54 protein-coding genes (1 of these 54 running past the window's edge) are annotated in these 56,927 nt (G+C 70.2%); 41 read left to right on the top strand and 13 right to left on the bottom strand.

The window, feature by feature from the left end; all coding sequences use genetic code 11:
• The 14 genes from IQ251_RS13535 to IQ251_RS13470 all read left to right on the top strand — a co-directional run.
• Window positions 1-677, top strand: the end of a protein-coding gene (locus tag IQ251_RS13535) for an aldehyde dehydrogenase family protein (protein WP_193928914.1). Its footprint begins 832 nt before the window's first position; only the last 677 of its 1,509 coding nucleotides appear in the window; its start codon lies beyond the left edge, outside the window; the stop codon is at window positions 675-677.
• Window position 678: 1 nt separating this feature from the next.
• On the top strand, window positions 679-1,425 hold the full coding sequence (locus IQ251_RS13530; RefSeq protein WP_193928913.1) for a glucose 1-dehydrogenase: 747 nt from the start codon (window positions 679-681) through the stop codon (window positions 1,423-1,425).
• 75 nt (window positions 1,426-1,500) lie between these two features.
• Window positions 1,501-2,430 carry an ABC transporter ATP-binding protein gene (locus tag IQ251_RS13525; RefSeq protein ID WP_193928912.1) on the top strand — a complete coding sequence of 310 codons (930 nt, stop codon included), beginning with the start codon at window positions 1,501-1,503 and terminating at the stop codon, window positions 2,428-2,430.
• Window positions 2,431-2,489: 59 nt separating this feature from the next.
• Window positions 2,490-3,221 carry an MlaE family ABC transporter permease gene (locus tag IQ251_RS13520; protein WP_193929019.1) on the top strand — a complete coding sequence of 244 codons (732 nt, stop codon included), beginning with the start codon at window positions 2,490-2,492 and terminating at the stop codon, window positions 3,219-3,221.
• Window positions 3,222-3,226: 5 nt separating this feature from the next.
• Window positions 3,227-4,087: an MlaE family ABC transporter permease gene (locus IQ251_RS13515; protein WP_193928911.1), complete on the top strand. Its 861-nt coding sequence runs from the start codon at window positions 3,227-3,229 to the stop codon at window positions 4,085-4,087.
• Window positions 4,084-5,406, top strand: coding sequence for an MCE family protein (locus tag IQ251_RS13510; protein WP_193928910.1), 1,323 nt, complete (start codon window positions 4,084-4,086; stop codon window positions 5,404-5,406). Before IQ251_RS13515 ends, IQ251_RS13510 begins: the two co-directional genes overlap by 4 nt.
• On the top strand, window positions 5,403-6,440 hold the full coding sequence (locus IQ251_RS13505; RefSeq protein WP_193928909.1) for an MCE family protein: 1,038 nt from the start codon (window positions 5,403-5,405) through the stop codon (window positions 6,438-6,440). Before IQ251_RS13510 ends, IQ251_RS13505 begins: the two co-directional genes overlap by 4 nt.
• Entirely contained in the window at window positions 6,437-7,462 is a 1,026-nt protein-coding gene (locus IQ251_RS13500) for an MCE family protein (protein ID WP_193928908.1), read from the top strand. Before IQ251_RS13505 ends, IQ251_RS13500 begins: the two co-directional genes overlap by 4 nt.
• Window positions 7,462-8,649 (top strand): MCE family protein, encoded by a 1,188-nt coding sequence (locus IQ251_RS13495; protein WP_193928907.1) that lies wholly within the window; start codon window positions 7,462-7,464, stop codon window positions 8,647-8,649. The genes IQ251_RS13500 and IQ251_RS13495 overlap by 1 nt, the downstream gene beginning before the upstream one ends.
• Window positions 8,646-9,896 (top strand): MCE family protein, encoded by a 1,251-nt coding sequence (locus IQ251_RS13490; protein WP_228046798.1) that lies wholly within the window; start codon window positions 8,646-8,648, stop codon window positions 9,894-9,896. The genes IQ251_RS13495 and IQ251_RS13490 overlap by 4 nt, the downstream gene beginning before the upstream one ends.
• Window positions 9,893-11,041 carry an MCE family protein gene (locus tag IQ251_RS13485; protein WP_193928906.1) on the top strand — a complete coding sequence of 383 codons (1,149 nt, stop codon included), beginning with the start codon at window positions 9,893-9,895 and terminating at the stop codon, window positions 11,039-11,041. The genes IQ251_RS13490 and IQ251_RS13485 overlap by 4 nt, the downstream gene beginning before the upstream one ends.
• Before the next feature lie 29 nt (window positions 11,042-11,070).
• Window positions 11,071-12,186: a nucleotide disphospho-sugar-binding domain-containing protein gene (locus IQ251_RS13480; RefSeq protein ID WP_193928905.1), complete on the top strand. Its 1,116-nt coding sequence runs from the start codon at window positions 11,071-11,073 to the stop codon at window positions 12,184-12,186.
• Window positions 12,187-12,378: 192 nt separating this feature from the next.
• Complete coding sequence (locus IQ251_RS13475) at window positions 12,379-13,146, top strand: IclR family transcriptional regulator (RefSeq protein ID WP_193928904.1); 768 nt, start codon at window positions 12,379-12,381, stop codon at window positions 13,144-13,146.
• Window positions 13,147-13,341: 195 nt separating this feature from the next.
• Window positions 13,342-14,676 (top strand): MFS transporter, encoded by a 1,335-nt coding sequence (locus tag IQ251_RS13470; RefSeq protein WP_193928903.1) that lies wholly within the window; start codon window positions 13,342-13,344, stop codon window positions 14,674-14,676.
• A gap of 118 nt (window positions 14,677-14,794) precedes the next feature.
• Here the strand turns inward: IQ251_RS13470 and IQ251_RS13465 are convergent, their stop codons facing one another.
• The 5 genes from IQ251_RS13465 to IQ251_RS20115 form a co-directional block, all read right to left on the bottom strand.
• Complete coding sequence (locus tag IQ251_RS13465) at window positions 14,795-17,062, bottom strand: terpene synthase family protein (RefSeq protein ID WP_193928902.1); 2,268 nt, start codon at window positions 17,060-17,062, stop codon at window positions 14,795-14,797.
• A 300-nt stretch (window positions 17,063-17,362) separates the two neighbouring features.
• The gene (locus tag IQ251_RS13460) at window positions 17,363-18,484 is read right to left on the bottom strand and encodes a DUF1015 family protein (protein ID WP_193928901.1); all 1,122 of its coding nucleotides are present in this window, start codon (window positions 18,482-18,484) and stop codon (window positions 17,363-17,365) included.
• Window positions 18,481-19,473 carry an NAD(P)-dependent oxidoreductase gene (locus IQ251_RS13455; RefSeq protein WP_193928900.1) on the bottom strand — a complete coding sequence of 331 codons (993 nt, stop codon included), beginning with the start codon at window positions 19,471-19,473 and terminating at the stop codon, window positions 18,481-18,483. The genes IQ251_RS13460 and IQ251_RS13455 overlap by 4 nt, the downstream gene beginning before the upstream one ends.
• A 136-nt stretch (window positions 19,474-19,609) precedes the next feature.
• Window positions 19,610-20,074, bottom strand: coding sequence for a hypothetical protein (locus IQ251_RS13450; RefSeq protein WP_193928899.1), 465 nt, complete (start codon window positions 20,072-20,074; stop codon window positions 19,610-19,612).
• Between the two features lie 87 nt (window positions 20,075-20,161).
• The gene (locus tag IQ251_RS20115; protein WP_193928898.1) at window positions 20,162-20,542 is read right to left on the bottom strand and encodes a helix-turn-helix domain-containing protein; all 381 of its coding nucleotides are present in this window, start codon (window positions 20,540-20,542) and stop codon (window positions 20,162-20,164) included.
• Window positions 20,543-20,843: 301 nt separating this feature from the next.
• Between IQ251_RS20115 and gad the strand changes: the two genes are divergently transcribed.
• Window positions 20,844-22,127 (top strand): glutamate decarboxylase, encoded by a 1,284-nt coding sequence (gene gad / locus IQ251_RS13440; RefSeq protein WP_193928897.1) that lies wholly within the window; start codon window positions 20,844-20,846, stop codon window positions 22,125-22,127.
• A 17-nt stretch (window positions 22,128-22,144) separates the two neighbouring features.
• Window positions 22,145-23,077, top strand: a complete 933-nt coding sequence (locus tag IQ251_RS13435) for a nitrilase-related carbon-nitrogen hydrolase (RefSeq protein ID WP_193928896.1) — start codon at window positions 22,145-22,147, stop codon at window positions 23,075-23,077.
• A 106-nt stretch (window positions 23,078-23,183) separates the two neighbouring features.
• Here IQ251_RS13435 and IQ251_RS13430 read toward each other — a convergent pair whose 3' ends face one another.
• Entirely contained in the window at window positions 23,184-23,954 is a 771-nt protein-coding gene (locus IQ251_RS13430; RefSeq protein ID WP_193928895.1) for a LamB/YcsF family protein, read from the bottom strand.
• A gap of 191 nt (window positions 23,955-24,145) precedes the next feature.
• Here IQ251_RS13430 and IQ251_RS13425 point away from each other — a divergent pair, with 191 nt between their 5' ends.
• The 5 genes from IQ251_RS13425 to IQ251_RS13405 all read left to right on the top strand — a co-directional run bounded on the left by IQ251_RS13425 (window position 24,146) and on the right by IQ251_RS13405 (window position 28,215).
• Entirely contained in the window at window positions 24,146-25,048 is a 903-nt protein-coding gene (locus tag IQ251_RS13425) for a 5-oxoprolinase subunit B family protein (RefSeq protein ID WP_193928894.1), read from the top strand.
• Window positions 25,045-26,031 carry a 5-oxoprolinase subunit C family protein gene (locus IQ251_RS13420; protein WP_193928893.1) on the top strand — a complete coding sequence of 329 codons (987 nt, stop codon included), beginning with the start codon at window positions 25,045-25,047 and terminating at the stop codon, window positions 26,029-26,031. The genes IQ251_RS13425 and IQ251_RS13420 overlap by 4 nt, the downstream gene beginning before the upstream one ends.
• Window positions 26,032-26,043: 12 nt before the next feature.
• Window positions 26,044-26,283, top strand: a complete 240-nt coding sequence (locus IQ251_RS13415; RefSeq protein ID WP_193928892.1) for an acetyl-CoA carboxylase — start codon at window positions 26,044-26,046, stop codon at window positions 26,281-26,283.
• A complete protein-coding gene (locus tag IQ251_RS13410; RefSeq protein ID WP_193928891.1) occupies window positions 26,280-27,626 on the top strand; it encodes an acetyl-CoA carboxylase biotin carboxylase subunit in 1,347 nt (448 codons plus the stop codon). Before IQ251_RS13415 ends, IQ251_RS13410 begins: the two co-directional genes overlap by 4 nt.
• A 139-nt stretch (window positions 27,627-27,765) precedes the next feature.
• Complete coding sequence (locus IQ251_RS13405) at window positions 27,766-28,215, top strand: DIP1984 family protein (protein ID WP_228046794.1); 450 nt, start codon at window positions 27,766-27,768, stop codon at window positions 28,213-28,215.
• A 281-nt stretch (window positions 28,216-28,496) separates the two neighbouring features.
• Here IQ251_RS13405 and IQ251_RS13400 read toward each other — a convergent pair whose 3' ends face one another.
• The 4 genes from IQ251_RS13400 to IQ251_RS13385 form a co-directional block, all read right to left on the bottom strand.
• Complete coding sequence (locus IQ251_RS13400) at window positions 28,497-29,312, bottom strand: alpha/beta fold hydrolase (protein WP_193928889.1); 816 nt, start codon at window positions 29,310-29,312, stop codon at window positions 28,497-28,499.
• Window positions 29,313-29,803: 491 nt separating this feature from the next.
• On the bottom strand, window positions 29,804-30,481 hold the full coding sequence (locus tag IQ251_RS13395; RefSeq protein WP_193928888.1) for an MBL fold metallo-hydrolase: 678 nt from the start codon (window positions 30,479-30,481) through the stop codon (window positions 29,804-29,806).
• Window positions 30,482-30,538: 57 nt separating this feature from the next.
• Window positions 30,539-31,228 carry a DUF7144 family membrane protein gene (locus IQ251_RS13390; RefSeq protein ID WP_193928887.1) on the bottom strand — a complete coding sequence of 230 codons (690 nt, stop codon included), beginning with the start codon at window positions 31,226-31,228 and terminating at the stop codon, window positions 30,539-30,541.
• A gap of 250 nt (window positions 31,229-31,478) precedes the next feature.
• On the bottom strand, window positions 31,479-32,258 hold the full coding sequence (locus tag IQ251_RS13385; RefSeq protein ID WP_193928886.1) for a maleylpyruvate isomerase family mycothiol-dependent enzyme: 780 nt from the start codon (window positions 32,256-32,258) through the stop codon (window positions 31,479-31,481).
• A gap of 352 nt (window positions 32,259-32,610) precedes the next feature.
• On the opposite strand from IQ251_RS13385, the gene uvrA reads away from it, so the two are divergent.
• On the top strand, window positions 32,611-35,472 hold the full coding sequence (uvrA, locus tag IQ251_RS13380) for an excinuclease ABC subunit UvrA (RefSeq protein ID WP_193928885.1): 2,862 nt from the start codon (window positions 32,611-32,613) through the stop codon (window positions 35,470-35,472).
• 91 nt (window positions 35,473-35,563) lie between these two features.
• Here the strand turns inward: uvrA and IQ251_RS13375 are convergent, their stop codons facing one another.
• A complete protein-coding gene (locus IQ251_RS13375; RefSeq protein WP_370591382.1) occupies window positions 35,564-35,782 on the bottom strand; it encodes an HC3 family zinc finger protein in 219 nt (72 codons plus the stop codon).
• 289 nt (window positions 35,783-36,071) lie between these two features.
• Between IQ251_RS13375 and IQ251_RS13370 the strand changes: the two genes are divergently transcribed.
• The gene (locus IQ251_RS13370; RefSeq protein WP_193928883.1) at window positions 36,072-36,935 is read left to right on the top strand and encodes a helix-turn-helix domain-containing protein; all 864 of its coding nucleotides are present in this window, start codon (window positions 36,072-36,074) and stop codon (window positions 36,933-36,935) included.
• Between the two features lie 101 nt (window positions 36,936-37,036).
• Here IQ251_RS13370 and IQ251_RS13365 read toward each other — a convergent pair whose 3' ends face one another.
• A complete protein-coding gene (locus tag IQ251_RS13365; RefSeq protein ID WP_193929018.1) occupies window positions 37,037-37,327 on the bottom strand; it encodes a DUF1844 domain-containing protein in 291 nt (96 codons plus the stop codon).
• Window positions 37,328-37,787: 460 nt separating this feature from the next.
• Here IQ251_RS13365 and infC point away from each other — a divergent pair, with 460 nt between their 5' ends.
• The 7 genes from infC to IQ251_RS13330 all read left to right on the top strand — a co-directional run bounded on the left by infC (window position 37,788) and on the right by IQ251_RS13330 (window position 45,165).
• The gene (infC, locus tag IQ251_RS13360) at window positions 37,788-38,330 is read left to right on the top strand and encodes a translation initiation factor IF-3 (RefSeq protein WP_193929017.1); all 543 of its coding nucleotides are present in this window, start codon (window positions 37,788-37,790) and stop codon (window positions 38,328-38,330) included.
• A 95-nt stretch (window positions 38,331-38,425) separates the two neighbouring features.
• Complete coding sequence (gene rpmI, locus IQ251_RS13355; protein WP_193928882.1) at window positions 38,426-38,620, top strand: 50S ribosomal protein L35; 195 nt, start codon at window positions 38,426-38,428, stop codon at window positions 38,618-38,620.
• Between the two features lie 98 nt (window positions 38,621-38,718).
• Window positions 38,719-39,087, top strand: a complete 369-nt coding sequence (gene rplT / locus IQ251_RS13350) for a 50S ribosomal protein L20 (RefSeq protein ID WP_193928881.1) — start codon at window positions 38,719-38,721, stop codon at window positions 39,085-39,087.
• A gap of 83 nt (window positions 39,088-39,170) precedes the next feature.
• Complete coding sequence (locus IQ251_RS13345) at window positions 39,171-39,932, top strand: TrmH family RNA methyltransferase (protein ID WP_228046820.1); 762 nt, start codon at window positions 39,171-39,173, stop codon at window positions 39,930-39,932.
• A gap of 283 nt (window positions 39,933-40,215) precedes the next feature.
• Window positions 40,216-41,277 (top strand): phenylalanine--tRNA ligase subunit alpha, encoded by a 1,062-nt coding sequence (gene pheS / locus IQ251_RS13340; protein ID WP_193928880.1) that lies wholly within the window; start codon window positions 40,216-40,218, stop codon window positions 41,275-41,277.
• Window positions 41,278-41,324: 47 nt separating this feature from the next.
• Window positions 41,325-43,817, top strand: a complete 2,493-nt coding sequence (pheT, locus tag IQ251_RS13335) for a phenylalanine--tRNA ligase subunit beta (protein WP_193928879.1) — start codon at window positions 41,325-41,327, stop codon at window positions 43,815-43,817.
• 301 nt (window positions 43,818-44,118) lie between these two features.
• Window positions 44,119-45,165 carry a Gfo/Idh/MocA family protein gene (locus IQ251_RS13330; protein WP_193928878.1) on the top strand — a complete coding sequence of 349 codons (1,047 nt, stop codon included), beginning with the start codon at window positions 44,119-44,121 and terminating at the stop codon, window positions 45,163-45,165.
• Window positions 45,166-45,168: 3 nt separating this feature from the next.
• Here IQ251_RS13330 and IQ251_RS13325 read toward each other — a convergent pair whose 3' ends face one another.
• The gene (locus tag IQ251_RS13325) at window positions 45,169-45,771 is read right to left on the bottom strand and encodes a GNAT family N-acetyltransferase (protein ID WP_193928877.1); all 603 of its coding nucleotides are present in this window, start codon (window positions 45,769-45,771) and stop codon (window positions 45,169-45,171) included.
• Window positions 45,772-45,911: 140 nt separating this feature from the next.
• Here IQ251_RS13325 and argC point away from each other — a divergent pair, with 140 nt between their 5' ends.
• The 11 genes from argC (at window position 45,912) to tyrS (ending at window position 56,800) form a co-directional block, all read left to right on the top strand.
• Window positions 45,912-46,937 (top strand): N-acetyl-gamma-glutamyl-phosphate reductase, encoded by a 1,026-nt coding sequence (gene argC / locus IQ251_RS13320; RefSeq protein ID WP_193928876.1) that lies wholly within the window; start codon window positions 45,912-45,914, stop codon window positions 46,935-46,937.
• Entirely contained in the window at window positions 46,937-47,347 is a 411-nt protein-coding gene (locus tag IQ251_RS13315; protein ID WP_228046791.1) for an ACT domain-containing protein, read from the top strand. The genes argC and IQ251_RS13315 overlap by 1 nt, the downstream gene beginning before the upstream one ends.
• Entirely contained in the window at window positions 47,344-48,504 is a 1,161-nt protein-coding gene (gene argJ, locus IQ251_RS13310; RefSeq protein WP_193928875.1) for a bifunctional glutamate N-acetyltransferase/amino-acid acetyltransferase ArgJ, read from the top strand. The genes IQ251_RS13315 and argJ overlap by 4 nt, the downstream gene beginning before the upstream one ends.
• Window positions 48,501-49,412 carry an acetylglutamate kinase gene (argB, locus tag IQ251_RS13305; protein ID WP_193928874.1) on the top strand — a complete coding sequence of 304 codons (912 nt, stop codon included), beginning with the start codon at window positions 48,501-48,503 and terminating at the stop codon, window positions 49,410-49,412. Before argJ ends, argB begins: the two co-directional genes overlap by 4 nt.
• A complete protein-coding gene (locus IQ251_RS13300) occupies window positions 49,409-50,611 on the top strand; it encodes an acetylornithine transaminase (protein ID WP_193928873.1) in 1,203 nt (400 codons plus the stop codon). Before argB ends, IQ251_RS13300 begins: the two co-directional genes overlap by 4 nt.
• A complete protein-coding gene (gene argF, locus IQ251_RS13295) occupies window positions 50,608-51,534 on the top strand; it encodes an ornithine carbamoyltransferase (RefSeq protein WP_193929014.1) in 927 nt (308 codons plus the stop codon). The genes IQ251_RS13300 and argF overlap by 4 nt, the downstream gene beginning before the upstream one ends.
• Window positions 51,531-52,121 (top strand): arginine repressor, encoded by a 591-nt coding sequence (locus IQ251_RS13290; protein ID WP_370591380.1) that lies wholly within the window; start codon window positions 51,531-51,533, stop codon window positions 52,119-52,121. Before argF ends, IQ251_RS13290 begins: the two co-directional genes overlap by 4 nt.
• Window positions 52,114-53,310 (top strand): argininosuccinate synthase, encoded by a 1,197-nt coding sequence (locus IQ251_RS13285; protein WP_193928871.1) that lies wholly within the window; start codon window positions 52,114-52,116, stop codon window positions 53,308-53,310. Before IQ251_RS13290 ends, IQ251_RS13285 begins: the two co-directional genes overlap by 8 nt.
• Window positions 53,311-53,415: 105 nt before the next feature.
• Window positions 53,416-54,837, top strand: a complete 1,422-nt coding sequence (argH, locus tag IQ251_RS13280) for an argininosuccinate lyase (RefSeq protein WP_370591379.1) — start codon at window positions 53,416-53,418, stop codon at window positions 54,835-54,837.
• Between the two features lie 34 nt (window positions 54,838-54,871).
• Window positions 54,872-55,495, top strand: a complete 624-nt coding sequence (locus IQ251_RS13275; protein WP_193928870.1) for a DNA-3-methyladenine glycosylase — start codon at window positions 54,872-54,874, stop codon at window positions 55,493-55,495.
• A 30-nt stretch (window positions 55,496-55,525) separates the two neighbouring features.
• On the top strand, window positions 55,526-56,800 hold the full coding sequence (gene tyrS / locus IQ251_RS13270; RefSeq protein WP_193928869.1) for a tyrosine--tRNA ligase: 1,275 nt from the start codon (window positions 55,526-55,528) through the stop codon (window positions 56,798-56,800).
• Window positions 56,801-56,927 lie beyond the last annotated feature (127 nt).

The following is a 56,927-nucleotide window of genomic DNA, read 5'->3' as shown; positions in this document are numbered from 1 at the left end:
CGGATTCTGACGTCGCGCTGGCCGGGATGACCACGATGGGCATGGTGACTCTCGGGCTGTCCGGGCAGGCGTGCGTGGCGCACTCGCGCGCGCTGGTGCACCGCGACGTCTACGACGAGTTCCTCGGTGCGGCGCAGATGATCGCCGACTCGGTGACCTACGGTGACCCGTTCGACGCGTCGGTGCAGTCCAGCCCGCTGATCAACGCCCGGCAGCTGGAGCGCGTGCTCGGCTACATCTCTGCGGGCACCGATCAGGGCGCCCGCCTGGTGACCGGCGGGAACCGACCGGACGGCGAGCTGGCCGCGGGCAACTTCGTGCGCCCGGCGCTGTTCGCCGACGTGGACAACTCGATGGCCATCGCCCAGGAGGAGATCTTCGGCCCGGTGCTGTCCGTCGTGCCGTTCTCCGACGAGGACGAGGCGGTGCGCCTGGCCAACGACACCGAGTACGGCCTCGGTGCGGGGCTGTACACCAACGACGCCCGGCGGGCCTTCCGGATGGCCAAGCGGCTGCGCGCCGGAACGGTCGGCATCAACGGTTTCCAGGTGGAACCGCACCTGCCGTTCGGCGGCTACAAGCAGTCCGGGCTCGGCCGGGAGGGCGGGCGCAGCTCGTTCGAGGCCTACACCGAGCTCAAGACCGTGCTCCTCCCGTTGTCCGACGAGGTGATCTGACATGCGATTGGCGGACAAGGTAGCGATCGTCACCGGGGCCGCGAACGGGCAGGGCGCGGCCACCGCGCGCAGATTCGTGCAGGAGGGCGCGCGGGTGGTCGTCGCCGACGTCGACGACGAGGCGGGCGCGCAGCTGGCCGAGGAGCTCGGTCCGGCCGCGGTGTACCAGCACCTGGACGTGGGCTCCGAGGACGACTGGAGCGATGCGGTGCGCGCGGTCAGCGCACTGGGCAGGGTCGACGTGCTGGTGAACAACGCCGGGGTGCTGAGCTTCTCCACGATCGACGAGATCGAGCTGGCCGACTACGAGCGCGTGATCCGGGTGAACCAGACCGGGCCGCTGCTGGGGATGCGCGCGGTGATCCCGCGGATGTCCGAGGGTGGCGGATCGATCATCAACGTGTCCAGTGTGGAGGGACTTGCCGGGATGGCCGGTGTGGTCGCCTACACGGCGAGCAAGTTCGCGGTACGCGGGATGAGCAAGGTGGCCGCCGTCGAGCTCGGCGGTCGCGGGATCCGGGTCAACTCGGTGCATCCCGGAATGGTGGACACCGGAATGGTTTCCACGGCGGTCGGTGGTCCGGTGCCGATGGACGAGATCGGCAAGCGCGTCGCGCTGGGCCGGGTCGCGCGCCCGGACGAGATCGCCGAGCTCGCGGTGTTCCTCGCCGCGGACGAGAGCTCGTACTGCACCGGTGCCGAGTTCGTCGCCGACGGCGGTGCCACGGCTACGCATTCGCTGGGCTGATCCGGCCAGCAGGTACTTTCCCGGAACCCGTTGCGCGGGCCCGGGTTCTGACGACACCCGAGGGAGGTGTGCGCAATGGGCGTGGAAGTCGCCGTCGACGGCCTGTCGAAGTCGTTCAGCGGCCAGAAGATCTGGTCCGATGTCACGCTGACGTTGCCCCCAGGAGAGGTCAGTGCGCTGCTCGGCCCCTCCGGAACCGGAAAATCCGTGTTCCTGAAGTCGCTCATCGGGCTGCTGCGCCCGGAACGGGGTTCGGTCGTGGTGTCCGGTACGGACGTCTGCGCCTGCCGGGAGAACGAACTGCAGGAGGTGCGGAAGCGGTTCGGGGTGCTGTTCCAGGACGGGGCGCTGTTCGGGTCGATGGACCTGTACGACAACGTCGCATTTCCGCTGCGCGAGCACACCAGGTGCACTGAACAGCAGGTCCGGGACATCGTCATGAGCAAGCTGGACATGGTGGGGCTCACCGGGGCCGAGGACAAGCTGCCCGGGGAGATCTCCGGCGGGATGCGCAAGCGGGCGGGCCTGGCCCGCGCGCTGGTGCTGGACCCGGAGGTCATCCTGTGCGACGAGCCGGATTCCGGATTGGATCCCGTGCGCACCGCCTACCTCTCCCAGTTGCTCATCGACCTGAACACGCAGATCGACGCGACGATCCTCATCGTCACGCACAACATCCAGGTCGCCCGCACGGTCCCGGACAACCTCGGTCTGCTGTTCCGCGGGGAACTCGTCGCTTTCGGCCCGCGGGAGGATCTGCTCAGCAGCAGCGAACCGGTGGTGCGCCAATTCCTCAACGGACGCCGCGCCGGTCCGATCGGGATGAGCGAGGAGAAGGACGCCACCACGGCGGCCGCGGAGATGGCCGCGGACCCGCGCATGTCCGATGTGGACGAACTTCTGCCGCAACTTGAACCGAGTCCGGGACTGGGTCCGCGGGCCGCGGTTCAGCGCCGGATGCAGCGAACCGGTCGGCAGAGTGCGTGGTCCGGAGCGCCGCAGTGAACTCACCCGGCAAGTCCCACCACGTACCCGTCAGCGCCGGGCTCGGCCACGTCGGGAAGATGTCCACCCTGGCCTGGCAGGTGCTGCGCGCGATGCCGCGCCGCCCCTTCCAGGTCCGGGAATGCGTGCAGCAGGCGTGGTTCTTCGCCAGCGTCACGATCTTGCCGACCGCGATGGTGGCGATCCCGTTCGGCGCGGTCATCGCGATGCAGCTTGGTTCGCTCACCCAGCAGATCGGCGCGCAGTCGTTCACCGGTGCGGCCAGCGCGCTGGCCCTGCTGCAGCAGGCCTCCCCGCTGATCACCGCGCTGCTGGTCGCCGGTGCGGGCGGATCGGCCATGTGCGCCGATATCGGCGCCCGCGCCATCCGCGAGGAGATCGCGGCCATGGAGGTGCTCGGCGTCTCGCCGGTGCACCGGCTCATCGTGCCGCGCGTCGTGGGCGCGGTCCTGGTGTCGCTGCTGCTCAACGGCCTGGTCAGCGTGGTCGGCGTGCTCGGCGGCTACTTCTTCAACGTCGTCCTACAGGGCGGTACTCCCGGTGCGTACCTGGCCAGCTTCAACGCGTTGGCGCAGCTGCCGGACCTGTGGGTCAGCGAGTTCAAAGCACTGCTGTACGGATTCGTCGCCGGTGTGGTGGCCGCCTACCGGGGGTTGAACCCGGCCGGCGGGCCGAAGGGCGTCGGGGACGCGGTGAACCAGGCGGTGGTGATCACCTTCCTGCTGCTGTTCCTGATCAACCTCGTCATCACCGGCATCTACCTGCAGCTCGTCCCGCCGAAGGGCTTGTGATCGCCATGACCGCGGTGGAAACCGCTCCGCAGCGAGCGCCCGGCCGGGTGCGCCGCGGAGTCACGCGCTCCGGGGACGTCATGGCCGGCCTGGGCTGGCAGCTGTCCTTCTACGCCCGGGCGCTCGCGCTCGCCCCGACCACGCTGCGCCGCTACCCGCGGGAGACCGCGCGCCTGCTCACCGAGGTCGTGTTCGGCAGCGGGGCGCTGGCGGTCATCGGCGGCACGCTCGGCGTGATGGTCGGCATGACCCTGTGCACCGGCGCGGTGGTGGGCCTGCAGGGCTACTCCTCGCTGGACCAGCTCGGCAGTTCCGCGCTGACCGGGTTCATCGCCGCCTACTTCGACACCCGCGAGGTCGCGCCGCTGTCGGCCGGGCTGGCGTTGTCGGCCACCGTCGGCTGCGGGTTCACCGCCCAGCTGGGCGCCATGCGCATCTCCGACGAGATCGACGCGCTCGAAGTGATGGGCGTGCGCACCGTGCCCTACCTGGTGACCAGCCGCGTGCTGGCCGGCATCGCGGCCGTGATCCCGCTGTACGTGGTCGGGCTGCTGGGCTCCTACTTCGCGTCGCGGCAGATCACCGTGTGGTTCTACGGGCAGTCCGCCGGGACCTACGACCACTACTTCCACCTGTTCCTGCCGCCGCAAGACGTGCTGTGGTCCTTCGGCAAGGTGCTGGTGTTCAGCGTCGTGGTGATCCTGACCCACTGCTACTACGGCTACACCGCGCGCGGCGGTCCCGCCGGTGTCGGGATCGCGGTGGGCCGGGCGGTGCGCACCTCGATCGTGCTGGTCGCGGTGCTGGACTTCTTCCTCAGCCTCGCGATCTGGGGCTCCACCACGACCGTTCGGATATCCGGATGAACCGGCGTAGCAGGCGCCGCTACCAGGCGCTCGGGATGGCGTTCCTCCTGGCCGCGGGGTTGTTCTTCGCGGGCAGCATCGGCAGCTACCAGAAGGTGTTCACGTCGATCGTTCCGGTGCAGCTGGAGACCGATCGGATCGGCAACCAGATGCGCACCGGTGCCGACGTGAAAGCCCGCGGGGTGGTGGTCGGCGAGGTCCGCGAGGTGCAGGCGAAAAGCGCTGACGGTGCCGTGCTCGACCTGGCGCTGCAACCGGATCAGGTCGAGCGCATCCCCAGCGATTCGTCGGCCCGACTGGTGCCCAAGACGCTGTTCGGTGAGCGCTACGTCGACCTGGAGATCCCGGAGGATTCGTCCGGGCCCGCGCTCGGCGCCGGGGACGTGATCCCGCAGGACCGCTCCGAGTCGGCGATCGAGGTGGAGAAGGTGCTCGACGACCTGATGCCGGTGCTGCAGGCGGTGCAGCCGCAGAAGCTGTCCAGCACGCTGCGCGCGGTGTCCGAAGCGGTCGAGGGCCGCGGTGAGCAGCTCGGCGACACGCTCGTGGAGATGGACCGCTACCTGGCGGAGCTGAACCCGTCGCTGCCGAAGCTGCAGTCCGTCGTGTCCCGGCTGGACGACGTGGCCCGCACCTACGACGACGCGGCCCCGAACATCACCCAGGCGCTGGAGGACCTCAGCACCACGAGCCGGACGGTCTCCGAGCAGCGCGGGCAGCTGTCGACCATGATCGACAGCGTCACGGGGGCTGCGCAGACCAGCGAGCGGTTCCTGGACAACAACGGGGACAACCTCATCCAGCTGGCCGGCTCCTCCCGGCCGTCCCTGGAGCTGCTCGCCAAGTACGCACCCGAATACCCGTGCATGCTGCAGCAGTTCGCGGCGGCCATCCCCAACGGCGAGAAGTCCTTCGGCAAGGGGACCGAGCACCCGGAGATCGCGAAGTTCACGCTGGAGATCACCAGCAGTCGCGGTAAGTACGAGCCCGGGCGGGACACCCCGCAGTACCTGGATCAGCGCGGACCCCGTTGCTACCCGTGGGTGGAGCCGCCGCAGACGTTCCCGCAGTACCCGCCGGGCGGGCCGATCGAGGACGGTTCGGTGTTCCCGGATCCGCCGAAGGAGCAGGACAACCTGCCGTGGCTCACCGACGCCACCGGTACGCAGAACAACAGCCCGGCCAACACCCCGGCCGAGCAGGACGTGATCAGCTCGATGATGGCCCCCGAGATGGGCGTGGAGCGCGACGACGTTCCGGGCTGGAGCGGTCTGCTCGTCGGGCCCATGTTCCGCGGAGCGGAGGTGGACCTGAAATGAGATCCCTGGCCGCACCGCTGACGAAACTGATCGTGTTCGCGGTGGTCACGGTATTGCTCACCGGTGTGCTGGCGGCGACGATCGCCGCGTCGGACTCCGGTTCCCAGAACGGGTACTCGGCGCGGTTCGCCGATGCCTCCGGCTTGGACGAGGGCGACGAGGTTCGGATGGCGGGCGTGCGCGTCGGTCAGGTGAGCGGACTGGAGGTGGCGCCCGACTCCACCGCGGTGGTCCGGTTCGATCTGGCCGCCGACCGCCGGCTGCCCGCCGATGCGCAAGCGGTCGTGAAGTACCGCAACCTGGCCGGGCAGCGCTACCTCGCGCTGGACGCCCAACTGGAACCGAATGAGCGGAAACTGCCGCACGGGGCGGAAATCCCGGTGCACAACACCCACCCGGCGCTGAACCTGACCGAGCTGTTCAACGGGTTCAAACCGCTGTTCCAAGCGCTGGAACCGCAGCAGATCAACCAGCTGTCCGGCGAGATCATCCAGGTGCTGCAGGGCGAAGGCAGCACCGTGGAGAGCCTGCTGCAGCACACCGCATCGCTGACGTCCACGATCGCGCGCAAGGACGAGGTCATCGGCCAGGTGATCGACAACCTGGAGCAGGTCGTGGGCACGGTCAACGAGCAGGGGCCGCAGCTCGGCCAGCTGATCGACTCGATGCAGCAGCTCACCAGCGGGTTCGCCGAACAGCGCGAACCGATCGGCCAGGCGGTCGACTCGATGGGCGAGCTCTCGCACGTCACCGGTGGGCTGCTCGAAGAGGCGCGGCCGCCGCTGAAGCGCGACATCGCTGAACTGGACCGGCTCAGCGGGTTGCTCAACTCCGAGCAGCCCGAGTTGGAGCGCCAGTTGCGCACGGTTCCGCACCGGCTCAACGAACTGACCCGCACCGTCAGCTACGGCAGCTGGTTCAACTTCTACCTGTGCCGGATGTCCGGGACCGTCGGCATCTCCGACTTCAACCTGAAGGTGCCGATCATCCCCGTTGCGGACACGGAAATGCCCGAGAGGTGCAGCCCCGAATGAAGCGGATCGAGGAACGCAGCAAACCTGCGGTCGGCGTGGTGACGCTCGCACTGATCATCACCGTGTGCGTCCTGGCCTTCTTCGGCAGGGATCTGCCGGTGGTCGGCACCGGTACCGGCCACGAGGCGTACTTCGCCGAGTCCGCGGGCTTGAAGCCGGGCAATGACGTGCAGGTGGCGGGTGTGAAGGCCGGCGAGGTCACCGGTGTGGAGCTGGACGGCAAGCGGGTGCTGGTCGACTTCCGCGTCGAGGACGCGCGCCTCGGGCAGCAGACCCGGGCCGGCATCGAGATCAAGACGCTGCTCGGCGAGAAGATGCTGGTGCTCGAACCGAAGGGCACCGGCGATCTCGACGAGCCGATCCCGGTGGAGCGCACCACCGCCCCGTTCGACATCCCGGACGCGCTGGACGAGCTGACCCGCACCACCGAGCAGCTCGACACCGAGCAGCTCGCGGAGAGCTTCCGCACGGTCTCGGACACCTTCCGCGGAGCCGACCAGCACCTGGGGCCGGCCGTCGAGGGGCTCGCGGACCTGTCCGAGACGGTGGCCTCCCGCGATGAGCAGCTCGGCAACCTGCTGCAGGACACCGAGGGGGTCACCCGCATCGTGGCCGAGCGCGACGAGCAGGTCAGCAGGTTGATCTCGGACGGCAACGTGCTGCTGGAGGAATTGCAGCAGCGCCGCCAGGCCATCCACGAGCTGCTGACCGGAACCGAGCGGTTGTCCCGCGAGTTGCGCGGCCTGGTCGCCGACCACGAGGAGACCCTGAAACCGGCATTGCAGAAGATGGACCAGCTCACCGGCATGCTGAGCCGGAACCGGGACAACATCGACAAGGTCATCTCCTCGATGGCGCCGTACGTGCGCGGGTTCAACAACACGGTGGGCAACGGCCGGTGGTTCGACGGCTACATCTGCGGGCTGCTCCCGCCGCCGGTCAAGATCGGGCCGGTGGAGACCAACACCGACACCTGCGAACTGCCCGTGCCCCAGCGCGAAGTCCCGGCAGGAGGCCAGTGATGCGTAAGCGCACGACGATGCTGCTGGCCGCCGGGTGCGCCGTGGTGCTGCTGGCCACCGCGGGCCTGTGGTGGCTGTTCACCGACCAGGGGACCCGGATCACCGCCTACTTCGACCGCGCGGTCGGCGTGTACGCCGGATCGAGCGTGCGGGTGCTGGGCGTGGAGTCCGGTCGGATCGAGCGGGTGGTCCCAGACGGGGACGCGGTGCGGGTGGATCTGCGCGTGGACGAGGGCGTGGACGTGCCCGCGGACGCGAAGGCGGTCGTGGTCGCGCCGAGCCTGGTCTCGGATCGCTACGTCCAACTCACCCCGGCCTACGACACGGGCCCGCGGATGGAATCCGGCACGGTGCTCGGCGGGGATCGGACGGCGACCCCGGCCGAGCTCGACGAGCTCTACCGCAGCGCCAACGCCCTGTCCAAGGCCCTCGGCCCGGAGGGTGCGAACCGGGAAGGAGCGCTCAACGAGGTGCTCAAGACGTCCTCGGCGGCGCTGGAGGGCAACGGCAAGAACATGAACGAGACCGTGGGCAGGCTCGCCGATCTCGCCGACACGCTGCACGGCAACCAGGACGACCTGTTCGCCACCGTGGACAACCTCAACGAGTTCACCGCCACGCTCGCCGCCAGCGACCAGCAGATCCGCGAGTTCAACGGTCGGGTCAGCGATGTCACCGGATTCCTCGGCGACGAGCAGGAGCAGATCGGCACCTCGCTGGAGCAGCTGTCCGTCGCGCTGGACGAGGTGTCCGGGTTCGTCAAGGACAACCGCGAGCTCCTGTCGAGCAACGTGCGCAACCTGACCGGGGTCAGCCAGGCGCTCGTGGACCAGCGCGAGTCGCTCGGGGAATTGCTCGACGTGGCACCGCTGGGCGCCACCAACTTCATCAACTCCTACGACGCGGCGTCCGGCAGCGTGGCCGTGCGCGGGCACTTCAACGAGCTCACCCATCCGCCGGCTCTGATGCTGTGCAAGCTGCTGCAGCACTCGGTGCCGGAACCGATCCCGGAGGGGTTGCGCCCGATCTGCGACAAGGTGGCGCCGTTCATCGACGGGACGCTGGACCTGCCGTCGCTCGGGGAGAGCCTGCACCACCTGCAGCAAGGCGAGTTGCCCCCGCTGCCGATGGTGCGACCGCAGCACCTGCTGGAGCAGGAACAGCAGGAACAGGAGGGCGGCCGATGAACCGGATGCGTGTGGCGGCCGTCGCGGCACTGGTGGCGCTGACGAGCGGATGCGGCAACGCGGGGTTCGGCGGTCTCTACGACGCCCCGCTGCCCGGCGGTGCGGACCTCGGTGCCGAACCGCTCCGGGTCACCGCGGAATTCGCCGATGTGCTCGACCTGGTCCCGCAGGCGGGCGTGAAGGTCAACGACGTCTCGGTGGGCCGGGTGGAACGCATCGAGCTCGGCCCCGACAACTCGACGGTGCGGGTGCGCCTGGTCGTCAACGGCGACGTCGACCTGCCGGCGAACGCGCACGCCCGGCTGCGCCAGTCGAGCCTGCTCGGCGAGAAGTTCGTGGAGTTGACCCGGCCCCAGCAGCCGCAGGGCGAGCTCGCGGAAGGGGCGGTCGTCCCGCTGGAGCGCACCAACCGCAACCCCCAGGTCGAAGAGGTGCTCGGCGCGCTGTCGATGCTGCTCAACGGCGGTGGTGTGTCCCAGCTGCAGGACATCGTGGGTGAGCTGAACAAGGCGTTCGACGGCAACGAGGCCGAAATCCGCAGCCTGCTGGGCAACCTGGACGAGACGGTGTCCCGGCTGGACGCGCAGAAGGGCGACATCACGCGCGCCATCGACAGCCTCGCCGGCCTGTCCGGCACGTTGCGCGAGCAGACCGGGCAGATCGAGACCGGACTGCGCGATCTGGAACCGGGAATCCGGGTCCTGGAGGAGCAGCGGGGCGGCCTCGTGCGGATGCTGCAGTCGCTGGACGAGCTCTCCGGGGTGGCCACGGGCACCGTCAACGCCAGCCAGGACGATCTGATCGCCAACCTGAACGCCATCGAGCCGTCGCTGCGCCAACTGGCCAACACCGGTTCCGAACTGCCGGATGCGATCGGCTTCCTGGCCACCTACCCGTTCCCGGAGTACGCGATGAAGCCGCTCAAGGGCGACTTCGTGAACGCCGATGTGCGGGTGGACCTGGAACTGTCCGGGTTGGTGGAGAACCTCACGCGCTCGTCCGGTCCGCTCCTGCCCATCGCGGGGATCAACGACGCACCGCCCAAGGACGCGCCGAAGAGCCGCCCGGACGGCGAATCACCGCCCCCGGACGACGCGCAGGGCGGTCCGGGCGAGGCTCCGGCGACCCCGGAGGCCGGTGACCCGCCGAACGACGACGACCAGCAGGACGACGACCAGACCCCGGGTCCGGGAGCCGACGACGACCTGTGGGTGCCGCTGCCGAGCCGAACCGAGGAGCCCCGATGACCGGACGGGGAACGAAACTGCGCCTCGTGGCGTTCATGGTGATCGCGGTGGTGGGCATCGGGTACACCGGTGCGCAGTACGCGGGGGTCGACCGCTTGCTGGGATACGGTGGCTACACGGTCACGGTGAACATGCCCGACTCCGGCGGGGTGTTCAACAACTCCGAGGTCACCTACCGCGGCGTCGCGGTCGGCCGGGTGACGCAGATGGATCTCACCGAGGACGGCATCGCGGTGCGGATGCACATCGACGACGGGGCGCCGCCGATCCCGGCAGCGGGCACCCGCGCGGCGGTCGCGAACCGCTCCGCGGTCGGCGAGCAGTACGTCGACCTGCGCCCGTCCGGGAAATCGGCACCGTATCTGGACGAGGGATCGGTCATCCCGCCCGAGCGCACCAGCACCCCGCTGCCGCCCGAGGCGTTGCTGGTGGACCTGGACCGCCTGGTGGATGGGCTGCCCGCCGACGATTTGCGCACGGTGGTCGACGAGGTGGGCACCGCGTTCGAGGGGCGGGGCCAGGACCTGCAGCGCATCCTGGACGCGGCCGGCCCGCTGACCCGGGAGGCCCGCCAGCACTTGCCGCAGACGCGCGGGCTGCTGGACAACGGCGACACGGTGCTGCGCACCCAGCAGGAGCAGGGACAGCAGATCCGCGACTTCAGCGAAGGCCTCCAGGAGATCTCCGGCCGGCTGCGCGAGTCCGACCCCGACGCGCGCAGGCTGCTCAAGACCGCGCCGGACGCGGCCGACGAGCTGGACGGCTTCCTCCGGGAGACCGGCGACGACTTCGGGCTCGTGATGGCCAACATGCTGACCACCAGCAGGCTCACCGAGTCCCGGCAGGCCGGGATCGAGCAGCTGCTGGTGGCCGGGCCGGTCATCTCCTCGTTCACGCACACCCTGTCGCCGGACGCCACCGGGCACCTCGGCGTGGTGCTGAACTTCTTCAACCCGATCAACTGCACGTCGGGCTACGAGGGGACACCGCGCAAATCCGGCAGTGAAACGCAGAGCACGCCGGCCAACACCGATCTCGGCTGCGACGAGCCACCGGACAGCCCGACGGGGGTGCGCGGGTCGCAGAACGCGCCGCGCGAGCCGATTCCGGAGCCGGTTCCCCCGCCAGTGCCACTCGTTCCCTGAATGTCAACAATGGCCAGTATCGTTCGGGTATGCGCATCTTCGTCGCTTCGGCGCCGTTGCTCGGGCACGTCTTCCCGATGATCCCGCTCGCGCGGGCGCTGCGTGACGCCGGTCACGAGGTGCTCGTTGCGACGGCGGGGCACGGGCTGGCCGCGCGCCGGCACGACCTTCCCGTGGAGGACATCGCCCCGAACCTGCGGTTCGGCCGGATCGCCGGCCGGGTGCTGCTCGGGCATCCGCTCATCGCCCGGGCCGAACTCGCCGGGGAGGGCGGGTTGCGCGGGCTCTCCCGGATCTTCGCCGCGGTCAACGACGAGATGGCCGACGGGGCGGTCGCACTGGCCGACCGCTACGAGCCGGATCTCGTCGTGCACGAGCCGCTGGCGGTGTTCGGTGCGCTGGCCGCCGCGCGCCGCGGCGCACCGGCCGTGGTGCACGAGAATTCCCTGTTCGACCCGGCCGAGCTGACCAGGAGCACGGCCGCGCGCCTCGGCAAGACCTTCCAGCGGCACGGCGTGCCGAGCCTGCCCGCCTCGGCCGGTTCGATGACGATCTCGCCGACGAGCGTGGTCGGTCCGCGCAGCGGGATGCCGATGCGCTACGAGCCGGTGAGCGTGCCGGGCGAGATCCCGGACTGGCTGCGCGAACCGCCTCGGTCGTGTCCGCGCATCCTGGTGTCCCGCAGCACCGTCGACGGGCCGTGGGAGAGCCCGATGGTGGCGGCGGTGACCGCGGCCCCGGAGGTGGACGCCGAGTTCGTCCTGGTGCGCCCGGACGACTCGATCATCGGCCGGGAACTGGCGGACAACGTCCGCACCGTCGACTGGATCCCGATCAACGACGTGCTGCCCACCTGCGCCGGGATCGTGCACCACGGTGGCGCAGGCTCGATCTTCGGTGCGCTGGCCGGTGGTACGCCGCAGCTGATGACGCCGGGCGCAGGCGACCGCAAGCACAACGCGCAGCTGGTCGCGCGACGCGGTGCGGGACTGGCCGTGTCGGCCAGGGACATCGTGGCCGCGCACCTGAAGAAGCTGGTCGAGGACCCCGCGCTGACCGCCCAGGCGCACGAGGTGCGCACCGAGATGGCGGCGATGCCCGCGCCGGAGGAGCTGGTGCCCCGATTGGAGAAGCTCGCCGCCTGATCTCCCGGGCCGATCCGCACCGCGTCGAGCTCCTCGGCCGGAAAATCCCTGCAGCACCGTCCGTTTCGCGAGATGCGGGGCGACCGGCGCCGGTGCCCGCATCCTCGGCGCCGGGTCCCGCTGGCGCGGACCGCGGCCCGCCGCCGCATGCGCGCTACGGTGGGGTTCGACAGACGAGAATGGGATTCCGGAATGAAGAACAGGCCTCCGTACGCCCTGACGTCGGTGGACAACGCGCTCCTGCTGCTGCAGATGCTGCGTGACCAGGGCGGACTCCGGGTCAGCGAGGCGGCCGAGGAGCTCGGGATCGCTCGGTCCACCGCGCACCGGCTGCTGTCGATGCTCGTCTACCGGGACTTCGCCATCCAGGATGACAGCAGGACTTACGTGCCCGGCCCGGCGCTGGGCGCCAACCAGGTCGCCGGGCATCCGAACCAGCGGTTGCGCAAGATCCTCCTCCCGCACATGGACGCACTGTGCGAGCGGGTGACCGAGACGGTGAACCTCATGGTTCGCGTGGGATCGCAGACCCGGTTCCTCGGCAGCGTGGAGTCGACCCAGGTGCTGCACGTCGGCGACCGCCGGGGCACGATCCTGCCCGCGCACCGCTCCTCGGGCGGCAAGGCGCTGCTGGCCGAGCTGTCCCGGGGCCAGCTGGAACAGCTCTACCGGTCCGGCGGGGAATCGCGCCAGCTCGGCGACGGGGAGTGGCGGTCCCTGCTGCGCGACATCAGGTCGATCGCCGAACTCGGCTACGCGGTGAACCGGGAGGGCACCGAGGCCGGGGTGGTCGCGGTCGGGATGTGCGTGCGCGACGGATCCGGTGCCGCGGTCGCGGCGTTGACGATCTCCACGCCGTCGGTCCGCTTCGACACCGCGCTGCTGCCCGTGCAGGCCCGCGAGCTGCGCGCCGCGGTGGCTCGCGCCGAGGGGGACCTGCGCGCGGCCGCCGACCTCTGAGCCCGGCTGCGCGCGGTGCGGGCGCGATGACGGCTGGTGAAAGCACCTGGTGTGCGCACCGCGGGATCGCGATCACAGCGTTTTCGCAGCGCAGGTAGGTTACCTCTGATCCACATCCCGGCTGCGGCGCCCGCGGGTTTCTGCACAGAAGAATAGTGTCCGTCTTGACGGAAATCGGCGCCTACGGTGTGCCTCATGTCGCACGCCGGAGTGCGCCCACCCAGGTCGGGCTGGGCAGCCGTACCCATCGTCGCCCTCTGCTGGATCACCGTCGTCTTCGACGGGTACGACTTGATCGTCTACGGATCGGTGCTGCCGGAGCTGCTCGCCGAACCCGGCTGGGGGCTGGATTCCGGCACGGCCGGGCTGCTCGGCAGCCTGGCGTTCGCCGGAATGCTGTTCGGCGCGCTGGCCGCCGGGGCGCTCGCCGACCGCATCGGGCGGCGCAGAGCGGTGCTGCTGTGCACGATCTGGTTCTCGGTCTTCACCGTGGCGTGCGCGTTCGCGACCGGCCCCGCGGTGTTCGGTGCCTTCCGCTTCCTGGCCGGGCTCGGGCTCGGCGGCCTCGTCCCGTCGGCCAACGCGCTGGCGGCGGAGTTCGTCCCGCCGCACCGGCGCGCGATGGTGTCCACGCTGATGATGTCCGGCGTCCCGATCGGTGGCAGTCTCGCCTCGGTGCTGGGCATGTCGATGATTCCCGCGCTCGGCTGGCCGAGCATGTTCCTGGTCGCGGCCGTGTGCCTGGTCGTCGTGGTGCCGTTGTGCTGGTGGCTGCTGCCGGAGACGGCCGCTTACTACCGCTCGCGCGGCGAGCACGACCGCGCGGACGAGATCGAACGCCGCTTCGGCACCGCCGGATCGGAACCCGCCGCGCAGGAGTCCGCCGCCACCGACCAGCCCACCGGTGCCCGCGGGCTGTTCTCCCGCCGCTACGCCGCGGCCAGCGTCCTGTACGCCAGCGCGACGCTGGCCATCCTGTTCGCCTGGTACGGGCTGGGTACCTGGCTGCCCCAGTTGATGCGCGAGTCCGGGTTCAACCTCGGCTCCTCGCTGGGATTCCTGCTGGCGCTGAATCTCGGTGCCGTGGCGGGTTCGCTGGTGACCGCCTGGGCCGGCGACCGGTTCGGGCCGATGCTGACCGGTGTGGTCGCCGCGGTCGTGGCGGCCTGCGGGCTCGGCGGGATCATGTTCGGTCCGCCGGACGCGGTCACCTACGGTCTGCTCGTGCTGGCCGGCGTGGGTACGCACGGCACCCAGTGTCTGGTCATCGCCGCCGTGGCCAACCACTACCCGGCTTCGTTGCGGGGAACCGCGCTGGGTTGGGCGCTGGGCATGGGCCGCATCGGCGCGGTGGCCGCACCGCAGGTAGGCGGTCTGCTGTTGGGCGCGGGCCTGGGCGTCGGATCGAACTTCCTGGTGTTCGCCATCGCCTCCGCGCTGGCCGGTGTCCTGCTGTGGCTGTGTCCCCGCCCCCGCCGCGGTTCCGCGGTAGGGTCCACATCGGACTCCGCGCCGGCTGCCCGGTCCTGACCCGCCCCCGCAACGGGGCCGCGCGGGCACCCGGAAGCCCGATGGGCCGGGTGCCCGCGCACTACGATCCGTTCTGCGGCAGCGGTTTCCGCCGATCCGTGCCGCGACCCCGGCTCCGTCAGGCGCCCTCGGCCGCGGACCGGTGCAGGAACGCCGCGGAGGTGCCCGGTCCCGCGGGCACGGCGAACGAGGGTGCCCCGGGACGCGGCAACCCGGCACCGGGCTCGGTGGGCCCGGTCGGGCCGGCGAGATCCTCCTCGGCGTAGCGGTGGCAGCCCTCGTGCCAGTTGCGGATCCCGCTGAGCCAGTTGCGGATCCCGTCGACGTAGTGCTCCAAGCCCTCCTGCGCCGGCCCGTCCAGCTGCAGGTCCGCGGACAGCTGCGGCAGCTGCTCGGCGACGATGTGCTCGAACTGCAGCATCCGGGTGGTCATCAGGTCGTTGACGACCTCGACGCCGCGGAACCGGTCGCAGTCCAGGAAGTCCTGCACCACCAGGACCGCGTTGTGCACCTCGCCCTCGTACTGGATCTCCTTCTGGTAGGAGAACACGTCGTTGAGCATCGTCGCGTAGTCCTGCGCGGCGTTCTCCATCGCGCGCACCGGCCGCGAGTCGAACACCTCCGCGGGCACCGCGTGCTGCAGCGACAGCCGGGACAGGCTCATGGTCAGGTCGGAGCCGAAGGTGTCCCGCCGCATCTCGATGTAGTCCACCGGATCGGGAATGCGGTTGAGCGCGTGGTTTTCCAGCTCCCAGACCCAGCTGCCGATCATCTTCTCGATGGCGGTGCGGAACACCTTCCGGTCGGCGATCGCCATCGGTTCGGCGGTGCGCACCCACAGGTCGGCCAGGCCCCGTTCCAGCGGGGTGGCGGGTTCGGGCATCGCGGAGACGTCTTCGACCGGCATGAACGCGGGCAGTCGGTCGGTCGTGGCCTTGGCGGCCGCCACATCGCGCGCCCGGCCGTACACGGCGGGGTAGTAGTCATCGCCGTAGGTGCCCCAGGCCAGCCAGTCGCTGGACAGGTCGAGCTCCTCCTGCGTGGCGTCCGGGTGGATGCCCGCGGCGCACAGCGGCAGGTCGATGTCGCGCAGGATCGGTTCGTTCCACACGTGCGACCCGGGAACGCCGACCACCGGATCGAGGATGCCGACCGAACGGCACCAGGCCACGACGTGCTCGCGGGAGGCGTCCAGGTGCGGGCTCATCCGCAGTGGGAAGGGCAGGTAGAAGTCCGGCAGCGGCAGCGGTCCGACGTCCTCGTGCGGTACGTGGCTGAAGCTGCGCAGCCGCTGCGGCATCGTCGAGGCCACAGTGGACGGAATGCGCGCCGCTGAGGTGCCCAGCCCCGTGGGCAGCAGCGAGAACCCGGGCAGATCCACCTCGCCGGCCCCGGCGTTCATGTACCGGCTGGAGCGCAGATGCCATTCGTGCCCGCCCGCCTGCCAGTCCTGCAGGCCCTTGACGTAGGCGAGCACGCCCGCGCGCGCGGCCGGGTCGACGCCGTGTTCCTCCAGCAGTGCGGGAAGTTCCACCACCGCGGTGTGCTCGAACTGGTGCAGCCGCGAGGTGAGCAGTTCGTTGACCCGGTCGGCGGCCTGCTGCGTCGGGCAGCCGAAGAACCGCTCGAACACGAGCACCCCGTTGCTGAGCTCGCCCTCGTCGTTGACCTCGCGCTGGTAGGAGAACAGGTCGTTGCGCAGGTGCACGCCGTCGGAGAACGTGTCGCGCAGTACGAGCATGGGCCTGCTCGCGGCGATCTCGGCGGGCACTTCGGCTCCGACGGCGTGCTCCACGAGGTTCGCCGACCACGGTGCGCCGCCGACCTTGCGGCGCATCTCGATGTACTCGATGGGGTTGGCGACCCGGCCGTCGTTGATGTTGGTGAGCTCCCACAGCGATTCGTCCAGCAGGTTGCGGGTGCTCTCGGCGAACCGCTGCCGCCAGGATGCCGACATCGCGGGCACCGTGCGCTCCCATAGGTCGGCCAGCGCGCGCTCCACCGGGTTGGTCGGCTCCTCCTGGATCTCCCCGTCGACGGGCATGAACAGCCGCAGCCGGGTGAGGTGCTCGGTCGCGGCGTCCATGTCGCCGCTGCGCTTGTACAGCTCCACGAAGTGGTCGTCGAAGTAGAAGACCCAGATGTACCACTCGGTGATCAGGTCCAGCTCCGGGCCGGAGGCGTCGGGATGGGTGTAGGCGCACAGCAGGGCGTAGTCGTGCGCGTCGAGGTCGGCCTCGCTCCAGATGTGGATGCCCTGCTGCGGTTCGTCGACCATGCCCATCGCCTGCGACCACGCCTTGCTGCGCTCGCGGGTCCGCTCCAGGTTCGGGTTCAGCCGGGCCGGATGCGGGGTGTACATCTCCGGGAGCGTGAAGGGCTGCATGGGGCTGCTACCTGACCTTCCTCGGTGTCGCCGGGCCGGGACGACGGGTCGCCGCGGTTGTGGTGCTCTGGCAGGCAACCAAGATCTCCGGGGACGTCCAAGGGGGTCGCGGCACGGTTACCCGATCAGGTGCATCGTTGCGCTCGGTCGGCCCACCGGCGTGCCGGTGCGCGTGGCCCGGCGTCAGTTCACCCCGGCCCACGTGATCTCGAAACGAGCGATGCAATGTCGACAACGCTGAATAGGTGTCGGTTTTCGCGCAGCCGAGGCTGTGCACCGCGGGTGATCGGAACGAGAGGATCAGGCTGGGACGCCCGAGCCCGCACTGCCCAGGTCGGCCACGGCTCGCAGACCGGGCGGACCGCACGCCCGCACCAGCAGCCCGGACTTGGCCTTCGGGGAGAACCACGTCGATTTCGGCGGGAGCACCTCCCCGGCGTCGGCCAGCGCCATGACCCGCTCCACGGAGGGCGGCGACGGGTGGAAGTGCACCGTGCGGGTGTGCGCGCAGGCGCAGCCGCCCCCGGTGGACGGCACCGGGACCGGCTCGACGCCGGCGGCCTCGGCCAATGCCGGGAGCACCTGCCGGTCGAGTTGGACCACGTCCGGCTCCCCGCCGGGCCGCAGCGCCAGCTGGTGGTGGTGCCCGTCGATGCGGACCGGGACCACCCCCGGTTCCGCGCGCGTCCGTCCCGTCCCGCGTTCGCCCGGCCGCACGGACCGGACCCCCGGTTGGGCGGCCAGCAGCTCCAGCACCTGCTGTTCGCCCAGCCCGGCCGGCAGCCGCAGGCAGCGGTGGTAGCCGTGTACCTGCATCTCGTCCGCGGGGAACAGTGCCGCCAGCGCGTACCTGCTCGGATCCGCGTCCCCCGGTGCGCCTGCTCGGGCGTCGTGCTGCTCGGCCGCGGCCATCCGGTGGTGCCCGTCGGCGATGTAGAGCGGGCCGGCCCGCCGGATCGCCGTCCGCACCGCCAGATCCAGCTCCGCCCCGGAGCGCAGCCACAGCTCGTGCGCCACCCCGGCCCCGGTGGTGCGCACGTCCGGGGCAGCGGTCGTGATCGTCGCGAGTGCCTCGCGCAGCTCGGCCGACGGCAGGTGGGTGAGCAGCACCGGCGTGTGCTCCAGTCCGGTGCGCTCGGCCATCTCGGTGAGCCGGCGCACCCGGTCCGGCTGCACCGACTCGTGGCGCAGGATGCGGCCGGCGCGGTAGTCGTCCACGGCGACCTCGGTGACGATCCCGGTCTGCCGGTGTCCGGTGGTCTCCACGCGGTAGGCGATCACCGCGGGCTCGGTGGCCGGGGTGTACCCGCCCGCTTCCAGCAGCTGCCGAGCGCGGACCGGTCCGGCGTGCGCGGCGGCCGTGTGCCGCGGATCGGCCACCGCGACCCGCGGCGCGCGGGTGGCGACCCCGCGGGGGGTCATGCGGCACCTCCGGTGACCTCGGCGGGCAGCTGCTCGCCGTTGACGCAGTGCCGCACCTCGCCCTGCCCGAACGCGCGCAGCATCCGCACGACCTCGGCGGCGACGGCGTCCTGCGCTTGCCGGGTGGAGGCGCCGATGTGGTGCGTGCCGTACACGTTCGGGTGGGCGGCGAGGTTCGAGGAGATCGTGCCGGTGCCGCCCGCCGGTTCGGCGGCGAACACGTCGATACCGGCCAGGATGCCGCGCGCGTCCATGACCTCGATGAGCGCGGCCTCGTCGACGAGGTGGGCGCGGGCGGTGTTGAGCACGATCGCGCCGGGCCGCAGTTCCGCCAGCACATGCCGGTCCAGCAGCGTGCCGCTGTCGCCGGGTGCGTGCAGCGAGAGCACATCGCAGGTGCGCGCCAGAGCGGGCAGGTCGTCGACGTAGCGGACGCCGAGCTGCTCCGCGCGTTCGGCGACCTCGGCGGACCGGCCCGGTTTGGCCACGGTGTGCACGCGGGCCCCGAACGCGGCGACCCGCGCGGCGAACTCCAGGCCGATCCGGCCCAGCCCCACGATGCCCACGTCGCGGTCGGCGATCCCGCGGGCGCGGGAGAACCCCGCCTTGTCCCAGGTCCCGGTGCGCAGTGCGGTCACGTTGCCCACGATGTCGCGGTCCAGGGCCAGCAGCAGTGCGCAGGCGAGTTCGGCGACCGCTGCGGAGTTGCGCCCGGGCACGTTGCACACCCGCACGCCGGCTCGTGCGGCCGCCGCCGTGTCGATGGTGTCGGTCCCGGCACCGGCGCGGATCACTAGGCGCAGATCGCCGCCCGCGGTCACGACCTCGGCGGGCACCCGCGTGCTGCGCACCACGAGCGCCTGCATCCCGGCGACCTCGGCGGGCAGTTCACCTGTCGTGGCCTCCGGTCGGTAGCGGTAGGCGTGCCCGTCCGCGGCGAGCTCGGCGAGCCGGGTTTCGGGGAAGGTGTCGGCGACGAGTACTCGCATCACGCGCTCCCTCCGGTGCGGGTCCACCGCGGTCGAGTGTTGCTCATGGCGCTACTCATTGCTCATTGCGCAATAGCACCCGGACGTCCGTCAACACCCGGCCGGTGGTCGCGGCCGGTTCCGGTGCGGCGGCGGCTCAGCGCGGGCGCAACTGCTCGAACGCGACCGCGGTGGCCAGCCCGAAGGCGGCGTGCGGCAGCAGGTCGGACAGCCACGACTCGGCCGTCCACGTCCGCGGATCGGTCACCCCGAGCGTGGCCATCGGCGCCACGCTGCCCGCGTTCGCGATCAGGCCGGCGACCGCGCCCAGCACCGGCAGCGGCGCCGCGCCCAGCGCCGGGCGCAGCAGGCCGTACGCGGCGCCGGATGCCAGTCCGGTGACCAGCCCGAGCAGCGCCCCCGAACCGCTGCGCCGGTTGGCGCGCGCCGCTTCGTCGGCGCCGGGCAGCACCACTCCGGTGAGCTCCTCCGTTCGCCGGACCGTGGTGTCCGGGGTCGTGCTGGCCGGGCGCGCCCGCACGGCCATGTCCGCGTACGTGGCCAGGTTGAGCGCGGTGGTCCCGGCAGCACCGGCGAGAACCCCGCGGGCGAGTCTGCGCATCCCGGCTCCTTCCGTCGCGCGTCGCGGACGCTTCTACGGATACCCCGTGCGGGGCGTGGTCGAACATCGGCGGAAACCGGATGGGAATCAATTCTCCCGCTGATCCCGAAGTGCTTTCACCACCGCCGAAGTCCGGTCAGCTACTCCCAATTTTGTGAAAATGTTGTGCAAATGATTCTTGACCGTGCGCTCGGAGATTTCCAATGAACGTGCTATCTGCCGGTTCGACCAGCCGCGCACCAGGTGTTCGAGGACATCGCGTTCCCGCTTGGTCAGTTGCGGCAGCCGCGGATCGGCGGGGGCCTCCGCGTCCGGGCCCTCGATCGCTTCCCGGGTGAGCTGGGAGCGCAATGCGACCAGTTGCGTGACCTGGTCCAATACTTGGCACAGCGCCTGCGAGTGGTCGCCGGCTTCGCGCAGCAGGACGACGATCGCTCGGTCCAGCGCCCGATCGTACGAATGGACCATCAAGCGCCTCCACCACGTGCTCCGGGTCTACTCCTGCCGGTCGCAGCAGGTCGTGCCGGGGATTCGGTCATCTCCGGTCACCCTGTACTTCGTCAGGAACGGCCGCGCAGGTGACCCGTGCGGGCCGATTTACGCCCGAATGCCGCTCCGGTTGGTGCGAACGGCCTAGTACGCATCTCCGGGATACCGGTCCGGCGCGACTGCTGGTCGTAGGCCGAACTGTTCATGGTGGTGATCGGCTCGCCGACCATAGGTTCGCTTTCGGAAGCAACGAATCTCCAACTTGAAGGAGGTTTCGACCATGTCGGCTCTGTCGAGCCCGGGCCGAGTCACCTCTCGTCCACGACAAGAGCCGCAGGGTGAGATGCCGGAGTCGGGCGTGGCCCCGGCGGAAGCTGTCGAAGCCGTACGAGAGCGCCTCGACCGCGATTTCCACCCCGCGAGCAACCTGGCCACATTCCTGACGACGTCATTCGAACCCGAAGCCGAAAAACTGTTCGGTTCCTATCTGCACTACAACCTCGCCGACCGCGACCAGTACCCCGGGCTGGAGGACCTCGCACAGGAATGCGTCCGCATCCTCGGCGGGCTCTGGCACGGCGACCCCGAGCGGGTCGTCGGCTCGGCCACCACCGGTTCCAGCGAGGCGGCGATGCTGGCCGGTGCGACGCTGCTGCGTCGCTGGCAGGCCCGGTCCGGCACCGCCGGAGCGCGGCCGAACCTCGTCATGGGCGCGGGATCGCACGTCTGCTGGTTGAAGTTCTGCCGCCACTGGGGGGTCGAGGCGCGGGTCGCCCCGGCACGGCCGGGTTCGCTCGGGCTGGATGCCGGAGTCGTCAGCCAGCTGTGCGACGAGTCGACCATCGGCGTGGTCAGCGTCCTGGGCTCGACCCTGGATGGCAGCTACGACCCGGTCCGGGACATCTCGACCGCGCTCGACGAGCTGGCGCTGCACCGCGGTGTGGACGTCCCGCTGCACATCGACGCGGCGTCCGGCGGGCTGTTCACGCCGTTCGTGGACCCCGAACTCGCCTGGGACTTCCAGCTGCCCCGCGTGGTGTCCATCAACGCCTCCGGGCACAAGTACGGCCTGGTACCACCCGGGCTCGGCTGGGTCGTCTGGCGCAGCGGTGAAACCCGCACCGGCGGGCTCGGATTCAGCGTCAACTACCTGGGGACCAACGACACCTACCACGAACTCAGCTTCTCCAAGTCCGCCGCACCCGTGGTCCTGCAGTACTACAACTTCCTGCGCCTCGGGTTCACCGGGTACCGGACCGTGCACACCCGCACGAGATCGGTCGCGGCGATGCTGGCCGGCCGACTGCGCGAAACCGGGCGGTTCCACCTGTTGGGCGACGGCAGCCAGCTGCCGGTGATCGCGCTGACCGCGGCACCGGACCTGAAGCTGACCCACCTGGCCATGCACCTGGCCGACCGCGGCTGGTCGGTACCGGTCTACGCCCTGCCTCCCGACCTCACCGATGTCGAAGTCCTGCGCATCGTGGTGCGCAACGACCTCACCGCTGATGCGGCCGAGTCGTTCGCCTCCGCGGTCCGCGAATTCACCCGTTCGGCAAGTTGATCAGAAAGGAGTTCACGGTGCGCCCGATCCGAATCGTCAGCCGCCTAGCGAGGCGGAATCCGCCCGAACGCGAGGCCGGACTGCGCCTGGGCATCTACCAGGGCGAGAACCCGTCCGGGACGTCCGCAGCGGTGATCGAGAACCTCGCCAGGATGGAAGAGGTCCTGACGATCGCCGCCCGCTACGACTGCCAGTTGTGCGCCTTCCCCGAGTGCTACAACACCGGGTACTCGCTCGGGCCGTCGGAGTGCCGGGAACTCGCCGAACCCCGGGACGGCGAGAGCATCAGAACCGCACGCAAGCTGACGACCCAGCACGGGGTGTCCGTGGCGCTGCCCTACATCGAACGGGGTGAAGACGGAGGGATCTACGACGCGATCGCGCTGGTATCCAACGGCGAACTCCTGGCCAACTACCGCAAGACCCATCTCTACGGCGCCGCGGAGCGGGCCAACTTCTCCCCGGGGACCGAGATCCCGCCGGTGGTCGAGCTCAACGGCTTCCGGGTGGGGATCCTCAACTGCTACGAGTGCGAGTTCCCGCCGCTGTACCAGAGCCTGGTGCGGCGCGGAGCGCAGCTGATCGTCGGCCCGACCGCCGCCGACCAGCACTTCGTCCTGCACGACGGGACTCCCACACTGGTGCCCTACCCGGACGCGACCGAGCACATCATCCCCGCGATGGCCGCGGTGTGGCGGGTGTTCGTCGCCTACGCCAACCGGCGCGGCTGGGAGGTGTCCGACCGGGGGCAGTGGGAATACCGGGCCAACTCGGGAATCTGGGGCCCGGACGGCAAGCCGGTCGTGGCCGCGGGTCAGGCTGAACGGGTCGAGGACAGCATCCTCATCGCCGACTGCGTGCCCGGATCGGTCGCGCCGTTCAGCCCGGAAGGCGACCACCTCGCGGACTCGCGCGTGCCGATGGGCGAGGACCTGCTCCCCGCCAACTAGGCGGCACGCCGACTGGGCTACCCGGCACAACGGGGCGCCGCCAACTGGGCGGGTGCCGGGACGGACCCGCGCGGGGTGCTGCACCGCGGTGCAGCACCCCGCGCGGTCAGGCCCGCTGGCCGGCGACCTCCACCATGGGAGCCCGCCGTACTCCCTCGGTGGCGAAGCGGTCGAGGATCGCCTTGGCGACCTCGACCGCGTTCGGCCGGTCACCGTGCAGGCAGATCGTGTCCGCGTCCACCGGCACTGCGGTGCCGTTCACCGACGTCACCGACCCCCGCAGGACCGACATCACCTGATCGGCGCAGACTTCCGGATCCTTGGCCTGCGGGTTCGGCTCGATGATGATGTGCCCGTTGTCGTCGTAGTCCAGGTCCGCGAACGCCTCCCGCACGACCCGGTACCCGCGTTCGGCCACGCGATCGGCGGTCGGCCCGGCCAGCAGCACCACCCGCACTTCCGGATCCGCGCTCTGCACCGCGTCCGCGACCGCCTCGGCCGCGTCCGGATCGCGCAGGGTCAACCCGTAGAGCGCCCCGTGCGGTTTGACGTGCCGGACCGGCACGCCCAGCGAGTCCGCCACCGCGCGCAGCGCCCCGAACTGGTAGAGGCAGGCATCGGCCGCCTCCCGGGGGGACATCGCCAGCGCGCGCCTACCGAACCCGGCCAGGTCCGGAAATCCCGGGTGCGCTCCCACCGCGGTGTCGCCGTCCGCGGCCAGCTGCACCGAGCGGCGCATCGTCGCCGGATCACCCGCATGCCAACCGCAGGCCACGTTCACCGAAGTGACCAGCGGGATCAGCCGCTCGTCATCGCCGAGCTGCCAGCGGCCGAAACTCTCCCCGGCGTCGGCGTTGAGATCGACCAACGTCCGCACTCCGATCACCTCCCGGATCCGCAACGCACTCTTCAGGACGAGTGATAACCCGGCATCGAGAATGCACCGTCCGCCGGTTGCATGCGATACACCGATGGGGGATCTTCGTTCGCAAGCGTCATGCGGCCGGACCGGCTCCGGCGCATCCTCGCAGTTGGGTATAGGTGCCTCTCCGCACTAGGAGGTCGACCGTGACCGAGACGAGGGTCCAGCTTCCACCGGCCCGCTACGAGTACGGAGGGGACGAGTTCGTCTTCGTCGAACTCGACCGCGAGATGAGCCTGGAAGCCAATTTCAAGGCCATGGCTATCACCGGCGCACTGCGCCGCGAGGAGATCGACGGGATCATCGACATCTGCCCGTCCAACGCGTCCTACCTGGTGCGCCTCGATCCGGACCGGCTCAACCCGGCGGATCTGGTCCGGGAGTTGCAGCGCCTGGAGCGAACGGCCGGGGACCTCCCGGACGACTACGCGGTGCAGACCCGGATCGTGGACGTCCCGGTGCTCTTCGACGACCCGTGGACGCGGGAAACGCTGCTGCGGTTCCGGGACAACCACCAGGACCCCGCGGTCACCGATCTCGAATACGCTGCCCGGATCAACGGCCACCCGACCGTCGAATCGCTCATCGAGGCGATCGCATCGGCACCGTTCATCGTCACGATGCTGGGTTTCGTGCCCGGTCTCCCGTTCTGCTACCAGATGGTCCCGCGCGAACGGCAGATCGAGGTACCCAAGTACGTCCGGCCCAGGACCGACACGCCGGAGCGCGCGTTCGGGTACGGCGGGGCGTTCGCCGTCGTCTACCCGGTGCGCGGCGCGGGCGGCTACCAGCTGTTCGGCATCGCCCCCGCGCCGGTCTTCGACCTCAGCCAGCAGCTGCCCGACTTCGCCGACCACATCGCCTTCCCGAAACCCAGCGACATCCTGCGCTACCGGCCGATCGACCGCGACGAGTACGACCTGACCCGTTCGGAAGTGGAATCCGGGACGTTCCGCTACCGCACGCGCGACGTCGAGTTCACCCCGGCGGCCTTCCTCGCCGATCCGGACGGCGTCAACCGCGAGCTGCTGGAGGTGCTGTACCGATGAGCAAAGTGATCGTGCGCTCCGGGGGAGTGTCCACGACGGTCCAGGACTCCGGCCGAGACGGCCAATACGCCATCGGCATGCCGCCGTCCGGGGCGATGGACCAGTACTCCTACGCCGTGGCCAACGACCTCGTGGGCAACCCGCCGGGCGCCGCCGCGCTGGAAGCGACCTACCTCGGGCCCGAACTGGAATTCACCGACAGCAGGCACCTCGCGGTGACCGGAGCCGACTGCGAGATCACCATCAACGGTGAGACCGCCGCCATGTGGCAGACCCTGCGGGTCGGCTCCGGCGACGTGCTGAAGTTCAAGCCGGTGCGCAACGGTGCCCGCCCCTACATCGCCGTCAGCGGCGGGGTCGACGTGCCGCCCTACCTCGGATCCCGGTCGACCTACATGCTCACCGGCATCGGCGGGTTCGAGGGACGCAGCCTCACCGAAGGCGACCGGCTCCCGCTCGGCGAGAACCAGACCCCGCCGCCGGTCGGCACCACCGTTCCCGAGTCGCTGCGGCTGGAATTCCCGGCCGTGACCGAGCTCCGCTTCGTCATCGGCCTGTGCGCCTACCGGCTGACCGAAGCCGCGCTGGAGTCCTTCCTGGGCACCGAATGGAAGATCACCAAGGACGCGGACCGCGTCGGCTACCGGCTGCGCGGTGGCAAGCTCGACTTCATCGAGCGCGAACAGCCCTTCGGGGCCGGCAGCGACCCGGCCAACGTCGTCGATCTCGGCTATCCGGTGGGGTCGGTGCAGATCCCCGGAGGCGACGAGCCGATCGTGCTGCTCAACGACGCGGTGACCGGTGGTGGCTACGCGACCATCGGCACCGTCATATCGGTCGACCGGGACCGCATCGCGCAGGCGCGGACCGGTACCAGGGTGAGCTTCGCCGCGGTGGACATCGACGCGGCGATGGCGGCCCGCCAGGAGCGTCGCGAGCGGTTGGAGCAGGCCCGTTCCGTTGTTGCCGTCGATCAGGGGTGAGGTGAGGCAATCATGTCCAAGGTTGAGGCGCAGATGCCCGGGGTGTTCTACCGCCGCCCGGCGCCTGACAAGGACGCGTTCATCGAGGAAGGCGCCGAGATCACGCCCGGCCAGACGATCGCGCTCATCGAGGTCATGAAGACCTTCAACGAGATCAAGGCCGAGCAGCAGGGGCGGGTCAGTCGGATCCTGCTCGACGACGGCGACGAGGTCGAGGCCGGCCAGGCGATGTTCGAGGTCGATGAATCATGAGTGGGCTGCGTCGAGTGCTCGTGGCCAACCGCGGTGAGATCGCCACGCGGATCATCCGGGCTTGCCACACCGCGGGGATCGAAGCCGTCGCGGTGTACTCGGATGCCGACGAGCGAGCGCGGTGGGTCCGGATGGCCGACGACGCGGTGCACATCGGACGGTCGGCGGCGCGCAAGTCCTACTTGGACGTCGAGGCCCTGCTGAAAGCAGCCAGGTCGACCGAGGTCGACGCGGTGCACCCCGGATACGGTTTCCTGTCCGAGAGCGCGGAGTTCGCGCGGTCCATCGCCGAAGCCGGACTCGTGTTCATCGGGCCGCCGGCCAGTGCGATCGAGCAGATGGGGGACAAGGCGACCGCGCGGCGCACCGCCGAGTCCGCCGAGGTCCCGGTCGTTCCCGGCAGCGGCCCGGTCACCGAGCTCGCCGATGCGGAGAAGGTCGCCGCCTCCGTCGGGTATCCGATGCTGGTGAAGGCGGCCGCCGGCGGGGGCGGGCGCGGTATCCGGCCGGTGCGCAACGGCGCGGAACTGGCCGAGGTGCTGCCCACCGCGCAGGCCGAAGCGCAGTCCGCGTTCGGGGACGGCACGATCTACCTGGAACGGGCGGTGCCCGGCGCGCGGCACGTCGAGGTGCAGGTCCTGGCCGATGACCACGGCACCGTGCTGCACCTGTACGAACGGGACTGCTCGGTGCAGCGGCGCAGGCAGAAGCTCATCGAGGAGGCGCCGGCCCCGGCGCTGCAGGAGAGCACCCGGGAGGCGATCACCTCGGCGGCGGTGCGGCTGGCGCGGCACGTGGGCTACCGCAACGCGGGCACCGTCGAGTTCCTCGTGGATTCCGAGGAGAACTTCTTCTTCATCGAGATGAACACGCGCGTCCAGGTCGAGCACCCCATCACGGAGATGATCACCGGGGTGGACATCGTGGCCGAGCAGTTGCGCATCGCCGGTGGTCGGGCGCTGTCGATCACCCAGGACGAGGTGCAGCGGCGCGGGACGGCGGTCGAGCTGCGCATCAACGCCGAGGACCCGGAGCGCGACTTCACCCCGACACCCGGTGATATCGCGGAGTTCGAGCTCCCCGGCGGCCCCGGGGTGCGCATCGACACCGGTATGGCGCAAGGCGACCGGATCAGTCCGTTCTACGATTCGCTCATCGCCAAGCTGGCGTGCTGGGGCGCCGACCGCGATCAGGCGTACGCGCGGGCCCGCCAGGCGCTGGAGGAGTTCCACGTCAGCGGTGTGTCCAGCACGATCGACCTGCACCGGCAGCTGACGGTGGCCGAGGACCTGCGCAAGGGTCCGGTGCACGTCAACTGGCTGGAGCAGTGGCTGGGCGACTGATTCGGCGGGTTCGCGTGCTGCCGTTCGCCGAAATCGGATGCGCGGGTCGACCGCTTCCGGGCAGACTCGATCGGGGCCGCCGCGACCCGGCGGTCCCGAGTCGGCATGGAGGAGGCCCGCCGTGCAGGTGGCCGAAGCGTTGGCGCAGCGCGCCGACGGGCAGCGCCGCGTCGAGCAACTCATGGCCCGGGTGACCGATAGCGCCCGCTACCAGGAAGGCGAGACGCCCGTCGAGGATGCGCAGGCCCTGCTCACCGAGATCGACGCAGTGCTCGATCAGCAGGAGTCGTTGATCCGCCGGATCAACCGGACCAACGCTGCGACACCGCTCGGGGACGGCACGGTCACCGATGCTCTCGCCCGCCGCGACGTGCTGCGCTACCGGCACCGGGCGGTCACGGCGGCAGCCGACGCAGCATCTGGTCGCGGAGGGCGTGACCACGGACGCCACATGCGGTCCGAGCTGGTCAGTCTGCCCGCTCTTCCGGTTGCCGAGCTGCGGGCCGAAGCGGATCGGATCGCGCAGGAGATCCGCGAGCTCGACATCCGGATCCAACGGGCCAACTGGGAGGTGGAACTGCTCGACTGAGCAGCCTCATCGACCGATGAGCAGGTAGTCGCCGCGGAGCGAGCACGAGCCGAGGTCCGGCGGCCAAACCGGTCTCGCAGTGCACGAGGGGCAGTGCAGCGGTGTACACCGACGTACGGCGCAGCCCAGCACAACAGCACTGCGCATGGTGCACATCGCACAGATCACCACCAGGTGCTGGTCACGGCGGCGAGGGAGGGGACGGGGACCTGGCTCATCGTGGCGCGGTGGCTGACTGCGAGCCTGCGCGGTGCTGCCGGTGGCACGCGGGCCGCATCGGCCTAGTCCACGCGGGCCAGCAGGAATGCGCGGAGTTCGGCGAGGAACCGGTCGTGCACCTCCAGTTGGGCCCAGTGGCCGCAGTCGGGAACCTCGACGTACCGGGCGTCCGGTGCTCGGCGGGCGGCCTGCTCGGAGCCTTCCGGATCGACGAGGAGATCGTCCGCGCCGTGGAAGAACAAGGCGGGGACCGTCAGTCCGGACATCCGGTTCAGCAGGTTGTTGCGCATCGAACCCGGACCGATCGCGTTCTTGGCGTAGAGCGCGTAGGCGTAGCCGGCCCCGGGGCGGCGAGCTTCGCGGACGTACTCGTCCAGCAGGCCGGGCGGCAGGCGTCGCCGGTGGTTGACCGCGCTGCGCAGGAACTGACGGGAGAACCGGTTGGCGGCGTCGCTGAGCGGGCGCAGCCAGCCGTCCGGGATGCGGGAGGCCGCCCACACCGAGCTGTGCAGCAGCAGGTTGCCGTACCGGCTGATCAGCCCGCCGGCTGCGATCGCGACGACCGCGACGCACCGGTCGGGGTGGCGCAGGGCGAACTGCAGCGCGACTTCGCCACCCATCGACACCCCGCAGACCACGACCTGCTCGATACCGAGCGCATCGAGCAGGGCACGCAGTCCGTCGGCCATTTCCCCGCTGGTGCGCTTCGGTTCGATCCCCTCGGTGTAACCGAACCCGGGCAGGTCCGGGGCGAGCACTCCGCGATCTCCGGCCAGCGGGGTGATCAACCGGCACCAGGAGATCGCTGCGTTGTCCGCGCCACCGCCGTGCACCAGCAGCACCGGCGTCCGGGCGCTGCGATTCCTCCCGCGCAGCACGCGGTAGCTCCCACCGGAAGCAGCTGCGTGCTGGACCTCGGTCCCAGGTGGGACGCGAGGGGCGTTGGCGGTTTTCGGCACTGTCACGCTCCGTTCGGCGTCCGTGGCGGTGGCATACCGCCTGCTGGGTCTGGTCGCCGGTTGCTCGGTTTGCCGGTCCTGTTGCTGGTTTTTCTGTTGCTGGGCAGGAACTTTCGGTGGGTGATCCTGCATGTTGGCTTCGTGCAGCCGATTCGGCCAAATGACCGGAGCGGCTCGGAAGCGCAAGTCCTTGGGGTGGTGCCCTCTCCGCGCCGGCAGGTGTTGGGCGGCCGCCTGCGGTCAGCACCGGTGCATTGGGGCATCACCCGGGCATCACGGTGCATTGGGGCATCACCCGGGCAAGCCGGGGCCCCGGCTCGGCGGTGTCCCCGGCGGGGACCGAGCGGCGTCGGTCCCCGCACTCCGCGCCACCCGGGTGGTGCCGGGTCCGCGCTCCGGCCGCCCGGTGTTCACCAGCCGCGTTCGCGCCACTCCGGAATCTTCGGGCGTTCGGCGCCCAGCGTGGAGTCGTCCCCGTGACCGGGGTAGAACCACGTGTCATCGGGGAGCTCGGCGAACACTCGCGCGTCGAGATCGTCCATGAGACTGGTGAAGTCGGTCGGATTCGTCGTCCGGCCCGGACCGCCGGGGAAGAGCGAATCCCCGGTGAACAGGTGCGGCCTCCCGTTCGGGTCGCGGTAGAGCAGCGCGATCGACCCGGGTGTGTGTCCGCGCAAGTGGATCACCGAGACGCTCGTGTTGCCGACGGCGATGCTGTCGCCCTGCTCGACGAGGCGGTCCGGGGGGACCGGCAATTCGTCGGCATCCGCCGGGTGGGCGACCGTGTAGCAGCCGGTCTGCCCGGCGACCGATCCGAGCGCCTGCGTGTGGTCCGGGTGCCGGTGGGTGGTGACGATCGTGCGCAACCGGGGCCGTTGTTCGTCGTGGCCGAGCAGGTCGGTCAGCCGATCGGCATCGTTGGCCGCGTCGATGAGCAGCGCATCTCCGGTCTCCCGGCACACCAGCAAGTAGGCGTTGTTGTCCATCGGTCCGACCGAGAGCTTGCTGATCGTCAGCGCGTCGAGAACGCGCTTGCTCGCCGGTCCGCCCGATTCGACGTGTCCCGTGTACTGTTCTTGATCCTCCACGGTGCCGAGCCTAACGTCCGGCGCGGTCGACGAGCGTTCGTGCTGCGCTCTCGTGGGTCACGTGCCGACGCTGCCGCGCGAAGGAGCGATCAGCGCGTACATGACGACCACGCACATCGCGATCACGACCAACGACCAGAGCGGGAACGCGCCGAGAAAGGCGAGGTGGCCGATCGCGGCCAGGCCCGCCAGCACGACACCGGTCGCGCGCGCCCACGTCTGCCCGAACAGCGCACCCATGCCGACGGCCACTTGCAGGACGCCGAGTCCGAGGAAGATCCATCCCCAGGAGGCGTAGTCGAGCACCAAGAGCTCGCCCGGCGCGGCGACGAAGTAATCGACGCGGAAGAACGCGGTCAGACCACTGATGATGTTGAAGACACCGATCAGCAGGATGAGTGATCCGCCGAAGGTCAGCCATCCGGACAGCGTGTCGGTCTCCGCGGGCTCGCGGGTGTCGCCAGCGGCGGTCACCGCCCAGTGCTTGTTGCCACCGGGGGAGCGAGGTGCGGCCGATTCCGAACCGCCCGCTCCCGAACCGCCCGCTCCCGAAGGTTGCTCGGCCGTGGCCTGCTGTCCTGCTGGCTGGGCCGCTGATCGACGGGCGGCCGACTGCTGGTCGCCGGTCTGCTGGTCGCCAGTCTGCTGGTCGCCCGGCGTGTGCTGCGCACCGGTGCCTTCCTGGGGTTGCGATCCCTGCTGTGAGCGGGGTGTGTCGTCGGGATTCGGTCCCTGCGCACTGGTCATGGCCCACGCTCCCGTCGCTCGACCGCATGCCTGCCCGGCCCAGCATGGCTTCTTCTGCTCCCACCTGCATGTCCGGAAAGACCGTTCTGCTCGGTGATCTCGGTGGTGGTGCGCTCGCAGACCTGGTCCGCGTTGCGGTGGGTCGGGGGCGTGCGCCGGAAGCAGGGTGGGTGCGTGATCGCCGTGAAGATGCGGCGGGCGTGCGCGCCGGGGCCCGCGGACTGTGCGGGATGCGCGCACAGCGGCGTGACTACAGCCAGAACGGCAACGCGGGCGCATCGCCGGCGATGTCCTCCGACGCCCCGCGTCCCAACAGCCACCCGAGCACAGCGCCCGGCGGCCCGTGGGCATGAGCCGGGGCCGTGGTGGTGCCACGCAACGACCAGCTGCGTTCGTGGTCTCCGAAGTCGGCCGTGACGATGAGAGCGGGCACGTCCGCGCGGCCACCGAACTCCTGGACGGTGTCTTCGAGCAGTTGTTCGGCCTCGGTGAGCGGGATGTCGTCGAAACCCACGCCGCAGTCCAGGTCGATCGTGTGCACCCGTACTTCGAGCAGCCGTGCGCGGAGCACGTCCATGGCCGGAACTGCGCGCAGCAGCTCGTCGCAGACCTCGTTCAGCCACGCATGGCTCGGTAGAGCCTGCGCTGCAGCGGTGAACCGGTCGGATGCCGCTTCGAGCTCGTCGAGGAGTACTCGTCGATCGCGCCGTGCGCCGTTGTCGATGTCCGCGTCGCGATCGGCCGGGCTTGGATACATCGGGTGTTCGATTCCGGTTCGTGCCCAGGTGAGCGCGTTGACGCGCGCGTCGGCGTCCCGGGACAGGTGCGCCAGGACGTGTGCGCGGGTCCACCCGGGTAGCAAGCTGGGTTCGTGAACGGAGGTCTGGTCCATCGCGGCGGTCGCGTCCAACAGGTCCCGGGTGGCTTCGTCCACGGCCGCCGTCCCGGCGGAAGCCTGTCGAGCGAGTTGGGCGGCGGTGGCCGGGGAGAGGCGGTTGTGGCCATCGCTGTCGAGTGCGGTGTCGGCCATGATCTTCCTCGCTGGAGGGAGCGTGCACGCGGCGCGATACCGAGGCTATTCCGCAGGCCACAGGCAGGACAGTGCCCGTTCCGGGGGTTTTTGCGTATCGTCGGAGGCGCGCCCGGCGCGTCACTCGGGCGGGCGAGACTCGGCGGAGCGACCGACACCAGGGGTTCCGGGCCTGTCGGTGGTCTGGACTAGCGTGGTCCCGGCGAACACGAAGGCAGTGACGTCGAGCACTCGCCGTGGCCTGAGAAGTCGAATCGGGCATACCTGCGCGGGCCGTCGTTGTTGTCCCGTTGCGCCGGTACGCACTGCTGGTGCGTCCACGTCCACGCGAGAACTCTTCGAAGGGATCACAGTGGCTGACCGCCTCGTCGTCCGCGGCGCCCGTGAGCACAACCTGCGCGGGATCGATCTCGACCTGCCGCGGGACAGTTTGATCGTGTTCACCGGGCTGTCCGGCTCCGGGAAGTCGAGCCTGGCGTTCGACACCATCTTCGCGGAAGGCCAACGTCGCTACGTGGAGTCGTTGTCCGCCTACGCCCGGCAGTTCCTCGGGCAGATGGACAAGCCGGACGTCGATTTCATCGAGGGCCTGTCCCCGGCGGTCTCGATCGACCAGAAGTCGACCAACCGCAACCCGCGGTCGACGGTCGGCACGATTACCGAGATCTTCGACTACCTGCGCCTGCTGTACGCGCGGGCAGGCAAGCCGCACTGCCCGGTATGCGCGGAGGCGATCAGCAAGCAGACGCCGCAGCAGATCGTCGACCAGGTGCTCGACATGCCGGAGCGCACCAAGTTCCAGGTGCTGGCTCCGGTGGTGCGCGGGCGCAAGGGCGAGTACGCGGATCTGTTCGAGCAGCTCCAGTCGCAGGGCTACGCCCGGGTGCGGGTGGATGGCGAGGTGCACTCGCTGGACTCCCCGCCGAAGTTGAAGAAGCAGGAGAAGCACGACATCGCCGTGGTCGTGGACCGGCTCACGGTGAAGGCCGGTGCCAAGCAGCGGCTCACCGACTCGGTGGAGACCGCGCTGCGACTGGCCGACGGTCTGGTCGTCCTGGAGTTCGTCGACGTCGCCGAGGATGACCCGAAGCGGGAGCGCCGGTTCTCCGAGCACCTGGCCTGCCCGAACGGTCACGAACTGGACGTCGATGAGCTCGAACCCCGGTCGTTCTCGTTCAACTCGCCCTACGGTGCGTGCCCGGAGTGCGGGGGTCTCGGCATCCGCAAGGAGGTCGATCCGGAGCTGGTCGTCCCGGACGAGGACCTGGCGCTGGAAGAGGGGGCGATCGCCCCCTGGGCCGGTGGGCACACCGCTGAATACTTCACCCGGTTGCTGACCTCGTTGTCCGAGTCCATCGGCTTCCGGATGGACACTCCGTGGAGCAAGCTGCCTACGAAGGTCAAGAAGGCGGTGCTGCACGGCACGACCGATCAGGTGCACGTCCGCTATCGGAACCGCTACGGCAGGACTCGGTCGTACTACGCCAATTACGAGGGCGTGATCCCGTTTTTGGAGCGCCGTCTGGATCAGACGGAATCCGATTACGCTCGGGAGAAGTACGAAGGCTACATGCGCGATGTGCCGTGCCCGGCGTGTGACGGAGCTCGGCTCAAGCCGGAGATCCTGGCCGTGACGCTGGAGGACGCGGAGCACGGGGAGCTGTCCATCGCCGGGGTGAGTGCGCTGAGCGTGCAGGACTGCTCGGATTTCATCGATGGCTTGGTGCTGGGTGAGCGCGAGCAGATGATCGCCGGACAGGTGCTGCGCGAAGTCCAGGCGCGCCTGGGATTCCTGTTGGACGTGGGGCTGGACTACCTCTCGCTGGATCGGCCGGCGGGCACGCTGTCCGGTGGGGAAGCGCAGCGGATCCGGTTGGCGACGCAGATCGGTTCGGGTCTGGTCGGCGTGCTGTATGTTCTCGACGAACCGTCGATCGGGCTGCACCAGCGGGACAACCACCGCCTGTTGGAGACGCTGACCCGGTTGCGTGACCTGGGCAACACCCTGATCGTCGTGGAGCATGACGAGGACACGGTGCGCAGTGCCGACTGGGTCGTCGACGTCGGGCCCGGCGCGGGTGAGCACGGTGGCCAGATCGTCCACAGTGGTCCCTTCAAGGAGCTGTTGGACAACGAGCAGTCGCTGACCGGCGACTACCTCGCGCGGCGCAAGCGGATTCCGCTGCCCGAGGTGCGCCGCCCGGTGGACCGCAAGCGCCAGCTGACCGTGGTCGGTGCGCGGGAGCACAACCTCCGCAAGATCGACGTCTCGTTCCCGCTGGGCTGCCTGATCTCGGTGACCGGCGTGTCCGGTTCCGGAAAGTCCACGCTCGTCAACGACATCTTCGCTTCGACGCTGGCGAACAAGCTCAACGGCGCTCGCCAGGTCCCCGGACGGCACACTCGGATCAAGGGCCTGGAGCACGTGGACAAGCTGGTTCAGGTGGACCAGTCGCCGATCGGCCGCACTCCGCGGTCGAACCCGGCGACGTACACCGGGGTCTTCGACCACATCCGCAAGCTGTTCGCGGCAACGACCGAAGCCAAGGTGCGCGGGTACCAGCCCGGCCGGTTCTCGTTCAACATCAAGGGCGGCCGGTGCGAGGCGTGCGCGGGCGACGGCACGTTGAAGATCGAGATGAACTTCCTGCCGGACGTCTTCGTGCCGTGCGAGGTGTGCAGGGGAGCCCGGTACAACCGGGAAACCCTGGAAGTGCACTACAAGGGGAAGACCATCGCCGAGGTCCTCGACATGCCGATCGAGGAGGCCGCCGAGTTCTTCAAGCCCATCAAGGGAATCCACCGCCACCTGCAGACGCTGGTGGACGTGGGGCTCGGCTACGTGCGGTTGGGGCAGCCCGCGCCGACGCTGTCGGGTGGTGAGGCCCAGCGGGTGAAGCTCTCCAGCGAGCTGCAGAAGCGCTCGACCGGACAAACCGTCTACGTCCTCGACGAGCCGACCACCGGGCTGCACTTCGAGGACATCCGCAAGCTGCTCGGCGTCGTCAACGGCCTCGTTGACAAGGGCAACACGGTGGTGATCATCGAGCACAACCTCGACGTCATCAAGACCTCGGACTGGATCCTGGACATGGGCCCGGAGGGCGGCTCCGGTGGCGGGATGCTGGTGGCGCAGGGCACCCCGGAGGACCTCGCCGGGAACGACGAGAGCTACACGGGTCGGTTCCTCGCGCCGGTGCTGGCCGAGAGCTGAGCCGGTCGGGACCCCGAGTTCGGTTGCGCGCCCCGGGATTCCGGGGCTCCCGTTCCGGGTGCGCCAGTCCGCGGTACGCGGACTGCGGGGATCATCCGGACTGCTGCGAGCGGGGAGCGGCCAGGAACCGGTGCGCTGCGCGCAGGCACGGCGCGCACGTCTGCCAGAACCAGGCGAGGCCATCGTCCTGGGCTGCGAGGCGGTGCCCGCAGAGCGTGTCGACCCGGACCGCGTTCGGGGAGCTGGTTTCCGCTGCGTCCAGGGTCGCATGGCGCATGCCTTCGGCCGGAACCCAATGAATCCGTTGCACACGGAGACCTCCGATCTTCGGAGCGCCGCGCTCGGGACTGATCGTCGGGGCGGCGCATTTGCTGGTAAGGGGTGACCACTGGGCGTCGCCGGGGAGTCCTCGGACATCGCGTCCGCCTGCCCGCCCCGCGCCGAACCGGAACGACCGGGCTCGGATCTGCTTCCCAGGCGATCAGTGGTACCGGTGGTACCGGTGGTGCGGAACCAATTGAACGCCAGTTCGACTGGGCGGGGCAATTCACCTTTCGGGCGATCTCGTGGACTGATCACCGCTTTGTAGGGTGTGCACCATGGCCGGTACCAGCACGGGGCGCGGAACCCTGGGCGCTCAGCTGCGGGATGCGCGGGAGTCGGCGGGCATCGGCTTGCGCCGGCTCGCGTTGAAACTGCACACGTCGCACGCGACGCTCTCCAGGTGGGAGAGCGGAGCGCGGCGACCCGGTCCACGCGATGTCGAGGCGTATCTCGACCAGGTCGGCGCCTCCGACGAGCGGCGCGCAGAGCTGGTCCGGTTGGCCGCCGAAGAGCCGCCTGCGGAGGGCTTCGCGCTCGGGGGCTGCTCCGATCGGCTGGCGGCGCTGCTGGCGATCGAGCGCGAGGCCACCCGCATCACGAGCGTGTCCCCGCTGCTGGTCCCGGACTTGTTGCAGACCACCGACTACGCGCGAGCTGCGCTGGTCGGTTCGGGAGCGTCACCGTCCGAAGTGGACCTCGGTGTAGCGGTCCGCGCAGGACGGGCGAGGGTCGTCACCGCCGAGCGGATCCCGGTCCGGGTCTTCCTCGGCGAACATGTGCTGCGCCAGCGCATCGGGGGCGCGGCCGTGATGGCCGAACAGGTTCGGGCGATGCGGGAGATGTGCCGCACTTCCGAGGTGGAACTGCGCGTCGTTCCGGACGGAGCGGGCTGGCACCCCGGTCTCGACGGCCCGTTCTGGATCGGCGAGCGGGCCGACGCGTCGCCGGTCGTGCGGATCGAGACCCGGCTATCCGCGGTCCTGCTGCACCAGGTCGACCAGGTCGCTTCCTACGAGCGGGCCGCGGCGCAGGTGGCGGACGCCGCCCTCGGCGTTGCCCGTTCGGCGGACCTCCTGGCAGCGGCCTCGGACGAACTGGACCGGGAGCTGCGGAGCTCGGCCGGGAACGGCCCGAGCTGAACCGCGGTGCCGCCGAGCGCGGCGCCGACCGGGTGATCCCGCGTGCGGAGCACGCCGGATCCGCCGGAATTTGCGCGGGGTCGGCCGGTGGACGGCGCCGGTCAGTGGACGGGGCCGGTGTACTTCTCGCCCGGGCCCTGACCGGGTGCGTCGGGCACCGCCGAGGCTTCGCGGAAGGCGCGCTGCAGCGTCTGCAGTCCGTCCCGGATCGCACCTGCGTGCGGCCCGAGGTACTCGACCGACGAGGTGACCAGTCCGGCGAGTGCGGTGATCAGGCGCCGCGCTTCGTCCAGATCGCGCGCAGGCGGGTCGTCCGGGTTCTCCGCCGCCAGTCCGAGCTTGTCGGCGGCCGCCGACATCAGCATCACAGCCGCCCGGCTGATGACCTCGATGCTGGGAACATCGGCGAGTTCGCGGACGTTGACATCGGTGTCCGCGTCGTGTGGACGCTCACCACCGTCGTTCGGGGTGCCGCCGCCCGGGACGCCGTAGCCCGGGACGTCACCGCCCGGGACGTCACCGCCCGGGGTGTCGTCGGGGAGTTCGCCGTTCGGGGGCGGGGTTGCCTGCGGTTCGGTCACGGCTGATACCCTGACATTCGCGACCAGCCCCTGCGCAGGCGGGGGCGGCAAAGTGGAGTCCCGCTCCCACCCGCGTTGCTGACTCTCAAGGCATCCGGGTCCCGGTCCTGCAGGCCTTCCGGCCCGCAGCAACGGACGGTATTGCGGTACCGGTTCGATCGGTTGGAGTGAGGGTTCGCGCGGTCCGCTGCGGCCCCGCGTTCCCCGTGCACTCAGGGCGAGCTCTACGCGCCGCGGTGCAGCACGTACGCCATCGAACCGAGGAGGGCCCATCAGCTCCGAGACGCGCATCAACGACCGCATCCGGGTTCCGGAAGTCCGGTTGGTCGGACCGAACGGCGAACAGGTCGGGATCGTCCGCATCGAGGACGCGCTCCGGCTTGCCCAGGAAGCGGATCTGGACCTTGTCGAGGTCGCCCCGCAGGCGCGCCCGCCGGTCTGCAAGCTCATGGACTACGGCAAGTTCAAGTACGAGAGTGCGCAGAAGGCTCGCGAATCGCGCCGCAACCAGCAGCAGACCGTCATCAAGGAGCAAAAGCTCCGGCCGAAGATCGACCCGCACGACTACGAGACGAAGAAGGGCCACGTGTCCCGCTTCCTCGGTCAGGGTCACAAGGTGAAGGTGACGATCATGTTCCGCGGTCGTGAGCAGTCGCGTCCCGAGCTGGGCTTCCGCCTGCTGCAGCGCCTGGCCGACGACGTCTCCGAACTCGGGTTCATCGAGGCCAATCCGAAGCAGGACGGCCGGAACATGATCATGGTGCTGGCCCCGCACAAGACGAACAAGACGAAGGCGAAGGCGACCGCTTCGTAACGGCGGTGGACTCCGCCGGTCTTCGACTTGCAAGTGACGCCGGGCAGGGGACTGCGGTCTCGTGCCCGGCATCCGTACGAAACGAGGACTACGAGATGCCGAAGAACAAGACCCACAAGGGCGCGGCCAAGCGGTTCAAGGTGACCGGCTCCGGCAAGCTGCGGCGCGAGCAGGCAGGTCGGCGGCACATCCTGGAGAAGAAGTCCAGCCGCGTGACGCGGCGTCTGGAGGGCACCGAAGCGGTGGCCAAGAACGACGTCGATCGCGTCAACCGCATGCTGGGGCGCTGAACACCCCCGACGACGCTCCGGCCGGAGTCGTTCAGCAGCCAGACCAGCGTTCCGCTCGGGCGGTTCCCCGCCCCCGATGAGATGACAGGACGGACCCCGTGGCACGCGTGAAGCGGGCGGTCAACGCCCAGAAGAAGCGCCGCACGATTCTCGAATCGACTCGTGGCTACCGTGGACAGCGCTCCCGGCTGTACCGCAAGGCCAAGGAGCAGATGCTCCACTCGATGACCTACTCCTACCGCGACCGGCGCGCCCGCAAGGGCGACTTCCGGAAGCTGTGGATCACCCGTATCAACGCCGCGAGCCGGCAGAACGGCCTGAACTACAACCGCTTCATGCAGGGCCTCAAGGCCGCCGGGGTGGAGGTCGACCGCAAGATCCTGGCTGAGCTGGCGGTCAACGACCCGCAGGCGTTCACCGCGCTGGTCGACACCGCGCGCAAGAACCTGCCGGAAGGTGCCGCCTGAGCACCGAAGGCGCATCGACCGGACCGCGACCCGGGACGACTCCGCTGACCGAGCGGTCGTCCCGGGTCGCGTTCGCTCGCAAGCTGACCAAGCGCCAGGGCCGGGAGAAGGCGGGGGCCTTCCTCGTCGAAGGAGCGCAGGCGGTGGGCGAAGCGCTCGCCGCACACCGCACCGGTTCGCTGCGGGTCCGCGATGTGTTCAGCACCGGTCAGCAGCAGCATCGGCCACTGCTCGAACACGCCGCGGACGCAGCCGTCCCGGTACACACCGTCACTGAGCGGGCCGCCGCCGGCCTGTCCGAAACCATCACACCGCAGGGGCTGGTAGCGGTGTGTGATCTCCCCGGCGCATCGGTGCACGCCGCCCTGGCCGCGCAACCCCGGCTGGTCGCGGTCCTGGTCGGGATCGCCGATCCGGGCAATGCCGGTACGGTCGTCCGCGTCGCCGACGCCGCAGGCGCCGATGCGGTGCTGTTCGCCGGGGACACCGTCGACGCCTTCAACGGCAAGGCGGTGCGCGCGTCCACCGGGAGCCTCTTCCACCTGCCCGTGGCCCGCGACCGCGATGTCCCGGCCGTGCTCGGTGCCTGCCGTGCGGTGGGTCTGCGGCTGGTCGGTGCCGACGGCAACGCCGCGGCGGACCTCGACGAGGCGGACCGGTCCGGCGCGCTGTCGTTGCCGACGGCCTGGGTGTTCGGCAGCGAGGCGCACGGACTGGCGGATCCGGTGCTCGCCGAACTGGACACCGCGTTGCGGGTGCCCATCCACGGCCGCGCGGAGAGCCTCAACCTGGCCACGGCCGCCGCCGTCTGCCTGTACGCCTCCGCCCGCGCGCAGCGCGCCTGAAGGGGCTCCGCCACCGGCACGTCGTTCCCGGTGCGGGGGCCGCCCGAATCCCGATCCCGTCGCCCGGTTCCCGCTCCGAACCGTTCCGGCGGGCACGTGGTGTGCGAGGTCGGAGCACGTCCGTGGCGGAACTGCGCGCAATCCCGTCGGGGGTGTCGCATAGACTCGGTGCGCCAGCTTGTGGTCAAGTCCGCATGCCAACGAGCAGGTTCCGCCTGCCGGACCGGGTGGTGATCCGGGCGGGAGGAGGGCCTGTCGGATCAACGGGAGTCACGCACTAACGATGTCTGGAGCCAACGACCCGTACGACCCCAAAGAGGTCGCCGCGCTGTCGGCGGAGACTCTGGAGACGGCTGCGGCCGATGCGCGCGCGGCGTTCGCGCAGGCCGGTGACCTCGACGAGCTGGCCGCCGTGAAGCCCGCGCACCTCGGGGAACGGTCCCCGCTGCTGACCGCGCGCCGCGAGATCGGCGCTCTGCCGCCGAAGGCGCGCAGCGATGCGGGCAAGCGGGTCAACGCGGCGCGCGAAGCCATCCAGGGCGCCTACGACGAGCGTCTGGCGGTGCTGCAGGCCGAGCGGGACGAGCGGGTGCTGCGCGACGAGACCGTCGACGTGACGCTGCCGTGGGATCGCGTGCAGCCGGGCGCCCGGCACCCGATCACCCAGCTCATCGAGAACATCGAGGACACCTTCGTCGGCATGGGCTGGGAGGTCGCCGAAGGGCCCGAGCTGGAAACCGACTGGTTCAACTTCGACGCGTTGAACTTCGGCAAGGACCATCCCGCGCGCACCATGCAGGACACGTTCTACGTGGCGCCGGAGGACTCCGGTCTCGTGCTGCGCACGCACACCTCGCCGGCGCAGGTCCGCGCCCTGCTGGAGCGTGATCTGCCGGTGTACGTGGTCTGCCCGGGCCGGACCTTTCGCACCGACGAGCTCGACGCCACGCACACCCCGGTGTTCCACCAGGTCGAAGGCCTGGCGGTGGACAAGGGTCTGACGATGGCGCATCTGAAGGGCACCGTCGACGCGTTCGCTCGGGCCATGTTCGGCGCGGACTCGGTCACCCGACTGCGGCCGTCGTTCTTCCCGTTCACCGAGCCGTCGGCCGAGATGGACGTGTGGTTCCCGGAGAAGAAGGGCGGCGCCGGCTGGGTCGAGTGGGGCGGCTGCGGCATGGTCAACCCCAACGTGCTGCGTGCCTGCGGTGTCGATCCCGAGGTGTACACGGGCTTCGCCTTCGGCATGGGCCTGGAGCGCACCCTGCAGTTCCGCAACGGACTGCCGGATATGCGGGACATGGTCGAGGGTGATGTGCGCTTCACCCAGCCGTTCGGCATCTGACCCGTACCTGACCACCTGCCACGTGAACGAGAGAAGGGCCTGACGAAGTGCGGATTCCGGTTTCCTGGTTGGCCGAGCACCTTGAGCTGCCCGAGGAGACGACCGCGGAGACGCTGGCCGACGCGTTCGTCCGGATCGGGTTGGAGGTCGAGGAGGTCACCCACCTGCCCCAGGTGCGTGGTCCGCTCGTCGCCGGCCGCGTCGCCGCGATCGAGGAGCTCACCGGGCACAAGAAGCCGATCCGGTACTGCCAGGTCGAGGTCGGCGAGGACGAGTCCGGGCAGCAGCACCTGCAGAACATCGTCTGTGGTGCCACGAACTTCCGGGAAGGTGACCTCGTCGTGGTCGCGCTGCCCGGTGCGGTGCTGCCCGGTGAGTTCGAGATCAGCTCGCGCAAGACCTACGGCAAGATCAGCGAGGGCATGATCTGCTCGACCGCCGAGCTCGGCATCGGTGAGGACCAGGAGGGGATCCTGGTGCTGCCCGCCGGCTCGGTCGACCCCGGTGAGGGGGTGGCGGAGCTCGTCGGTCTGGACGACGCGGTCATCGAGTTGGCCATCACCCCGGACCGCGGGTACTGCTTCTCGGTGCGCGGATTGGCCCGGGAACTGTCCAACACGCTGGACGTGCCGTTCGGTGACCCGGGAACGCGCCAGGTCCCGGCCGACGACCGCACCGCCCGCCCGGTCGAGCTGCGTGACCCCACGGCCTGCTCCCGGTTCGTGTTCCGCAGGGTGACCGGTGTCGATCCGACCGCGCCGACGCCCTGGTGGATGCGCCGCAGGTTGTTGCTGGCCGGCATCCGCTCCATCTCGTTGTCGGTGGACATCACCAACTACGTGATGCTGGAACTCGGTCAACCGCTGCACGCCTGGGACGCGGCGAAGCTGTCCGGTGACGTCGTCGTCCGCCGTGCGGCTGCGGGCGAGAAGCTGACCACGTTGGACGGGGTGGACCGGGAACTCGATCCCGACGACGTGGTGATCTGCGACGACACCGGGCCGGTCTCGCTCGCGGGCGTGATGGGCGGCGCGACCACCGAAATCGGCGAGGACACGCACGACGTCCTGCTGGAGGCGGCGAACTGGGATCCGGCCAGCATCGCGCGGGCGATCCGGCGGCACAAGCTCCCCAGTGAGGCGGGCAAGCGCTTCGAACGCGGTGTGGATCCGGCGATCGCGCCGGTGGCGACCGAGCTGGCCGCTCAGCTGCTGGTGCGCTACGGGGAGGGCACGATCGCCCCCGGCCGCACGGATGTGGGCGAACCGGCGGCTCCGTCCCCGGTGACGATGCCGTTGGCCCTTCCGGACCGCATCGCCGGGGTGTCCTATGAGCGCGGGGTCACCGCGCGTCGGCTCGGCCAGATCGGTTGCCGGGTCGAGGTGAGCACGTCCGACGAGGGCGTGGGGTTGGTGACGGCGGCGCCGCCGAGCTGGCGTCCCGATCTGGTGCAGCCCGCGGATCTGGTCGAGGAAGTGCTGCGCCTGGAGGGCTACCACACGATTCCGTCCGTGCTGCCCGCCGCGCCTCCCGGTCGGGGACGCACGCCGCGCCAGCAGCGTCGGCATGCGGTGTCGCGGGCGCTGGCCTCGGCCGGGTATGCCGAGGTGCTCCCGTTCCCGTTCACCGGGCGGGCCGTGTTCGACGCGTTCGGGCTGGATGAGGACGATCCGCGACGCCGGGCGATGTCGCTGCTCAACGCGCTGGAGAACGACCGGCCGCTGGTGAGCACGACGTTGCTGACCGGCCTGGTCGAGGCCTTGCAGAGCAACGTGGCCCGGGGGCAGCGGGATCTCGCGCTGTTCCACATCGGGCAGGTCGTGCAGCCGCCGGAGAACCTGCCCGAGGTGCCTGCGGTGGGGGTGTCCGATCGGCCCACCGTGCAGGAGCTGCAGGCGTTGGCCGATGCGCTGCCCGCTCAGCCGGTGCACGCCGCGGTCGTGCTCTCCGGCAAGCGCGAGCAACCCGGTTGGTGGGGCCAGGGCCGCGACGCCGGGTGGGCGGATGCGGTGCAGGCCGCGCGCGCGGTTGCTTCGGCAGCCGGGGTGGAACTCGGCGTGCGCGCGGGGGAGCAGGCCCCGTGGCACCCGGGCCGGTGCGCGGAGCTCGTGGTCGGCGGCTCGGTCGTCGGGCACGCGGGCGAGCTGCACCCGAAGGTCGTGGAGGCGCTGGGGCTGCCCAAGCGCACCTGTGCGATGGAGCTCGATCTGGATGCGCTGCCGATCACCGATCCGCGTCCGGCTCCGCAGGTGTCGTCCTACCCGCCGGTGCTGATGGACGTGGCGCTGGTCGTCGATCGCGATGCGGCGGCTGCCGACGTGGTCGCCGCGGTGCGCGCGGGCGGCGGTGAGCTGCTGGAGGACGTCCGGTTGTTCGACGTCTACGCCGGTGAGCAGCTGGGCGAGGGCAAGAAGTCGCTGGCCCTGGCGCTGCGCTTCCGTGCGCCGGACCGGACGTTGAAGCAGGAGGAGGCCACTGCGGCCCGCGATGCCGCGGTGCAGCTGGCCGCCGATCGGCTGGGCGCGACGCTGCGCGGCTGACGGAACCCACCCCGGGCCCGGGCATTCCCGCGCGGAGTGCCCGGGCCCGCGTCGTTCCGGGCGGGGTGGAGGTCGGCGGGACGGGTGGGGTTGACGGCACGAGCGTGAGTCCCTACTTTGCATCCGACTATGACTACGTAGTCATAGGTGTCCGGAACCGCGTGAACGTGTCGGGGGAAGGGAAGATCGCGGCGCCCGGCACCGGGAATCGCACACCGCAGCGGGTCGACCGCCCGATGCCCGGAGCGCATCGCGGACCGGGGGACGAACGGTCGATTCCTGTACTGAGGAAGGCGCATCGATGCGGAGCAATTCAGCACTGCGGGTCGGCCTGATCGGAGCCGGGCGAATGGGCGGTCAGCACGCCGGTTTCCTCGCCCGGGACCAGGGCGTGGAACTGGTGGCGGTGGCCGATCCGGTCGACGACCGGATCGCCGCCGAGCACGGAGCACGGCAGTTCACCGACCACCGGGACCTGCTGGCCTCACCGGGGCTGGATGCTGTGCTGGTCGCCAGCCCGAACCACCTGCACGTGCCCATGGCGCTGGACTGCATCGCCGCGGGGGTTCCGGTGCTGCTGGAAAAGCCAGTGGCCACCTCGCACGCGGCGGCGGCCGAGCTCGTCGCGGCGGAAGCCGCTGCCGATGTCCCGGTGCTCGTCGGACACCACCGCAGGCACCACCCGGCCGTCACCGCGGCGCGCGAGATCATTCGTTCCGGCGGGATCGGCGATCTGGTCGCGGTGAACGGAACGTGGTTGACCAGGAAGGACGACGCCTACTTCGAGCAGTCCTGGCGCCGGGAGCCCGGTGCGGGAGTGCTGCTGATCAACCTGGTGCACGATCTGGACCTGCTGCGGTACCTGTGCGGCGAGATCACCGGCGTTCAGGCGTGCACCAGTAACGCGGTCCGTGGGTACGACGTGGAGGAGACGGCTGCGGTGATCGTCCGGTTCGCGGGCTCGGCGGTCGGTTCGTTCCTGATCTCCGATGCCGTCGTGGCGCCCTGGGGGTGGGATCAGGCCACCGAGGACGACCCGACCTTCCCGTACCGGCCGGACGGCTCCTGCTACTCGATCGCGGGCACCCGCGGATCGCTGTCCTTCCCGCAGTTGGCGCACTACTACCACGAGGGGCGCTCGGATTGGACGCAACCGCTGAGCGTCCGGTTCGAGCCCAAGGCCGCTGGTGACTCCTACAGCAACCAGCTCGCCCACTTCGCGCGGGTCGTGCGCGGGGAGGAGGAGCCTGCGGTGTCGGTCGCCGATGCGGCGCGCACCCTGGCGGTCGTCGAAGCCGTCTCCCGCGCGGCCGGTTCCGGGGTGGTTGAGCCGATCGGCGCGCAGTAGCGGTCAGGTGCCCGGGTACGCGGCGAACTCGGAGCGGGTGATGCTCATCAACACCAGGTGCTGCACCCGCTCCGGGTGCTCCTCGGGGTCGCGAGCGCGGATCTCCTCGCGGAATCCGAGTTTCTCGTGCAGTGCCAGGGATGCGTGGTTGCAGGCGTAGATGCCCACTTCGCACTTGCGGTACCTGCGAGTGCTGAACATGTGCCCGAGCAGGACGCGGATCGCGTCGAGCGCGTATCCGTGCCGCTGATGCTCGGGGCCGATGCCGACGCCGTAGCTGAAACGTCCGGAGGACGGTTCGGTCTGCGTGGTGCACATCGAGCCGACGAGGGCGCCGTCGGTGAGTCGCTCGATGGCGAAGTGCAGGTCATCACCGGTGCCCTCCGGATCGGCGCGACCTTCCGGATCGGCGCGGTGGGCGGCCCAGTGCCGGTAGCCGTCCACCCGCAGGAAGCGGCGTCGTGCGGATTCCCGGTCGAAGCGCACGAGGGTGCGTCGGTCGCCGGGCACGACGCGGCGCAGTCCCACCTCGCTGCCCGCCCAGCCGCCTCGTCCGACCGGCGCCGGGGCGCGGTGGGCCGCCGCGTGCGGGCGGGGCGGGACCATCGTCATCATCATGATGATGCCCGCTGATCCCCGGTGGTCCACAAGGGGGTCCGATGATCATCGGGGCGGCGAGCGGCGGGCGCGGTGGCCGGGAACACCCCTCGTTGATTGATATTGCATCGAGGTGCATAATTATCCGCATGACGATTCGTGCGGCCGTCGCCGGAGCCAGCGGGTACGCGGGCGGAGAACTGCTGCGCCTGCTGGTCGGCCACCCCGAGGTGGAGATCGGTGCGCTGACCGCGGGCGGCAACGCCGGAACCTTGCTCGGCGACCACCACCCGAACCTGCAGCCACTGGCCGACCGCGTGCTGACCGAGACGACCGCGGACGAGCTGCGCGGCCACGACGTCGTGTTCCTCGCGCTGCCGCACGGGCATTCCGCAGCCATCGCAGCCGAGCTCGGCGAGGCCGTGGTCATCGACTGCGGGGCCGATCACCGGCTCAACGACCCGACCGACTGGGCTCGCTGGTACGGCGGGGAGCATCCCGGCACCTGGCCCTACGGTATCCCCGAGCTCCCGGGCGGCCGCGAGCGGCTGAGCAGCGCCATGCGGATCGCCGTGCCGGGCTGCTTCCCCACGGTGTCGTCGCTGGCGCTGGTCCCGGCCTTGGGTGCGGGGCTGGTGGAACCGGACGCCGTCGTCGTCGCGGTCACCGGTACCTCCGGCGCGGGCCGCTCGCTCAAGCCCCACCTGCTCTCCGCCGAGGTCATGGGCTCCGCCAGCGCCTACGGCGTCGGAGGAGCGCACCGGCACACGCCGGAGCTCGTGCAGAACCTCAGCGCCGCGGCGGGCGCCCCGGTGAAGGTCTCGTTCACCCCGGTCCTGGCCCCGATGCCGCGCGGCATCCTCGCGACCTGCTCGGCACCGCTGCGGGACGGGGTCGACGAAGCCGCCCTCCGCGCGGTCTACGCGCAGGCGTACGCGGACGAGTCGTTCGTGCGGATGCTCCCGGAAGGGCAGTGGCCGCAGACGTCCGCCACCCTCGGCGCCAACACGGTTCACCTGCAGCTGGCCGTCGATGCCGACGCCGCGCGGTTGGTCGTGATCGGCGCGGAGGACAACCTCACCAAGGGCACTGCCGGAGGTGCGGTGCAGTGCATGAACCTGGCCACCGGTCTGCCCGAGGCCACCGGCCTGCCCACCGCGGGGGTCGCGCCCTGATGCCCTCGACGCTGAAGGTCGACATGCACGCCGAGCAGCTCGCCGTCGGCATGGTCCCGCCGCACGCCAACCTCGCGCTGACCGGTGGCACGGCCGCCATTCACGGCACGCTCACCACCCGAGCGGGCCGCACGATCGTGTTCCCGCATCACCTGGCTCCCGAAGCGGGTCCGGACGTGCGGGTGCAGGGACCGTTCCGAGCGCTGGAAGTGCAAGGCCCGCTGGACTTCTCGCTCACCGGTGTGCTGGCGAGCCTGCTCGTGCCGCTGGCCGACGCCGGGGTCAGCGTGTTCACCCTGTCCACCTTCGACACCGACTGGATCCTCGTCCCGGCCGAGTCGGCGGATGCTGCCGTCGACTCGCTCACCGCCGCCGGGCACACCGTCAGCGAGACACAGGAGTGCCAATGAGTGTGACCGGACCCGCGGGGTTCCGGGCAGCCGGAATCGCGGCCGGGATCAAATCCGGCGGTGCGCGCGACCTCGCCCTCGTGGTCAACGACGGGCCCGAGCAAGCGGCCGCCGGGGTGTTCACGACGAACAAGGTCAAGGCGGCGCCGGTGCTGTGGTCGCAACAAGTGCTGCAGGAGCGCAGCCTGCGCGCGGTGGTGCTGAACTCCGGGTGCGCCAACGCGTGCACCGGGCCGGAGGGCTTCCAGGACACCCACGCCACGGCCGAGCGGGCCGCCGAGCTGCTCGACACCGGGGCGATCGGCGTCGCGGTGTGCTCGACCGGGCTCATCGGGGAGCGGATCCCGATGCAGGCCCTGCTGCCCGGTCTGGACGTGGCCGTGCAGCAGCTGGAGGGTACCGAGCAGTCCGGTCTGGATGCCGCCACCGCGGTGCTGACCACCGACACCCGGGCCAAGCAGAGCCTGCGCGAGCACGGCAGCGGCTTCTCGATCGGCGGTTTCGCCAAGGGGGCCGGCATGCTCGCGCCCAACATGGCCACGATGCTCAGCGTGCTCACCACCGATGCGCTCGTCGACGGTGACCAGCTCGACGCGGCGCTGCGGGCCGCGTCCCGGACCACCTTCGACCGGCTGGACGTCGACGGCGGGACCTCCACCAACGACACGGTGCTGCTGCTGGCGTCCGGCGCGTCCGGCGTGCGGCCCGATCCGGCCGAGTTCACCGCCGAGCTCACCGCCGCCTGCCACGACCTGGTCCGCGCGCTGCAGGACGACTCGGAAGGCGCGACCAAGACCATCGACATCACGGTGCGTGGTGCGGTCCGCGAGGACGACGCGGTGGCCATCGCCCGCACCATCGCGGAGGACAACCTCGTCAAGACGGCGATGTTCGGCTCGGATCCGAACTGGGGGCGGATCGCGATGGCGCTGGGCCGGGTCGATGCCGAGATCGACGTGCAGCAGCTGGAGATCGCCACCAACGGGGTCACCCTGTTCGCCGGGGGCACCCAGTCCCGTGATCGCAGCGAAGCCGACCTGTCCGACAGGCACATCGACATCGTCGTCGATCTGCACCTCGGTGATGTGGAGGCGACGGTGCTCAGCACCGACCTCTCGCACGCCTATGTCGAAGAGAACAGCGCGTACTCGTCATGAGCACCGGCGACGTGCGGTTGGAGACCGCTGCGCAGAAGGCCAGTGTGCTGGTGGAAGCCCTGCCGTGGCTGCAGCGCTTCCACGGGGCGACCGTCGTGGTCAAGTACGGCGGCAACGCCATGGTCGACGACGAGCTCAAAACCGCGTTCGCGCACGACATGGTCTTCCTGCGGCTCGCCGGGCTGCACCCGGTCGTGGTGCACGGCGGTGGTCCGCAGATCACGAGCATGCTCGACCGGCTCGGCATCGAGGGCGAGTTCCGCGGGGGGCTGCGCGTGACGTCGCCGGAGACCATGGACGTGGTGCGGATGGTGCTCGTCGGTCAGGTGGGCCGCGAGCTGGTCGGGCTGATCAACCAGCACGGACCGTTCGCCGTCGGCATGTCCGGTGAGGACGCCCGGTTGTTCACCGCGGAGCGGCGATCGGCCACAGTGGACGGATCCGAGGTCGACGTGGGGCTGGTCGGCGACGTCGTGTCCGTCAACGGTGCCGCCGTGCAGGACCTGATCAACGCGGGTCGCATCCCGGTGGTGTCCACGGTCGCCCCGGACGTGGACGGCGTGGTGCACAACGTCAACGCGGACACCGCGGCCGGTGCGCTCGCAGTGGCGCTGGGTGCCGAGAAGCTGGTGGTCCTCACCGATGTCGAGGGCCTGTACACCGATTGGCCGGACCGGTCCTCCCTGGTGTCCAGTGTGGACGCCGACGAGCTCGAACGGCTCCTGCCGGGCTTGGCATCCGGCATGGTGCCGAAGATGGAGGCGTGCTTGCGCGCGGTACGTGGGGGTGTGCCGCGCGCGCACGTGATCGACGGCCGACTGGCGCACTCGGTGCTGCTCGAAGTGTTCACCAGTGCCGGGGTCGGAACGATGGTGCTGCCCGCACCTGCAGAGGAGGAACGCTCATGACTAGCAACGCTGCGGGCGCCCAGCGGTGGCAGGCGTCCATGATGGACAACTACGGCACGCCCAAGCTGACCTTCACCGAAGGATCCGGTTGCACGTTGACCGACGTCGAGGGCAACCGCTATCTGGACTTCGTCAGCGGGATCGCGGTCAACGCGCTCGGCCACGCGCACCCGGCGGTCGTCTCCGCGGTCACCGAGCAGATCAGCACGCTCGGCCACGTGTCCAACCTGTACGGGCACGGGCCCGGCCTGACCCTCGCCGAGCGGCTGCTGAACCTGGTCGGCGAGCCCGGGCGCGTGCTGTTCTGCAACTCGGGGGCCGAGGCCAACGAGACCGCGTTCAAGATCGCGCGGCTGACCGGCAAGTCCAAGGTGGTCGCCACCGACGGCGGCTTCCACGGCCGCACCATGGGTGCGCTGGCGCTGACCGGGCAGCCCAGCAAGCAGCAGCCCTTCGAACCGCTACCCGCCGGGGTCGTGCACGTCCCGTACGGTGACACCGCGGCGCTGGAGTCCGCGGTGGACGACAACACCGCTGCGGTGTTCCTGGAGCCGGTCCAGGGCGAGAACGGGGTCGTGCCCCCGCCCGAGGGGTACTTGCGCGCGGCGCGCGAGATCGCCACCCGCAACGGCGCCCTGCTCGTCGTCGACGAGGTGCAGACCGGGATCGGCCGGACCGGGAACTGGTTCGCCTTCCAGGAAGCCGGCATCACTCCGGACGTGATCACCCTGGCCAAGGGCCTGGGCGGAGGTCTGCCGATCGGTGCGTGCATCGGCCTGGGCGAGGCGGGCGAGCTGTTGCACCCCGGTCAGCACGGCACGACGTTCGGCGGCAATCCGGTGGCCTGTGCCGCGGCACTGGCCGTGCTGGACACCATCGCGGACGAGGACCTGCTCACCCACGTGCAGCAGGTCGGCGCCGCCCTGGTCGGCGGCGTGCGCGACCTGGAACACCCGCTGGTGGCCGAGGTTCGCGGCGCCGGCCTGCTCGTCGGCGTCGGACTGGCGCGACCGGTGGCGCCCGCGCTGGCTGCCGCTGCCCAGCAGGCCGGCTACCTGATCAACCCGATCAAGCCCGACGCCGTGCGCCTGGCCCCGCCGCTGATCGTGCGGCCCGAGCAAGTCGCGCAGCTGCTGGCCGACCTGCCCGCTCTGCTGGACGGCGTTCCCGCCCCCGAAACCACCGAGGTGAGCTCCTGATGCGGCACTTCCTCCGCGACGACGACCTGAGCCCCGACGAGCAGGCGGAGATCCTCGACCTGGCCGACGAGTTCAAGGCCGATCCGAGCGGTTCGTCCGTGCTCGGCGGGCCCAAGGCCGTGGCGGTCGTGTTCGAGAAGAACTCCACCCGCACCCGGTTGTCATTCGAGGTCGGCATCGCGCAGTTGGGCGGCCACCCGGTGGTCGTCGACGGGCGCATGATGCAGCTGGGCCGCGAGGAGACCATCGAGGACACCTCACGGGTGATGTCGCGCTACGTCGACGCCGTCGTCTGGCGGACCTTCGCCCAGGCCCGGATGGACGCGATGGCCTCGGCCGCCTCGGTGCCGGTGATCAACGCACTCACCGACGAGTTCCACCCTTGCCAGGTGCTCGCCGATCTGCAGACGATCCGCGAGCGGCACGGGCGGTTGACCGGGCTGACCCTGACCTACCTCGGTGACGGTGCCAACAACATGGCGCACTCGCTGCTGGTCGGGGGAGCGACCGCCGGGATGCACGTGCGGATCGGTTCGCCCGAAGGTTTCCTTCCCGTCGACTGGGTGCTGCAGGCTGCCCGCGCCCGCGCCGCGGAGACCGGCGGTTCGATCGAGCTGCTCCACGACCCGGGCGGTGCCGTCGACGGTGCGGACGTGCTGGTCACCGATTCCTGGACCTCGATGGGCCAGGAGAACGACGGCAAGGACCGGATCAGCCCGTTCCGACCGTTCCAGGTCAACGACGAGCTGCTGGCCGCCACCGGGAAACCGGGCACCAGCGTGCTGCACTGCCTGCCCGCGCACCGCGGCCAGGAGATCACCGATTCGGTTCTGGACGGTGCCTCCAGCGCGGTCTTCGACGAGGCGGAGAACCGCCTGCACGCGCAGAAGGCCCTGCTAGCGTGGCTGGTGCAGCGACGGTGACCACCAGGGTCGCGCGCCAGGCACGCATCACCGAGCTGGTGTCCGCCGAGGAGATCCGCAGCCAGACCGAGCTGGCCAAGCTGTTGGCCGACGACGGCATCGAAGTCACCCAGGCGACGTTGTCCCGGGACCTCGACGAGCTCGGGGCGGTCAAGCTGCGGGCCGCCGACGGCGGTGCGGCGGTCTACGTCATCCCGGAGGACGGCAGCCCGGTGCGCGGTGTGCAGGGCGGCACATCGCGGTTGAGCAGGTTGCTCGGCGAGCTGCTCGCGGGCACGGACGGGGCGGGCAACCTGACCGTGCTGCGCACCCCGCCCGGGGCGGCGCAGTTCCTGGCCAGCGCGATCGACCGGGCCGTGCTGCCGGAGGTGGTCGGCTCGATCGCCGGTGACGACACGGTCATGGTCGTAGCGCGCGAACCGCTCACCGGCCACGAGCTGGCCGATCGGTTCGCCGAGATGGCGGCCGGCGCCCGGCAGGCCGCCGCGGAGGAGCGCTCCCCGGCGGGGCGGCCCGACAACGCGGCGCGGCCTGAAAGCGCAGAGCACAATCAGCAACAGACATCGAAGGAGCAAGGCAATGAGTGACCGGGTGGTGCTGGCCTACTCGGGTGGCCTGGACACGTCCGTGGCCATCGGATGGATCGCTGAAGAGACCAACGCCGAGGTCGTGGCCGTGGCGGTCGACGTCGGCCAAGGCGGCGAGGACCTGGAGACCGTCCGCAAGCGGGCACTGGACTGCGGTGCCGTCGAGGCGGTGGTCGCCGACGCGCGCGATGAGTTCGCGGATCAATACTGCCTGCCCGCGCTGCAGGCCAACGCGCTGTACATGGACCGCTACCCGCTGGTCTCGGCCGTTTCGCGCCCGCTGATCGTCAAGCACCTCACCGATGCCGCCAAGAAGTTCGGCGCGAGCACCGTGTCGCACGGCTGCACCGGCAAGGGCAACGACCAGGTGCGCTTCGAGGTCGGCATCGGTGCGCTGGCGCCGGAGCTCAAGGTCATCGCCCCGGTCCGCGACTTCGCGTGGACGCGGGAGAAGGCGATCGCCTGGGCCGAGGACCGGGACTTGCCGATCGACGTGAACAAGAAGTCGCCGTACTCGATCGACCAGAACGTCTTCGGCCGGGCCGTGGAGACCGGTTTCCTGGAGGACATCTGGAACGCGCCGATCGAGGACGTCTACTCCTACACCGACGACCCCGCCGTGCCGCGGGACGCCGACGAGGTCGTGATCACCTTCGACCGCGGTGTTCCGGTGGCCATCGACGGCGAGACCGTCACCGTCCTGCAGGCCATCCAGCAGCTCAACCGCCGCGCCGGTGCGCAGGGCGTCGGCCGGCTGGACATGGTCGAGGACCGGTTGGTCGGCATCAAGAGCCGGGAGATCTACGAGGCTCCCGGTGCGCTGGCGCTGATCACCGCCCACCAGGAGCTCGAAGACGTCACCCTGGAGCGCGACCTCGCGCGGTTCAAGCGGACCGTCGCGCAGCGGTGGGGCGAGCTGGTCTACGACGGCCTGTGGTTCTCCCCGCTGAAGGACTCGCTGGACGCGTTCATCGCCGACTCCCAGCAGCACGTCTCCGGTGAGATCCGGATGAAGCTGCACGCGGGCCGCGCCGTGGTCAACGGCCGGCGCAGCGAGGAATCGCTGTACGACTTCAACCTGGCCACCTACGACGAGGGCGACAGCTTCGACCAGTCGCTGGCCAAGGGCTTCGTGCAGCTGTGGGGACTGCCCAGCAAGATCGCCGCCAAGCGCGACCAGCGCGGCTGATCTGCGGCGCCGGCACCGGCCGGGTCCCGGTGTCGGCGCCGCACCGTTTCCGGCCGACCAGGATGGTCGGCCGCCCGATTCCGACGTCCTGACGAGGGAACAACCGTGACGCAGCAAGGCAGCGAGCCCACCAAGCTCTGGGGCGGCCGCTTCGCATCCGGACCGGCCGAGGCGATGGCGCGGCTGAGCCTGTCCACCCAGTTCGATTGGCGGCTCGCGCCGCACGACATCGCCGGTTCCCGCGCGCACGCGAGGGTGCTGCACCACGCGGGGCTGCTCACCACCGATGAGCTGGATCGGATGCTGTCCGGGCTCGACGAGCTTGCCGCGGATGTTGAATCGGGCGAGTTCCAGCCGGTCCTGGACGACGAAGACGTGCACACCGCGCTGGAACGCGGCCTGCTGGAGCGGGTCGGACCGGAGCTCGGCGGCAAGCTGCGCGCCGGGCGCTCGCGCAACGACCAGGTCGCCACCCTGTTCCGCATGTGGCTGCGCGATGCGGCGCGCCGGGTGGCCTCGGGCGTGCTGGACGTGGTGCAGGCCCTGGTCGACCAGGCCGCGGCGCATCCGGATGCGGTGCTTCCCGGGCGCACCCACTTGCAGCACGCGCAACCGGTGCTGCTGGCGCACCACCTGCTGGCGCACTGCCAGGCCCTGCTGCGCGACGTCTCGCGGATCCGGGACTGGGACGCGCGCACCGCGTACTCGCCCTACGGATCCGGTGCACTGGCCGGATCCTCGCTGGGGCTGGACCCGCAGGCGGTGGCCACCGAGCTCGGGTTCGACGGGGCCGTGGACAACTCGATGGACGGCACGTCCGCGCGCGACTTCGCCGCCGAGGCCGGGTTCGTGCTGGCGATGCTCGGGGTGAACCTCTCCCGGGTGGCCGAAGAGGTCATCATCTGGAACACCGCCGAATTCGGGTACGTGACCCTCGATGACGCGTGGGCCACCGGCAGCTCGATCATGCCGCAGAAGAAGAACCCGGACGTGAGCGAACTGGCTCGCGGCAAATCGGGACGGATGATCGGGAATCTGACCGGCCTGCTCAGCACGCTCAAGGCGCAACCGCTGGCCTACAACCGGGACCTGCAGGAGGACAAGGAACCGGTCTTCGACTCGGTGGAGCACCTGGATCTGCTACTGCCCGCGATGGCCGGGATGCTGGGCACGCTGACGTTCCACACCGAGCGGATGGCCGAGCTGGCTCCTGCCGGATTCACGTTGGCCACCGACATCGCCGAGTGGCTGGTGCGCCAGGGGGTGCCGTTCCGGGCCGCGCACGAGGCGTCCGGTGCGTGCGTGCGCACCGCCGAGGCCCGCGGTGTCGGACTTGACGAGCTCACCGATGAGGAGCTGGCGGCCGCCGATCCGGCGTTGACCCCGCAGGTCCGCGAGGTGCTCACCGTGGCCGGATCGATCGCGTCCCGGAACGGGCACGGCGGTACGGCACCGGACCGCGTCGCCGAGCAGCGCGAGCGGGTTGCGGCAGCGGTGCGCGACCATCGCGCGTGGCTGTCGGCCTGATCACGGCGGGTGGTGGGCAGGTAGTCTCGCCGGCGTGACTCAGGTGCAGCGCGATGAACTCGCCCACGATCCGCTGTGGGTGGCCCGATGGCTCCTCGGCTGCGAGCTGCGGTCTACCGGTCCGGAAGGCGATGTCGCGGTGCGGTTGGTCGAGGTGGAGGCTTACCGGGGCGGTGACGATCCGGCGTCGCACTGCTATCGCGGTCGCACCGAACGCAACGCGGTGATGTTCGGGCCGGCCGGGCATCTCTACGTCTACTTCGTCTACGGCATGCACTTCTGCATCAATGTGGTGTGCATGACCGACGGCGTGCCAGGAGCAGTGCTGCTGCGAGCGGGCGAGCTCGTGGAGGGGGTCGAGCTCGCCCGCGCCCGCAGGCCTGCGGTGCGCAAGGACGTGCAGCTGGCCAGCGGCCCGGCGCGACTGGCCGGGGTGCTCGGGATCGACCGCGCGTACAACGGCCTGGATCTCACCGATCCCGATGCCCCGGTCGGGCTGTACCAGGGCGACCCGGTGGACGAGGACGACGTGCGCAGCGGACCGCGCGTCGGGGTGGCCGCGGCCATGGACATGCCGTGGCGCAGCTGGGTCGATGGTTCGCCGGCGGTGTCGAGCTACCGGCGCGGTGGACGCCGCCGCATCCGGACCCGGGCATGAGCGCACCGGTGCCGGTGCGAAACTGGACCGGTGAGCGAGCACATCCTTGACGAGCTGACCTGGCGCGGGCTGATCGCGCAGACCACCGACGACGATGCGCTGCGTGCTGCGCTCGACGAAGCCCCGCTCACCCTGTATGCCGGTTTCGACCCGACCGGACCGAGCCTGCACGCCGGGCACCTGGTGCCGATCCTGACGCTGCGCCGCTTCCAGCAGTTCGGGCACCGTCCGATCGTCATGGCCGGTGGGGCCACGGGGCTGATTGGCGATCCTCGGGATGTCGGCGAGCGCAACCTGCACGACGAGACAACGGTCTTGGAATGGACCGGCAGCATCCGCGATCAGCTCGCGGCGTTCGTGGACTTCGACGACTCGCCGACGGGCGCAATCATGGAGAACAACGCGCACTGGACGGCCGACCTGTCGGTCACGGCGTTTCTGCGCGATGTTGGCAAGCACTTCTCGGTGAACACGATGCTGGCCCGGGACACGGTCAAGCGCCGGCTGGAGTCCGACGGCATGTCCTACACCGAGTTCAGCTACATGCTGTTGCAGGCCAACGATTACGTGCAGTTGCACCGCAGGCACGGGACGAGCCTGCAGATCGGCGGCTCGGACCAGTGGGGCAACATCGTGGCCGGGGTCGATCTGGTGCGCAAGCAGGAGGGCGTACCAGCGCACGCCCTGACCTTGCCGCTGGTCACCGATGCCGAGGGGCGCAAGTTCGGCAAGTCCACCGGGGGCGGCAACCTGTGGCTGGACCCGGACATGACCTCGCCGTACGCCTGGTACCAGTACTTCGTGAACACCGCCGACGCGGACGTGGGCAAGTACCTCCGGCTGTTCACCTTCCTGCCCGCCGAGGAGATCGACGAGCTCGAACGGACCACCGCGGAACGCCCGCAACTGCGGGCCGGGCAGCGCAAGTTGGCGGAGGAGCTAACGACGCTGGTGCACGGAGTCGAGCAGACCCGCAAGGTGGTCGCGGCTAGTCAGGCGCTCTTCGGTCGCGGGGAGCTCACCGAACTCGACGGACCCACGTTGGCCGCGGCGATGCGCGAGGTGCCCACGGGACGCGTCCGGCTCGCCGACTCGCCGACGATCATCGATCTGCTGGTGGAGAGCGGCCTGGCCACGGGTCGCAGCGCGGCGCGGCGGACCGTCAACGAGGGCGGCGCCTACGTCAACAACGCCAAAATCCCTGGTGAGGACTGGACGCCGAGTGCGGACGACCTGCTGCACGGGCGCTGGTTGGTCCTCCGGCGTGGCAAGCGTCACACTGCGGGCGTCGAGGTCGTGAATTAGGCTGAAGCAAGCACCGAAACGGGGCGCTGACCAGCGCGTTCGCGCCCGTTCCGGTACTGTCCGGGGTCGGTTTGACTCCGACTGGGTGAGGCTGTAGATTATTTCTTGTCAGCGCGGAACGGACCGG

Origin of the sequence: Saccharopolyspora montiporae (assembly GCF_015209505.1) — a bacterium.
Lineage (GTDB): Bacteria > Actinomycetota > Actinomycetes > Mycobacteriales > Pseudonocardiaceae > Saccharopolyspora > Saccharopolyspora montiporae.
This window is presented reverse-complemented; position numbering and strand designations above follow the sequence as displayed.

Excerpts from the sequence above, each read along its gene's own strand:
- IQ251_RS13490 (WP_228046798.1), top strand. The coding sequence starts at position 8,646 with ATGAACCGGATGCGTGTGGCGGCCGTCGCGGCACTGGTGGCGCTGACG.
- gad (WP_193928897.1), top strand. The coding sequence starts at position 20,844 with ATGTCGGCTCTGTCGAGCCCGGGCCGAGTCACCTCTCGTCCACGACAA.
- IQ251_RS13330 (WP_193928878.1), top strand. The coding sequence starts at position 44,119 with ATGCGGAGCAATTCAGCACTGCGGGTCGGCCTGATCGGAGCCGGGCGA.
- IQ251_RS20115 (WP_193928898.1), bottom strand. The coding sequence starts at position 20,542 with ATGGTCCATTCGTACGATCGGGCGCTGGACCGAGCGATCGTCGTCCTG.
- IQ251_RS13410 (WP_193928891.1), top strand. The coding sequence starts at position 26,280 with ATGAGTGGGCTGCGTCGAGTGCTCGTGGCCAACCGCGGTGAGATCGCC.
- pheS (WP_193928880.1), top strand. The coding sequence starts at position 40,216 with ATGTCTGGAGCCAACGACCCGTACGACCCCAAAGAGGTCGCCGCGCTG.
- IQ251_RS13480 (WP_193928905.1), top strand. The coding sequence starts at position 11,071 with ATGCGCATCTTCGTCGCTTCGGCGCCGTTGCTCGGGCACGTCTTCCCG.
- IQ251_RS13510 (WP_193928910.1), top strand. The coding sequence starts at position 4,084 with ATGAACCGGCGTAGCAGGCGCCGCTACCAGGCGCTCGGGATGGCGTTC.
- IQ251_RS13420 (WP_193928893.1), top strand. The coding sequence starts at position 25,045 with ATGAGCAAAGTGATCGTGCGCTCCGGGGGAGTGTCCACGACGGTCCAG.
- argC (WP_193928876.1), top strand. The coding sequence starts at position 45,912 with ATGACGATTCGTGCGGCCGTCGCCGGAGCCAGCGGGTACGCGGGCGGA.
- IQ251_RS13475 (WP_193928904.1), top strand. The coding sequence starts at position 12,379 with ATGAAGAACAGGCCTCCGTACGCCCTGACGTCGGTGGACAACGCGCTC.
- IQ251_RS13525 (WP_193928912.1), top strand. The coding sequence starts at position 1,501 with ATGGGCGTGGAAGTCGCCGTCGACGGCCTGTCGAAGTCGTTCAGCGGC.
- IQ251_RS13485 (WP_193928906.1), top strand. The coding sequence starts at position 9,893 with ATGACCGGACGGGGAACGAAACTGCGCCTCGTGGCGTTCATGGTGATC.
- IQ251_RS13285 (WP_193928871.1), top strand. The coding sequence starts at position 52,114 with ATGAGTGACCGGGTGGTGCTGGCCTACTCGGGTGGCCTGGACACGTCC.
- IQ251_RS13465 (WP_193928902.1), bottom strand. The coding sequence starts at position 17,062 with ATGCAGCCCTTCACGCTCCCGGAGATGTACACCCCGCATCCGGCCCGG.
- IQ251_RS13315 (WP_228046791.1), top strand. The coding sequence starts at position 46,937 with ATGCCCTCGACGCTGAAGGTCGACATGCACGCCGAGCAGCTCGCCGTC.
- argJ (WP_193928875.1), top strand. The coding sequence starts at position 47,344 with ATGAGTGTGACCGGACCCGCGGGGTTCCGGGCAGCCGGAATCGCGGCC.
- rpmI (WP_193928882.1), top strand. The coding sequence starts at position 38,426 with ATGCCGAAGAACAAGACCCACAAGGGCGCGGCCAAGCGGTTCAAGGTG.
- IQ251_RS13470 (WP_193928903.1), top strand. The coding sequence starts at position 13,342 with ATGTCGCACGCCGGAGTGCGCCCACCCAGGTCGGGCTGGGCAGCCGTA.
- IQ251_RS13415 (WP_193928892.1), top strand. The coding sequence starts at position 26,044 with ATGTCCAAGGTTGAGGCGCAGATGCCCGGGGTGTTCTACCGCCGCCCG.
- IQ251_RS13505 (WP_193928909.1), top strand. The coding sequence starts at position 5,403 with ATGAGATCCCTGGCCGCACCGCTGACGAAACTGATCGTGTTCGCGGTG.
- IQ251_RS13495 (WP_193928907.1), top strand. The coding sequence starts at position 7,462 with ATGCGTAAGCGCACGACGATGCTGCTGGCCGCCGGGTGCGCCGTGGTG.
- IQ251_RS13455 (WP_193928900.1), bottom strand. The coding sequence starts at position 19,473 with ATGCGAGTACTCGTCGCCGACACCTTCCCCGAAACCCGGCTCGCCGAG.
- IQ251_RS13530 (WP_193928913.1), top strand. The coding sequence starts at position 679 with ATGCGATTGGCGGACAAGGTAGCGATCGTCACCGGGGCCGCGAACGGG.
- IQ251_RS13515 (WP_193928911.1), top strand. The coding sequence starts at position 3,227 with ATGACCGCGGTGGAAACCGCTCCGCAGCGAGCGCCCGGCCGGGTGCGC.
- IQ251_RS13325 (WP_193928877.1), bottom strand. The coding sequence starts at position 45,771 with ATGGTCCCGCCCCGCCCGCACGCGGCGGCCCACCGCGCCCCGGCGCCG.
- IQ251_RS13460 (WP_193928901.1), bottom strand. The coding sequence starts at position 18,484 with ATGACCCCCCGCGGGGTCGCCACCCGCGCGCCGCGGGTCGCGGTGGCC.
- IQ251_RS13520 (WP_193929019.1), top strand. The coding sequence starts at position 2,490 with ATGTCCACCCTGGCCTGGCAGGTGCTGCGCGCGATGCCGCGCCGCCCC.
- IQ251_RS13370 (WP_193928883.1), top strand. The coding sequence starts at position 36,072 with ATGGCCGGTACCAGCACGGGGCGCGGAACCCTGGGCGCTCAGCTGCGG.
- IQ251_RS13385 (WP_193928886.1), bottom strand. The coding sequence starts at position 32,258 with ATGGCCGACACCGCACTCGACAGCGATGGCCACAACCGCCTCTCCCCG.
- IQ251_RS13500 (WP_193928908.1), top strand. The coding sequence starts at position 6,437 with ATGAAGCGGATCGAGGAACGCAGCAAACCTGCGGTCGGCGTGGTGACG.
- IQ251_RS13300 (WP_193928873.1), top strand. The coding sequence starts at position 49,409 with ATGACTAGCAACGCTGCGGGCGCCCAGCGGTGGCAGGCGTCCATGATG.
- IQ251_RS13450 (WP_193928899.1), bottom strand. The coding sequence starts at position 20,074 with ATGCGCAGACTCGCCCGCGGGGTTCTCGCCGGTGCTGCCGGGACCACC.
- IQ251_RS13390 (WP_193928887.1), bottom strand. The coding sequence starts at position 31,228 with ATGACCAGTGCGCAGGGACCGAATCCCGACGACACACCCCGCTCACAG.
- argB (WP_193928874.1), top strand. The coding sequence starts at position 48,501 with ATGAGCACCGGCGACGTGCGGTTGGAGACCGCTGCGCAGAAGGCCAGT.